This is a genomic window from Photorhabdus hindustanensis, assembly GCF_002968995.1.
Lineage (GTDB): Bacteria > Pseudomonadota > Gammaproteobacteria > Enterobacterales > Enterobacteriaceae > Photorhabdus > Photorhabdus akhurstii.
Map to the genome: position 1 here is coordinate 1 of NZ_PUWT01000070.1, position 43,738 is coordinate 43,738.

Sequence of the window (43,738 nt, forward strand, 5' to 3'; positions counted from 1 at the left end):
GTTACAAAATGCTGGAAATGCCGCTGCGTAAGCGGCTCTGGCAATGCCCTTTCTGTCGAGTCGAACATGACCGCGATATCAATGCGGCGCTCAACATCGAGCGCAAGGGCATAACAGAATTACAGGCGGCGGGACTCGTCGTCTCTGCCCACGGAGGCCAGCGTAAATCCGTCATAAAGACGGTGGCGGCCTGAGAAGTGGGAAGCCTCGCCGTTTTTACGGCGGGGAGCAGTCACTTAGCGCTTCTTCCGCGCGTTCCAAAGTGTATTTTCCCGAATATATCAACGTGCCGTGATAAAGTATGCGAAAAGCTTCTTTGAAGGCGATTGGCATGACGGGAGCGTCTTCCCAGTCAGCTTCGGCAATATGAATATAGGCTACCCCGATATTATTCAGCACACTCGCGGCAGCCAGATAAGTTGCTTCGGGCGTGTCATCTTTTGAACCCATCAGGGTTGTGAGTGGCGCCAGGCGAACACCTAGCTTATCTTTCCCTATTGCGGTAGCCACTGATGTAGCGACTTCTCTCAAGAAACGTAAACGATTTTGTAAAGTTCCACCGTATTCGTCATCTCGTAGGTTGGTCTGAGAATCAATAAACTGATTAATAAGATAACCATTCGCCGCATGAAGCTCTACGCCATCAAAACCGGCGGCAATAGCATTATTTGCCGCTTGAACATAATCATTTACGATATCTGGAATTTCATCAAGTGTCAGTGCTCGTGGCTGCGAGTGTTGTACCATTTCACCGATACCATGTTTAGGTCCACGGCCTTCCACATCCAGAAAAACTTTTACACCTTTTGCTTGGAGGGCAGAGGGAGAAACAGGCGCAGAATTATCAGGTTGTAGAATCGTGTGTGAAACTCGTCCCACATGCCATAATTGAGCAAAAATTTTGCCTCCTGCCATATGTACCGCATCTGTTACTTTTTTCCATCCTATCACCTGCTCAGACTTATAAATACCTGGCGTCCATGCATATCCTTGTCCCTGTTGGCTGATTTGTGTACCTTCGCTGATAATTAGTCCCGCACTGGCACGTTGTGCATAATATTCAGCCATCAAATCAGTCGCTATACCGTCTGTTCCGGCCCGTGAACGTGTCATTGGCGGCATAACAATGCGATTAGATAACGACAAACCATTCAGAGAATAGCGTTCAAACAGCATAATATTCCTCACTCTTCATTAATCATTGATTTTAATTTGTGTATATGGAGATATTATGCTTCGCGAATTCTTTCTAAAAAGGCTTATTAGTACAAAAGACTTTTGCTGTAAATGTAAAAATGTTCGAGTTTTTTTATATCTAAGTAAATATGTAAACAGCTCCCGAAGGAGCTGAAATAAACAAATATTCTCCTGCAACGCTAAGAGATTATCGAGTTTATTAATAAGCAGGATTAATTAATTATCTCATTGAGGGGCAAGCCCTTCTGGACTAACCAGGCGTTCGTTACGGTCAAGTGTGGCGATAGCCGTCATATCGTTTGCATCAAGTCTAAGCATGGAAGCCCTCAGATTACTTTGTAAATTTTCGCGTTTAGTTGAAGAAGGGATCACGCTATAACCTAATGTCATCGCCCAAGACAAAATCACCTACGCAGGAGTGGCCTGATGTTTTGTGGCTATGCGTCCGATAACCTCATCTTGAAGAGCTTTACTATAAGCAAGGGTCATATAGGAAGTGATATGAATTCCATGATCTTTCGCCCAAGCTGTCACATGACAGTTTTGTAGATAGGGAGAAAGTTCAATCTGGTTCGTGGCGATGTGTTCAACACCTACTGCATCGATAGCCTGTTGCATTAGATCAATGGTAAAGTTTGAAACGCCGATTTCTCGTGTCAATCCCATATTTTTGGCGGCCAGTAACGCATTCATTGTTTCATCAACACTGACAACGTTATTTGGGGATGGCCAATGAATTAACGTCAAGTCAACATAATCAGTGCGCAGCTTAGCTATACTCTCTTTAAGACTCGGTATCAATTTTTCCTTGCCCAAATTTTCTGTCCAGATTTTTGTCGTGATATAGATATCTTCACGGGCTACACCGCTTTCTTCTATGGCTTGTCCTACCGCTGCTTCATTCTCATAAATCTGTGCTGTATCAATTGCACGATATCCCAATTCAAGAGCATTTTTTACTGATGTAATCACAACATCATCTTTCAAACGAAAAGTACCTAATCCAAATGCAGGAACAGACATAATAAGCCTCATTTAATATTTAATTAAGAAAGGTTTTATTATCATGAGATAAATTGCAATAAAAAAGAGCAATAAACGCAGAAGTCTTTTGCTGATATGACAAAGATATAACTTAAATTAATTTAAATAAATTATTTACAGGAACTTCATTTAACAAGAGGCATAGTTAGTTTTTTGATATTTTTCTCAAGCTTAATTTAGCTCTATATATTGTTTTTTATATTCTTGCGCTTTTTGTCAGCAATCTGAGCCATTCCTCCATGCGCCTCTACTACGTGGCGCAATGCTATTAGAAACGTTTCCTGCCCGCCTTCTTCATCCATATCAACAAAAGCCTGATGCAGATAGTACTGCGCAAATTCAGGGTCTTCGCGGAGAAGCTGCGCCATCGCATCATCATGTAAACGTGCTTTGGTCATAATCACCTCTTTAAGTAATCTTTCAGGCATGCAATAGCCAGGTCTATATGAAGCTCCCAGACACCTTCTCTGCATGGTTTATGATCACCAAAATTTCCTGTGACCATCCGGTTAACCCGCGACGAAATTTTTGATTTCGCTATCGGGTCACGAATCTCTTTCAGGAACTCTATATGTAAATCCCGTTCATCGGAAATGGGGTAATGTTTAATCGTATTCATGTGGCATGTTGTAGCTTTAAAGCTACAATTTTGTCAATATAGCTTAGGCTTTATTATTCGTCTTTACCCGCATTTTTGAATACTATATCACCTATAAATGATATAGATGGAAATCAAGTATTAATACATATTAACGATAAAACTGGATATAACATAGGTGTAAAAAGAGATGTTGGCATTGAAATTGAATAAATTTATAAAAAAAATATTTATTATATTTATTTGTTTGGGGGTGGTTTTAATTACCCCTGTTTTATTTGTAAATATTAATTTGTCATATACGAAAAATGACTTTATTAAATATAATATGTTCACTTTTGATGAAATTAAAGGAATGCCATTTATTTCAAGTGACTATATTATTTATTACGATTCACCTGATGGGACAAAACCAATGATTAACGAGGTTGTATTTTCAAATGTTAATCAGAATCGTAAAATAGAGTTAATAAACTATATTGAAAATATAGGATTTATGAAAAATGGCGGTGAGTATTGGAGTAAAGGTAATATTTTTATAAAGATAAAACAAGGTGATACAGATCGCACGGTTTTGTTCTCCGTTGAGAAAAATTAAAAGATATTAGATTGTTTTAACGATAGTTATAAGCATAGACATAAAGAAAGGGGGGCTGTTAGTTAGCTTCGCTCACAGCTTAACAAGGTTGCCCTTGAGCAGCCTTCTCCCCCCCTTTTTTTTATCGGCTAATCCGGTAAATAAAATCGATAGAAAAGGCGATTTATCCTACTTTTTTCAGGAAACAGGTTTTCAATACTAACCCTCTGATTTTATCTGCGTTACATTCGATTTCATCGTCACGATGAGTTAAACGGATATTTTTAATTAAAGTGCCGCGTTTTAGCGTTGCTGATGTGCCCTTTACTTTTAGATCCTTAATGATCTGTACAGAATCACCATCATTAAGCAGGGTGCCATTACTGTCTTTTACTTCGTTATCCATTTTATTATTTCCTCAAGTTATTTCTGAAAATAAGTGTGGATTATAGACAATTTGTGCTGATTTTTAAAGAATATGGCGAAATTTATCCGTATGGAGGGCATTTTATGATGTTTTGCTGTGTCGGAGTCTTGGGTAATGAAAGGTTAATGTAAACAGGTCCCCGTTGTTAACAGGGACCTGTAAGTCTCAGAGCTCTTAATATGACGGCTCTTTATATTTTATTGCTCAACGCTTGCTTCAATAAACCATAAGAATTTGTCGAGATCACGGGAGGCGGCGGTTAACATATCCGCGGTGTTTTCATCCTCAACTTCATCCATCGCTTTGCGGATATCATTAGCGACAACAGCATAACGGTCGGCTAATGCTTTTAGATGGTCTTGCACGTCATGGATATTTGTTGGGTAACTTTTCAGTATCGTGTGTCTACTAATTTCTTGTACGGTGCCAAGAGCTGTTCCACCTAGTTGTACGACTCTTTCTGCAAAAATATCCGTATGTTCAGTAATCGTGGCACGAAAGGTATCCAGCATTTCATGGATGGAAATGAAATTTCTGCCACGCATGTTCCAATGTGCTTGTTTGGTAAGCAGGGAAAGATCAATAAATTGGATAACCGTGTGGTTCAGAATTTCAATGGTTTCCTGTTTAATATCATCATCGATATCATTGCGAGTATAAAGTAGTGTGGATATCCCTGTTTTGATTAATCTTGCAGTATCCATAATAGTTTTCCCTTGGTATTAATAATGAGTTTTTTATTGACTGAGACGAATGTAACTCAATATTAGTCTTAAATCATATAGCTTGTTCCTATTAAATCAATAGTTAATTTTTATAGGAAAATATTTACCATGGAATTCTTATGATAATATTGAAAAATATAATAATTTATAAGATGAATTTGTGTGAATAATTTAATCATGAATGAGTTCATTTATAAAAAAACCGGAGAATAACGTTATGACTCCGGCTTCCATTTTATCTCGATTAAAGAAAATAATTAATCGACTTCGGTGATTTTAGGTTTTCCTTTTATTGTTGACGTAGAACCGATGGAGGCAAAAATAATACAGAATAGTGCCAGCCATTGCGTTATAGTCAAATGTTCGTTCAAAAATACAATACCAGATAGCGCACCCAGTGCGGGTTCAAGGCTCATCAGAGTACCAAATGTCTGTGCGGGTAAACGGGTCAGAGCGATCATTTCCAGTGTATATGGGAATGCAGTAGACAGAATCGCAATTGCCAGCGCCAAGGGGAGAATGGACATGTCAAATAATAGTTCTGGCCCTGTTTGTATCAAACCGACAGGGAAAAATATCATAGCAGCGATAAATGAACCAACAGACACTGTTGCTGCTCCATGACCTGCACCGGCGCGTTGGCCGAAAATAATATATAGCGCCCAGCAAACACCCGCGCTGAGTGCATAAATGATCCCTGTAGGATCTAAGTTATCAATATTATTATTGCCAATGGGGAGTAGGAAAGCTAAACCGGTGATAACCAATGCCACCCAGAGAAAATCTATTGGTCGGCGTGATGAGAACATGGCTACAGCCAGCGGGCCGGTAAACTCAAGGGCCACGGCAATACCTAAAGGAATAGTTGTCAGCGCCATATAGAATGTATAATTCATCGCGCCAAGAGCAATACCATAGGTAAGCAGTGGCATAATGGATTTTCGGCTAAAACGCAGACGCCAGGGTTTAAAAATAATAAACAGAATGATAGTTCCAAGACCTAGGCGCAGTGCGGTAACACCCGGTGCGCCGATGACCGGAAACAGCGTTTTGGCAAGAGAAGCACCGCTCTGAATTGATGTCATGGCAAGCAGTAACAGTATTACAGGTATTAATGGAAAGGCACTCTTTTGGAGCTTGGAAGAAGACATCCGGGCAAAACCTCAATTAAAATCAAATGATCTGACCGATAATCTTGGCAGTGAAACGTAGATAACTCAATAGGTTTAGAGAATATAATTTTAACGAAATATTTTTCATTTATTAGACCATATTATATGGTTATAGTGAAATTAAATTTTATTATTGAAATATAATCCTGATATAAATCTATATTTTATTTTGATGTGTTGATAATTGAGGGATTACAAGTGATGAAGGTATTTATTACAATCTGATTGATGTTTGATTTCATATCATAATAATTAAGCATAAGTTATGATTAATGCTAATATATTGAATATGAAAAAGCCATTCTTATTTTGTTTTGCTTGATATCAGTTTTATAAGTGAGTTGTATGATTGTGATATTAACGTATAATCCTGATTTTCATGTGGAGATAAAGCAACAGGAGCTGAGATAATGAAAAGTATTGCTGTTTATTGTGGTTCAAGTCTGGGTGTATCTGAAATCTATAAAGAAAATGTCATTATCTTCGCAAAGGAATTGGTTAAACGTAATCTTACGCTTATTTATGGTGGCGCCAGTGTAGGTATTATGGGAACTGTTGCTAATACGGTTTTGGCAGAGGGCGGGAAAGTGATTGGTGTTATTCCAACATTATTGGAAGCTCGGGAAATATCACATAAAAATCTGACTGAATTATACGTTGTTGAAACTATGCATCAGCGTAAAAACAAAATGATTGAATTAGCTGATGGTTTTGTTGCTTTGCCTGGTGGCTTTGGTACGTTAGAAGAGTTTAGCGAGGTATTTACTTGGAGTCAGATTGGGTTACATACGAAACCTTGCGGTATTCTTAATATTAATAACTTTTATGATCCGCTCATTGCCATGATTAATAAAATGGCGGATGAGCAATTTTTGCATGAAAAATATCGTCATATGGCAATAATTGAACAAGATCCTGCTATCTTACTCGATCGTTTTGATACTTATCGGGCGCCATCGATAAAAACCTATTAAAATCAATTTTATAATGAAAAATCGATATTATTGTAATACTGTCAATAAGGAACCAGAAAATAAAACTTGAACTGATAAGGGAATTAAAAATATGGGGATACGATCCACTTTAATGAAAGAGAGTATGATACAGAAATGAGAGAAATAATCAGCATTCACCTTTGATTAAGGTAGATAAGATATTAATTCTCGAAATAAATAAACCATTCCTGTTGCATAAATATTTATTTAAATATTTTACCACAGGAATGGTTGTTAATATTAATGGTTAAATATTAGCTTACAATCATATATTCTACTATTGGATTGTTACCGCCATCCGCTGTATAGGATAAGTGTAAATCATCACCTAAATAATCGGTTGAGATTGAGTAGCTGCTGCTGCCAATCAAAGGATTGCTCCATGTAATATAGATGCTATAGATTTCGCCTTTGCTATCTACAAATACATAGGTACAACGCCCTGCAACACCACCTAACAGGCTGTTTGAATCACTTCTCCAAATCGCTTTTCCAGGAGTGTTGTCATTGCTTCTATTAATTACTTGAGGAGGAAGAGTGGTCCACTCACCTTGATCAAGACGGATAGAATCCTGAATAAGTTTAAGTTTATATGGTGATTTGTTAGTTACTTTTACAATAACGCTGATTGGTGCTTTTAAGGAAATTGCTTCGATCTCTGACATAGTATCACCTCTTGTGATTGATTTTAAAAGTATAATTAATAAATTCCAAGATTTTAATTCAACCTGTTATGGTTATATAAAATAACTTGGGGTGGAACCTTCTTAGCTATATTTGATAGCTTATTTTTACTTCTTATTAGAATTCCATTTCCTCATATTTCCTGAATTTCAATCTTTTTATATTTTGGTGTTTTTATTTATCGTTACCACCATTTTATTATCGCTTTTAATAATTTTTATCCTTTTAAAAGATTAAAATCAAAAAAAACTATCTATTAAATGGTGTAGATAAAAGGCTTTATTTTGCCTCGATGTTTTTTAAGATACCGTTTCTCTCAGATAAAAGTCAATTTTTTTTGCTCTTTGTGTTTTATTATAAAATAACAACCGGTTAATTATATTTTTGTACTTAAAAACGTAGATATAAATGATAAAATATGTCTATGTTTTTAATAGATAATATATAAAACAACTATAATGGAAAATAAAAATAGTCCGCTAAATCTATGGCGAGTTAATAATGATTTTATTATTTTTGAACATTAATTCATCATTATATTGATGAAATGTTAATGTGTTGTAATATCGAATGAGTATAACTTAGTCACAGATTGTATTTATTTTGAGTAGCAATAAATGCACTAATTTGATAAGTCTTTATTATTGCTAATAAGTTTTCTGATTCATTGACTTATTGATTAACAGATATTTGGATAATGAGCTAATATTATATTCACGACAGGGATTATTACATCCTTGATTAAAATAGCATAAAAAAATGAAATTGTTATAAATATAATGTCATTGAACCTTAATATGTTTATTTTCAGTGTGGCATTATTGGTTATTTTTATTTCTTCTTTGTGTCTGATTTAAAAACACATTCAGCATAAAACTAAATCGTATCACGATATCGTTTTGTCATTCAGAGTACCAATTGGAAGCTTCTTGCTATCTTATTAAAAGTAAAAAATCAAAACAGTCTATTTTTAATGATGGATTATTCTATTGATAAGTTGCCGGTGTAACATGCGCTTTAGAGTGACGCTATAAATCAGTAAGAAACGGGTAGCAAGTGGTGTTAGCAGAGAATTTCCTAATTTTTTTGCCCACTGAAAATTTTTGTTTTAAATTGTAGACGACTGGTCTAATTCGGTATAAGTTGTATCTATGCAAACGAATAGAAACCCCCAAGATATCCGTCAGCACATCCTAGACATTGCTCAACAAGTTATTGGATGTAAAGGCTTTTCAGCCGTCGGACTTAATGAAATTTTAAAGGCGGCAGAAGTGCCGAAAGGCTCGTTTTACCATTATTTCGCGTCGAAAGAGGTATTTGGCGCCGCTATGCTTGAAGATTACTTTACGCACCATCTCGAAAGGATGGATAACATCATGGCGCGTAAGGAGTGGACAGCGAAAGAGAACTTAATGCAGTACTGGCAAGGTTGGTTGGAGCCGTTGGAAGACGGTACTGTTTGTGGGCAAAAGTGTTTGGCGGTTAAGCTCGGAGCTGAGGTGAGTGATCTATCTGTAGCGATGCGTCTGGTGTTGGAGAATGGGACAAAGAGTATTGTTATGCGCCTTGCCTCTGTCGTGGAAAGCATTGTTCATGAGGGTGGATTGAATTGTTCTGTTGAGGAAGCTTTTCCGCTGGCTGAGGCGCTATATCAGACTTGGTTAGGGGCTAGCCTGATGGCGAAGATCACCCAGAGTAACGCGCCGCTGCAAAGTGCTATGGCTAGCACGAAACGATTATTGAATGCATAGCGAATAAAAACACTGTTGGAAGTCACTATTCATCAGTGTTTTTTTATACCTAATGATTAGACGACTGGTCTACTTTTTTGGTATCTCAATGATACTGACTTTTAATGTTGAAGGAGAAGATGAATGTTTCAAACACAACAAATAAATCGCCGTATCGTCTTGGCTTCACGTCCGAATGGTTCCCCGACACTGACTGATTTTCGTCTGGAACAGCAACCTATTCCTGAGATAAAGGAGAAAGAAATACTGTTACGCAGCGTTTTTCTTTCGCTAGATCCTTATATGCGTGGGCGAATGAGTGATGAACCATCCTATGTGCCACCGGTGGAGCTTGATAGCGTTATGGTTGGTGCAACAGTGAGTCGGGTAGTGTCTTCAAATCATCGGAGATATCAGGTGGGTGATTGGGTACTGGCATATAGCGGTTGGCAGGATTATGCCGTTTCCGATGGTAGCGGCCTTCTCAACTTAGGCCAATCGCCTGTTCACCCATCCTATCAATTAGGAGTGTTCGGTATGCCAGGCTTGACTGCTTATACCGGGCTGTTGGATATCGGTCAACCCAAGGCTGGTGAAACATTGGTTGTTGCTGCGGCAACGGGTCCGGTTGGTGCAACGGTTGGTCAGATCGGTAAGCTTAAAGGCTGTTATGTCGTTGGCGTAGCGGGTGGTGCGGAAAAGTGTCGCCATGCTGTTGATATATTGGGATTTGATGTTTGCCTTGACCACCATGCTCCAGACTTTGAAGAACAGTTGTGCAAGGCTTGTTCGAAGGGAATTGATATTTATTTTGAAAATGTGGGCGGCAAGGTATTTGACGCTGTTTTGCCGTTACTGAATGACTTTGCTCGCGTTCCGGTTTGCGGAATGGTTTCTCGTTATAACTCCACTAACCTTCCAGAAGGGCCAGATCGCTTGTTTTTGTTGATGAATAAACTGTTGAGGAAGCGAATTCGGATGGAGGGATTCATTGTGACTGATAATTATACTCGGCGTTTTGATGAATTTTCACGTGATATATCCGCATGGTTTGATGATGGCAGGATAAAATATCGTGAAGAGGTGGTGTCAGGTTTGGAAAATGCTCCACAGGCGTTTATTGGCTTGTTGCAAGGCCATAATTTCGGCAAGTTAGTCGTCCGTGTCGGTCCTGATAATTAAATGCTACTAGACATAATTCGACCTATACAGTGAGGTAGTTGTGCGAAATTTTAGGTATTACAACCCAACTAAAATCGTTTTTGGTAAAGAAACTATTAGCCGTCTTGATAGCTTGGTACCACGGGATGCGCGGGTACTGATTCTCTACGGCGGCAACAGTGCTGAAAAAACCGGAACGTTGGATGAAGTCAGAAGTGCGTTGGTTAATAGAACTGTCCAGGAGTTTGGTGGTATTGAAGCTAATCCGACTTACGAAACGTTGATGAAAGCGGTTGAATTGATACGCAATAGTGAAGTGGATTTCTTGCTCGCTGTCGGCGGTGGTTCTGTGATTGATGGCACTAAATTTGTGGCGGCGGCTGTGAATTTTGCAGGAGAGCCTTGGCGTATTTTGGAAGAGGGGGGATCGCTTGTTCAGAGTGCTCTCCCGTTTGGTACCGTTTTGACGCTACCCGCGACAGGTTCAGAGATGAACAATAGTTCGGTGATTACCAATAAAGCGAAACAAGTTAAGCTGGATTTTATGAGTTCGCTTGTTTTTCCTCAATTCTCCATTATGGACCCAACGAAAACCTATACTCTTCCGTTACATCAGGTGGCTAATGGGGTGGCTGATGCTTTCACACACGTGATGGAACAGTATTTGACTTATCCTGCTAATGGCATGGTGCAAGATAGGTTGGCTGAGGGGCTATTGCAGATATTGATTGAAATAGGCCCCCAGGCTATGAACACCTCGGATAATTACGAGATCCGCTCCAATCTAATGTGGGTCGCGACTTTGGCTCTCAATGGTTTGATTGGTGCTGGTGTGCCGCAGGATTGGTCCACACATTACATCGGTCATGAATTAACTGCGCTTTACGGTATTGATCATGCTCGAACATTGGCGATTCTCCTGCCTGCTACTCTGAAAATCTGCCGGGAAAGCAAGCGTATCAAATTGTTGCAGTACGGTGAGCGTGTTTGGGGTATTACCAGTGGAGATGAAGAACAACGAATTGATCAAGCTATTGCATATACTCGCGGTTTCTTCGAGGATTTAGGAATTCAGACCCATTTGTCAGATTACAACCTTGGTGTTGATGACATTGATCGGGTGGTGAAACGATTGGAAGCTCACGGTCTGACTCAATTGGGTGAAAACAGAGACATTACGTTAGATATTAGTCGCCAAATCTTGCAAGCAAGCCTTTAAGTTGGAGGAGCGCCCTGGGGAAAATTCCAGGGCTTCTCTCTGGAGTCTATTTTAGGGAACGAATTTGCAGTACGATGTAAGTTAAATAGGAAAAAAATGTTTGAGTCAAAAATGGATAATAAACATCAGCAATCGTCGCATATTCAGTTGGAAAATAATCTCTATCGAATTGTAGTGAGTAACAGCCATAATTTTAATGAATGGTTGTATTTGCGGAATAGATTATGGCCTACGGCATCAGAAGAAAGTCACCGTGAAGAAATGAACTCGATTTTGAATTCTGATAACCAGATTGCTTTTATGATCCAATCGGATTTAGGTGATTTTTGCGGTTTTGCAGAGGCTTCACTGAGATTTGAATATGTCAATGGATGCAATTCCTCTCCAGTAGCTTACCTTGAAGGGATCTATATTTCCCCGGAATTAAGAAGAAAGGGTTTAGCGACTCGTCTTATCACTCATATTAAAAATTGGGCTAAGGATCGTGGATGTACTGAAATGGCATCAGACGCTGAAATAAATAATGAAGAATCACTGGCTCTTCATTTGTCTCTTGGGTTTATAGAAACAGAACGGGTAGTTTTTTTCAGGAAGTTAATCAAATAGGGATCAATTGGATGGCGAAATGGGACTTGGATTATTTCTATCATCATTCATCTCTTATAACTGAATGCTGATGCGAATTACATTGTGCTACATATATTATGTCTCTCTGACATGATAACTTAACCTCATGTATGCATCTTTAATTAGCTCGAATAACGCACAAAACTTCCCGCGATCTCTTAACCTTGTTGTGGCATAATGCGCCGCTATTGATTTTTCCGATTTCCCTTTTGTTTCTAAATGTAAGAGCGAATGCAGTGTTAAGTACAAACAACATCACCATGCAATTTGGCAGTAAGCCCCTGTTTGAAAACATTTCTGTCAAGTTTGGCAACGGTAACCGTTATGGTCTGATTGGCGCGAATGGTTCCGGTAAATCCACTTTTATGAAAATCCTGGGTGGTGATCTGACACCCACTGCCGGTAATGTCAGCACTGATCCCAATGAGCGTATTGGTAAACTGCGTCAGGATCAGTTTGCTTTTGAAGAGTACACGGTGTTGGATACCGTGATTATGGGGCACACGGAACTGTGGCAGGTAAAGCAGGAGCGTGACCGCATCTATGCGATGGCGGAAATGAGTGAAGAGGATGGCTATCGCGTTGCGGATCTGGAAGTCGCTTATGGCGAGATGGATGGTTATAGTGCCGAAGCACGTGCCGGAGAGTTGTTGCTAGGTGTTGGTATTCCAGTAGAACAGCATTACGGTTTGATGAGCGAAGTGGCGCCAGGCTGGAAATTGCGTGTATTGCTGGCTCAGGCACTGTTTTCTAATCCTGATGTTCTGTTATTGGATGAACCAACGAACAACTTGGATATCGATACGATTCGTTGGTTAGAGCAAATACTGAATGAACGAAATAGCACCATGATCATTATTTCCCATGATCGTCATTTCCTGAATACAGTTTGTACTCATATGGCCGACCTTGATTACGGTGCATTACGTCTGTTCCCCGGTAATTATGATGAATATATGGTTGCCGCCACTCAAGCCCGTGAGCGTCTGCTAGCTGATAATGCGAAGAAGAAAGCGCAGATTGCGGAGTTACAGTCTTTTGTCAGCCGTTTTAGCGCTAATGCGTCTAAATCAAAACAGGCGACTTCCCGTGCTCGTCAGATTGATAAAATCCAGTTGGAAGAAGTTAAAGCATCCAGTCGTCAGAATCCCTATATTCGTTTTGAGCAGGATAAAAAGTTGTTCCGTAATGCTCTGGAATTGGAAGGTTTGACTAAAGGTTATGACAATGGTCCTCTGTTTAAAAATCTCAATCTTTTGCTGGAGGTTGGCGAGAAAATAGCTGTTATCGGTGCTAACGGTATCGGTAAAACGACCTTTCTGAAAACATTAGTTGGTGAGACAGAGCCAAATAGCGGCACAGTTAAATGGTCTGAAAATAGTAGCATTGGTTACTACGCTCAGGATCATGCCAGTGATTTTGACTGCGATCTGACGGTTTTTGACTGGATGAGCCAATGGAAGAGAGAAGGGGACGATGAACAAGCTGTTCGTAGCGTATTAGGACGTTTGTTGTTCAGCCAGGATGACATTAAGAAAAAAGTCAAAGTGTTATCGGGTGGTGAAAAAGGACGGATGCTATTTGGTAAATTGATGATGCAACAACCAAATATTCTGATAATGGATGAACCAACAAACCACTTGGATATGGAATCCATTGAATCCTTGAACCTTGCGCTTGAATTGTATAAAGGTACTTTGATATTTGTTTCTCATGATCGGGAATTTGTTAGCTCATTGGCAAGCCGAGTTATGGAAATTAAATCTGATAAGGTCATTGATTTCAAAGGTACTTATGATGAGTATCTGAGAAGTCAGGGAATTGTTGAGTAATCATCTTATGAGATAAATCGCCCTGGTTGAGATAACCGGGGCGTGTTATTTCGAGACTGTTATTTCTATCGGTGGATAGATTAACTGTTGCACACTTCGCAATTGGGATCTTTGGATAATTTAATATCATGAAATTGCATCGTCATTGCATCAAACAATAAAACTTTTCCGCTACTGACTTTGCCGTATCCAGTAAGGAGTTTGATGGTTTCCATTGCTTGCAATGTACCGATGGTACCGACTAATGGCGCCATCACTCCCGTTTCTACACATGTTAAATTGTTTTCGCCAAACAGTCTGCTCAGGCAACGGTAGCAGGGGGCATTTGGCTGATAAGTAAATGTAGTTAGTTGCCCTTCCATGCGAATAGCCGCGCCAGAAACCAGAGGTGTTTTCCTTGCCAGGCACAACCGGTTCAGTTGTTCGCGGATTGCCACATTATCAGTACAATCCAAGACAACATTGTTCTGGCTGATAAGCTCATCTAGCGCTTTATCTTCCAGTAATCCATTAACGGTTTTAATCGTGACATGTGGGTTTATTGCCCGGAGCGTCAATTGGGCTGAATGCACCTTAGCCATGCCGATACGTTCATCCCGATGCAGTATCTGCCGTTGCAGGTTCGAGAGAGAAACGGTATCAAAATCCAGTAATGTTATTGTTCCGACACCTGCTGCGGTCAGGTACTGAGATGCCGCGCAACCTAAACCACCCGCACCGACTATCAGGATCGTCGAAGATTTCAATTTTTCCTGACCGTCAAAATCAAACCCACGTAGAACAATTTGACGGTTATAACGTAGGATTTCTGTGTCTGTGAGTTCAATGGTCATTATTCATTTTTCAGTAAGTGATTGAACAATTCGATTTCAACATTTTCACCAACTTCTACCCGCCCACGCTCACGTTCCAGAACAATGAAGCAGTTCCCTTGATTGAATGAACTAAATATATGAGAGCCTTGATGCCCTGTCGTACGAACTTCTAGTTCACCTTGTTCATTCACTGAAGCAATACCCCGTTGAAAATCCATTCTTCCCGGTGTCTTTTTCAATGGCGTAGTGACCTTGGCGCGCAGACGCATAGGGGGTTGCCATGCCGTAAAACCGGACAGACGCGCGATTAAAGGTTGAACTAATTGATAGAAAGTGAGAACGGCTGAAACTGGATTACCGGGCAGACCACAGAACCAAGTATTTTTTAGTTTGCCAAAAGCGAAAGGTTTACCCGGTTTAATTGCCAGTTTCCAGAAACTGATCTCGCCTAATTCGTCCAATATCTGCTTGGTGTAGTCTGCTTCACCCACAGAAACGCCGCCACTGCTGATGACTAAATCAGCTTTTTGATCTGCTTCCTCAAAAACATGCCGTAAAGCTTGGGGATTGTCTGCAATAACCCCGAAATCAATAATGTCGCAATCCAGCTTCTCCAGCATCAGGCGAATGGCAAAACGGTTGGTATCATAAATTTGCCCTTCTTTAAGCGGTTGACCGATAGCTTGTAGTTCATCACCCGTCGAGAAAATCGCGACTTTCAATTTGCGAACCACTTCAACGTCGGTGACGCCTAAAGATGCAATCAAGGGTAACTGAGCGGTGGATAATTTGTTGCCTGCGGGTAGTACCACTGCACCTTTAGTTATATCTTCGCCGGCCAGACGGATATTTTGACCTTGTTTAGCTGGCTGAGTGAAAACGATGCCATCGTCAGTAATTTCTGTGTGTTCCTGCATAATAACCGTATCAGCGCCAGTGGGGATCGGTGCGCCAGTCATAATGCGGATACAAGTTGCAACCGGCCATTCTCCTTGAAAGGGGGAGCCTGCCAGCGCTTTTCCTGCCAGAGGCAGTGGTTTGGTGCCATTTAAATCTGCATGGCGTACGGCATAACCATCCATTGCTGAGTTAGCAAAAGGGGGCACATTGATAGGAGAAATAATATTTGTTGCAGTGATGCGTCCTGATGTTTGCGGGAGGCTGACGGTTTCTGTGTCAGTCAGTGGTGTAACTTGCGTCAGAAGTTTTTCCAACGCCTGCTGCAAAGAGATCAATCCAGAGGTATGACAGTGATCCATAAGTGATGCTCCCAGATAACGTTTTTTATTAATGGCATTATGGCAGAGATCATCATAGGTGTGAGTGATATTTGATTTTGATCGTATGTTCCATAAACGCGGCGATATTGGTGTTGGTTATCCAAAATGCCGCGACATGTGATAAGTACGTAGAACATGACGATTAACCTGGCATCAGGGGATATGTTATTGTCATAGCCAGGTTAGAAAGCGGGCAAGAGATTATAAGGTTTGACCACTGTCAACTGTTATGATTTGTCCTGTCATCGATTCTGCTTTTAACAACATTAAGGTTATTTCTGCAACATCTTCTGGCGTTGAAATTCTTTCTAAGGGCAAATAAGTGCAAAGCGTATGCATTTTCTCTTCTCTCCCTTTCCACCATCTTGTTTCAACGGCGCCTGGCGCTACGCAGTTAACCCTGACCGATGGAGCTAGTGCCCGAGCTAAGGATTTTGTCAGTCCGTGAACCGCTGATTTGGAAGCGGCATAGGGGATACAAGAACCTAAGCCCGTTTCGCCGGCGATACTACCGACATTCACGATAGCACTCCCCGTTCTTGCTTTAAGATAAGGTGCCGCATACCGGCAACAATAAAATGTGCCTTTCACATTAACATCAATAATGGTATCCCAAATATCGCCAGATATGGCATCGAGATCTTCAAATTGAAGTTGTCTGGTTGTCGCCGCGTTATTCACCAGATAGTCGATCCCGCTAAATTTTTCCACGACGGTGTTTATCATTGCCTGCACAGCCGATTCGTCGGCAACATTCGCTTTTATCGCGATAGCTTGCCCCCCATCCTTGATAATGGTTTCTGTTGTTTCCAGCGCTTCAAGTTCGCTTTGCGAATAGATCACTGCGACAGCAGCGCCTTGTTCTGCCAGCATAATGCTGATAGCCCGTCCTATACCGGTTCCACCACCGGTTACAATGGCTGTCTTACCTTGAAATGCTTTATACATAAAAATGCTCCTTATTAATATTTGGACATAACATGATAAATCATATCTCTTATAGACAGGTTTGTTAGTACCATTTTGGCATTATTGTGTGGACAATATTGTGTGGAAGCCTGACTAATTCAGCTAATGTTGTGTTGTAAGACTCGATTTAATCTTAATAGAGGTAATTTATTAGAGGTAAAGTAAATAAGTGGAGTAGAGTACGAAAATTTATATACGCTGACGTTCCAGATACTGTAATTAATTTCTTACTGATTTTTTATTTATGGGCAGAAATAATTTACGTTTTTCTGGGAACTTTGTTAATTAAAAATGTATGTTGTATTTGATTTCTGTTACGGCTTATGAAAAATGAACTAAAAAAATAATATTTTATGGCTATGAACAATTCAATTTCTCCTCAACAAAGTCACTGCTACCTCGCTTTTCATATCGCAATGAGTGGATTTTTGGCGCTGGTCGTCGCTATGGGAATTGGGCGTACTGCCTTTACTCCTCAAGTGCCTTTAATGATCTCGGAATTCCAGTTTAGTTTGACTGGGGCTGGTATCGTTGCGGCTTTTAACTATCTGGGATATCTGGCCGGCTCCTATGATGCGATGCGGGCGCGCCGTTTGATTGAATATCGGCTTTGGGCCGGATTATGGGGGGCGGTGATTATCACACTGCTCTCTGCACTACTGTATGGGGCGATATTGCACAGTATCGCCCGTTTTTTTATTGGTTGGGCGAGCGGCTGGACATTGGTGTTGGTGACATCATGGGCCAATGAACAGTTGACTAAATTGAATCGTCCTGCGTTGAGTGCTGCCATATTTGCGGGACCGGGAGTCGGGATATTCGTTACTGGTATCCTTGCTATCGGTATTCAAGCATGGCAAATGAGCGCTTCCGAAGCGTGGTTGTTATATGGCATTTTGGCGCTGATTTGTAGTATCTATATTAGTCGGCATTTGCCCCGTCGTGGTGAGCTATACCGTTCACAAGTCGAGGTGAAAAAACTGACTTTGACTCCTGCAATTAAGCGGCTGGTATGGAGTTACAGCTTGGCGGGGTTTGGTTATATTTTACCTGCGACTTTTCTTTCGCAAATGGCAAGTGATCGTTTCCCCGGCAGCTTATTTGCACAGTTTGTCTGGCCAATATTTGGCGCCGCCGCAGTTATCGGCATCGGTTTCGCTATTTTGACCCGTCATATGCTGACAACGCAAATCCGGCTTGCGATCACTTTATGGATTCAAGCTGTGGGCATTCTCATCGCTGAGAGCATTCCGGGAATAGGTGGTCTGGCATTAAGCTCTTTGTTGGTTGGTGGTGGTTTTATGTGTGTGGTGCAAATGGCGTTTCAGTATGGGCGTGAATTAGCACCAGAACATAGCCGTTATATGGCCGGGTTATTAACCACCGGATATGCGGTCGGGCAGCTTATTGGGCCGATGCTGTCAGCGGTTTCTACCGCAATAACCGGGAGATTGGAGCCTGCGTTATATGTTGCGTTGATTACTTTGGTCATTGCCGGGTTATTGGTTTGTAACAGGAATAAGCCGACCAGTGAAGGGCGTGTGTAAAAAATTCATATAATTATGAAAAGCAATCACTGGATAATCACCACGTGCTCATTTACAGTGTGTGCAATAGTTACCTGTTAGTAGTGAATTGTTTCAGTTATGGTCTTCATGACTCGAATATCCATTTTACTACCCGCCAGATGATGAAAAGTAATGTCTTTGGAGAAAATAATGTCATCCTTAAGTAAAGAAGCTGAACTTGTGCATTCGGCGCTGGAAGCTCGTGGTCTTGAAACGCCTTTGCGTGGTCAGGCGTTGGTGCCGGAAGTGCGTAAAGCGCGTATTGAGGAGCATATGACGGAAATTATGAAACTGTTGAATCTCGATTTGCGTGATGACAGTTTGGCAGAAACCCCCGGTCGTATTGCGAAAATGTACGTCGATGAGATTTTTTCCGGGTTGGACTACAGTAATTTCCCGAAAATCACATTGATAGAAAATAAGATGAAAGTGGATGAAATGGTGACAGTGCGTGATATCACGCTAACCAGCACCTGTGAACACCATTTTGTAACCATTGATGGCAAGGCGACGGTTGCCTATATCCCAAAAGATAAAGTTATTGGGCTGTCTAAGATTAACCGTATTGTGCAATTTTTTTCACAACGTCCGCAGGTACAGGAACGTCTGACCCAACAGATCCTGATTGCATTACAGACACTGCTTGGTACTAATAATGTTGCTGTATCGATTGATGCGGTTCATTACTGCGTGAAAGCGCGGGGTATCCGTGATGCAACCAGTACCACGACAACAACTTCCTTGGGTGGATTGTTTAAATCTAGTCAAAATACCCGTCAAGAGTTTTTACGCACGACTCGCCATGTGTAATTTTTACATCGGGATATAAGAATGGCCTGCCAGAGAATTGACTCGCTGGATAGTATTCGTGGTCTGGCAATACTGGGGATATTGCTACTCAATATCTCCGGTTTTGCTTTGCCATCCGCCGCTTATTTGAATCCGGCATATAATGGTTCTGCTTCTTTAACTGATTTGATTATCTGGTCTGTACTTAGCGTTTTTGTTCAGGGAAAGTTCCTGTGTATTTTGGCTTTTTTATTTGGTGCAACCTTGGAGCTACTATTACCAAGGGGAACAATCTGGAATTATCCACGATTAACCATACTGGCCCTAATTGGAGTGGGACATGGCATTCTATTTTGGGATGGTGATATTTTACTCTCTTATAGTTTGGCCGGTTTTTTTAGCTTTCAATTGATTAGCCAAAATAGCGCCAGCAGCAGGTTATTTATGAAAGGCGCTATTTTTTATCTGATCGGATTAGCGCTATTGTTTATTCTTGGTTTTCTGTCCCGTGGCGAATCTAATGATATTTCTTGGCAGCCGCCGGAATTCCATATGTTATACGAAACATATTGGAAAACGTCTGGTGGATGGTTGGCAGTAAAAGAGCGTTTCAATCAGGTCATGTTGATGATGGTTATGCTGTTTGTTCAGTATGGCTGGCAGCTTATCGGCATGATGTTATGTGGTGCGGGATTAGTGCGTAATGGTTGGTTAAAAGGTGAATTTTCAGTAAGCCATTATCGAAATATGGCGCTATTGCTGATACCACTCAGCGTTGCTGTTCAGATATTCTCTGTCGTGTTCCAATATATCCATAATTGGGATTACTTTTGGTCAGGTATTGTCGGTTATATCCTTGCTGAGTTGGTAACGCCATTTCAGGCACTGGGTTATATGGCTTTGATATATGGTTTCTGGCCGGTTATTTCATGCTGGCGAATTAATTACTGGCTCAGTCAGGTTGGACGAATGGCGATGAGTAATTACTTGCTACAAACCTTAATTTGCACTCTGTTGTTTTATAATCTTGGGTTTTTTGGTCAATTTAGCCGTTTGGAATTACTTGCATTTATTCTTCCTATTTGGACGGTGAATATTCTGTTTTCATGCTGGTGGTTACGCCGTTACCCGCAAGGGCCGGTAGAACGGCGGTGGCGTGAGATGACGGCGGTGTTGGCCCGGTCTGCTTAAGTTGGGTTTTGTCCGTTGCCCGTAATTCTTCTGGGGTTACGGCGGGGTAATCAGTCATGCCTTTTGGTACCTTATGCGGAGCTGGAATGGGGATCAGAGGGCCGAGGAAACGAGGTTCACGTTTCAGAATATAAAGATCAGTCAGGGCGCCAAGGCGGGCAATAATTTCACGTAACCGAATAGTAACCATATTTTTAGGTGTAGAAACTGCATAACATTGGGCGGTAATTCCCATATGCATAGCGATAAACAGTGCTCGTTCGCAATGAAATCGTTGAGTGATAATCGTAAAATCATTAGTGTTAAAAACCTTTCGGGTTCTGACTATCGAATCAAGGGTTCTGAAACCCGCAAAATCCAAGACGATATTTGCAGCAGGAATGCCCGCTTTTACCAAATCTCTGCGCATGGTGACTGGTTCGTTGTAGCTCTGTTGAGCGTTATCGCCACTAAGTAATAAGTATTTAATTTTGTCGCTGTTATAGGCGTTAACAGCTCCTTGGATACGGTACATATAGTACTGATTTGGGGCGCCGGAAAGGTAATATTTAGACGTACCAAGCACTATACCCACTTCGCGTTCAGAAAGTCGTTTAAGATCATCAAAGATATAGGGGGCTGTTTTCCAGCTAATCCAGCGGTCAAGTGCAATAGCTGTCAGTATCAGCATCCCTGTGATGAATAACAGACCAGTTATCAGGCGCTTCCACATGCTTTTGCCTTTTTATACACATTAATGACTGAATTTGTTAAAGGCTACTTTACCTGAAATTTCTAAGCAAGTTTTCTCTTTAGGAAAAAAGCCTGTTAATTTACTTTTACTAACAGGCTTTTTGCATATTTTTAGCGATAAGAATCAGAATGAAGTACGTTTGTACACGCGATATTCAGGTTTCCAGAAGTTGCGCTCAATTGCTTCATCCAGTGCGCCATCTGAGGTAACAGTGGCAACGCCCTGTATTTGTGCTTCTTTGGCGACTTGTTTAGCAATTTTGCGTGATACTTCCTGAATATCATCAATAAGTGGCAGTAACGGGCCTTGACCTTGTTGGGCTAGAGGTGAACAATCCGCCAGCGTCCGGCTTGCTGCCATCAACATACCGTCAGTAACCAGTTTGGCCCCTGACGCAATAACACCCAGACCAATTCCAGGGAAGATATAGGCGTTGTTACATTGGGCGATTGGATACTCCTGGTCTTTATATTTTACCGGATTAAATGGGCTACCTGTCGCAACCAGAGCCGAGCCATCCGTCCAGTTGATGATATCTTCAGGACGGGCTTCAACGCGGGAAGTTGGGTTCGATAATGGCATGACGATTGGACGTTCACAGTGTTTATGCATTTCACGGATGATCTCTTCTGTAAACAAACCTGACTGACCTGAAACACCAATCAATACCGTCGGTTTAGCATTACGGACAACATCGAGCAGAGAGATGGCATCGCTGTTTACATCCCATTGAGTCAATGAGTCGCTTTTCTGTACCAGCTTATTCTGGAAATCCAATAGATTTGGCAGTTTGTCTGTCAATAAACCGAAGCGGTCAACCATGAAAATACGGGCACGAGCTTGTTCTTCGCTTAACCCTTCTGATTTCATCTGGGCGACGATCTGTTCTGCAATGCCGCAACCGGCGGAACCCGCTCCGAGGAAGGTGACTGTTTGATCTTTCAATTGACGGCCCGCCGCGCGACTGGCTGCAATTAAGCTACCTAACGTAACGGCGGCAGTTCCCTGAATATCATCATTAAAGCAACAAATCTCGTGGCGATAACGATTAAGAAGAGGCATGGCATTTTTTTGTGCGAAATCTTCAAATTGCAGCAGCACGTTTGGCCAGCGGCGTTTAACAGCCTGAATAAATTCGTCTACAAATTCATCATACTCTTCACCGGTGATGCGCGGATGACGCCAGCCCATGTATAACGGGTCATTCAGGCGTTGTGGGTTGTTGGTGCCGACATCCAGCACGACGGGCAGTGTATAAGCCGGGCTGATACCACCGCAGGCGGTATACAAGGAGAGCTTGCCGATAGGAATACCCATGCCGCCAATGCCTTGGTCGCCCAAACCAAGGATACGTTCACCATCGGTAACAACGATGACTTTTACATTTTGTTTGGTCGCATTTTGCAGCATGTCATCAATATGTGCTTTGTTTGGATATGAGATGAACAGACCACGGGCACGGCGGTAAATATCAGAAAAATGCTCACAAGCTTCGCCAACGGTTGGCGTGTAGATGATTGGCATCATTTCGTTCAAATGTGCATCCAGCAGGCGGTAGAACAGGGTTTCGTTAGTGTCTTGAATATTTCGCAGATAAATGTGCTTATCTGCATCATTTTTGAAATCAAGATACTGTCGATAAGCACGTTCAGCTTGTTCTTCGATGGTTTCGACCGCTTCCGGTAATAAACCGTAAAGATTAAAGTTGCTGCGTTCTTCTTTAGTAAAAGCGCTGCCTTTATTCAGCAGGGGAAATTCCAACAGAATTGGGCCAGAATAGGGAATATATAGTGGACGTTTACTTTCGTGTTCCAGTTCCATGAATCTTACTCTTTGAACTAAATGGATAACAAGGTTAGCTACAGATCCTAAGAGATAGGAAAAATATGTACAGTAAATGTTACTTAATTATAGGTATTATGAGTGAAAATGAGAGATAACATCCAGATTTGGCTAATAAAATGTTACGGTAATTGTTTTTTATAGCGGAAAACCCTCTATCTGCATAGAGGGAAAAATGAATTTTCCACTGAATTCAGAAAGTGTAGTAATCAAATTTGCTGCAACCGAGCGTAGCAAGTATGGACTGAGTTGTACTTCGTTGGGATAAATCACAGCTTTTTCCCTCAACCAACACTGCTCTTTCGATAGCCAGGCAATCACCACCAGAAATGTTCATCAGAATTAGCGCTGCTTGTAATGGGGGTAAGCTTGGGTTAAATGCGGCATTTTCTGCATAACGTCCAGGATAAATTTTTCCATCTTTTCCTAAAAGCGCAGCACCACTGTAGGAATTACTGTATGGGGCATAGCTCTGGTTTGCCGCGTCTAATGCAGTCAGGACTAATGTATCCGTGGTTTCTAATTTATAACCATGATTAACCGGGTCCATCAACAACGTCTCGATGCCCAGATCGTTTGGGCCAAAAGAATCTGGCAGATAATGACCTAATGTTGAAGGTACCTGCTTTGGCAAGTGAATCTCCAATTGTGTGCCACTATTAAGTTCATTCATAAATTGACGGCAATGGCCGCACGGAGAGTAATTCACAGTAACAGATGCCAGTTTTTTCTCACCCAATAACCAAGCGTGGGTAATCGCACATTGCTCAGCATGAATCGTTTGTTGTAGTGGCATACCAGCAAATTCCATATTCGCGCCAAAATAGAGATTTCCGCTTTTACCGCGGGCAATGGCGCCAACATTAAAATGTGATATTGGTGTCAGGGAACATGCCGCTGCGAGTGGCAACAGGGCGACAGCTAAGGTGTTATCGTCAAAACCGCAGGCTTTCTTAATGGATTTTGCTTGTTTAGCAGTGAGCATGGCCGGAAAGTCATTGTTTCCTGCGTAAGGCAAAAGAGCATCCTGTAGTTTAGGGGGTATCTGTACCCAAATGGGGTGAAAACGAGCTTGCATAGTGTGATCTCCGAATTAACTTAAGATCATTCTAAGTTGTCTGATTAGATTTGTAATGTGATTAATGCCATATAGATGGATGAGACCTATGTAATTGAAGTTGGTAATCAAGCGATTATCATCAAATTTCCTAAAAATAAACTAGCCAAATAGGTATAGCAGCACCGGAAATACAAAAGGGGCTGTTAGTGAAGTAATGATACCGCAAGTCATCAATGCTAATGAGCTGTATGCGCCTTCAACGAAATTGACTTCTGCACAGCGAGCGGTACCCAAAGCATGTGATGCTGTTCCCATTGCCAAGCCACGGGACGCTTTGGTTTTTACCTGTAACAGATCGAACAGGTTATGACCAAATATTGCACCGAAAACGCCGACGAAAATAACACAAGCAGCGCTGATTGCCGGAATACCGCCAATGGCATCAGCTACTGCCATTGCTATTGGTGTTGTGACGGATTTAGGTAATATCGAAGCGGCCATTTCAGGTGTTGCGCCCATCCACAAGGCAATAGCAGTGCCTGTCACCATAGCGACAATAGTGCCGATAAAACAGATGCTGATAATGGATTTCCATTGGGCACGGATCTGGTGTAGTTGCTCATATAAAGGAAATGCCAGCGCAACCACGGCGGGCTGGAGTAGATCATTTAGAATTCGGCTGCCGGCAAAATAGTGTTCATAGGGAGTGTGGGTTATTAGCAATATTGGAATAATGATGGCGATAGAAACCAATAAGGGGTTCAGAATAGGAATTTTGAATCGTAGCGACAGTTTTCTTGCGGTGTAGAATACAACTAATGTTAATGGCAGCGACCACCAAATGTGACTTAACATTTTTATTTCTCTTGTCTTTGTTGTTCACTCTTAACTTCTGATGCGGAACCCATAATCGGGCGTTCACGATGAACATAATGGGAACTGTAAGCCACGATAATCATAACGATTACGGTACTGATCAGACATGAAAAAACAATCGGAACTATCTGTTGGCTGAGTTGATCGTAATAATTCATCACGCCGACGCCGATAGGCAGAAACAACAAAGTCATATTTTTTAGTAACAGACTACAGCCTGGTTTTGCCCAATGAGCAGGAATTAGTTGAAAAGCTAATAAAACGAACAATATCAACATGCCGATAATACTGCCGGGAATAATGATGGGTAATAGGGAAGAAATGGCATTACCTGTCAGCAAACACAAATAAATCAGAACAAATGCTCGCAGGTACTGCCAACCAATAATCAGTACTTCACGAAACGACATAACAAAATTCCTAATTCTGGTGAGGTATTCATCATACAATTAACCTTGAGAATGTGCCATAGATCACACCAAAAAAACGGGGACCATTGCTGATCCCCGTGGGTAAAAATATTAATGAAATAAATTGACTATTATTTCACTTGCATACCGGGTTGGGCGCCACTGTCAGGGCTGAGTAAGAAGATATCTTTTCCACCAGGTCCAGCCGCCATAACCATCCCTTCCGAAATACCAAAGCGCATTTTGCGTGGCGCCAGATTGGCTACCATAATGGTTAAACGGCCTTCCAGCGCTTTTGGATCAGGATAACTGGAGCGGATACCAGAGAATACCTGGCGGGTTTCGCCACCCAGATCCAGCATCAGTTTCAACAACTTATCCGAGCCTTCGACAAAATCAGCCTGTTTAATAAGGGCGACGCGCATATCAACTTTGGCAAAATCATCGAAGGTGATCGTGTCTTGAATTGGATCTTCCGCCAGTGGACCGCTGACTTTTTGTGGTGTGTTGATGCTCTCTTTAGATGCTACAACCATAGCGTTCACTTTATCCATATCAATACGATTGAACAGCGCCTTAAAGGCAGAAACTTGATGATCCAGCAACGGTTGTTCAATATCATGCCAGGTGAGTTCTGTATTTAAGAAAGCCTCTGCGCGTTCTGCCAGATTTGGCAAAACGGGTTTCAGGAAAGTCATCAAAACACGGAACAGGTTGATGCCCATTGAACAGATAGCTTGAAGATCGGCATCACGGCCTTCTTCTTTTGCCACCACCCACGGCGCTTGCTCATCCACATAACGGTTTGCCAAATCAGCCAGAGCCATGATTTCGCGGATTGCTTTGCTGAATTCGCGGTTATTAAACTCTTCTGCAATCACCTTTGCTCCATCAATAAACTGTTGGTAAAGCGCCGGATCAGCCAGTTTATCCGCCAGCTTGCCGTTAAAGCGTTTATTAATGAAGCCTGCATTACGGGAGGCCAGGTTAACAACTTTATTAACGATATCGCTGTTAACACGTTGAACAAAATCTTCCAGATTCAGATCGATATCATCAATGCGAGCAGAGAGTTTGGCTGCATAGTAATAACGCAAACAGTCTGCATCCAGATGATCCAAGTAAGTGCTGGCTTTAATAAAAGTACCACGGGATTTGGACATCTTCGCACCGTTGACGGTGACATAGCCGTGAACGAACACGTTGGTTGGCTTACGGTAACCGCTGCCTTCCAACATGGCCGGCCAGAACAGGCTATGGAAATAAACAATGTCTTTACCGATAAAGTGATACAGATCGGCGGTGGAATCTTTTGCCCAGAACTCATCGAAGCTTAGATTGCCGCGTTTGTCACACAGGTTTTGGAAAGAACCCATATACCCAATAGGGGCATCCAGCCAAACATAGAAATATTTGCCCGGCGCATCAGGAATTTCAAAACCGAAATAGGGGGCGTCGCGGGTGATATCCCACTGTTGTAAACCGGATTCAAACCATTCCTGCATTTTGTTGGCAACTTGTTCCTGTAATGCGCCGGAACGGGTCCAGGCTTGCAGCATGTCACTGAATGCGGGCAGATCGAAGAAGAAGTGTTCTGTTTCACGCATTTCTGGCGTCGCACCGGAGACGGCAGAACGGGGGCTGATTAGTTCAGTCGGACTGTAAGTCGAACCGCAAACTTCACAGTTATCACCATACTGATCTTCTGCCTTACATTTCGGGCAGCTTCCTTTGACAAAGCGATCCGGCAGAAACATATTCTTCTCAGGATCGTATAACTGAGAAATAGTACGATTCTTAATATGGCCGTTTTTTTTCAGTTCGAGATAGATTTTCGTTGAGAACGCTTGGTTCTCTTCACTATGCGTAGAGTGATAGTTATCGTAGCTCACCGAAAAGCCAGTAAAATCCTGATGATGCTCTTGGTTCACCGTGGCGATCATCTCTTCAGGAGCAAGACCCATTTGCTGAGCTTTCAGCATGATTGGCGTTCCATGAGCGTCATCGGCACAGATAAAGTGAACCTCTTTGCCGCGCATTCGCTGAAAACGGACCCAAATATCTGCTTGGATATGTTCCAGCATGTGACCGAGATGGATTGGACCGTTAGCATATGGCAACGCGCACGTCACCAATAATTTTTTTGCGACTTGAGACATAGTAAGGATCTGACTTCCAATAAGTGAAAAAGGAAGTTTGATGTTAACCGATTAAAAAAATTGTCGCTAGGGTAAGGCTCAATCTTAGTGAGTTTTGTTGGATAAAAATTGGATCAGTGAACGGGAAGCGGGTTTTTGTCGCCAATCTTATCTGAACGCATTGGGTTCTGTTATGATGGAGGGATAGTTTTTAGCTAATGATAATCATTAAAGGAGCCGGGATGAACTCACAATCCCCCGAGCAGACCAATCCTGACCTGCTGAAATCTCAGGTAACAAAAATACTTGCTACTTTTACACACCTGACACTAGAACGCGATTTGATAACACTAAAAGCTTTACATCACTGTACGATGCTTGATGGTGTTTTGCACATTGAATTACTGATGCCGTTTGTCTGGCAACGCGGCTTTAAAGCGTTAAAAACGGCGACAACGGAAAAATTACAGGCGGTAACCGGCGCAAAATCGGTGGCGTGGAAATTGATCCATGATATCAGCACATTACGTCGTGCTAATGATCTGCCGGGAATTAATGGCGTTCGTAATATTTTGGCTGTCAGCTCAGGTAAAGGCGGGGTGGGTAAATCCAGCACCGCCGTAAACCTAGCGCTGGCATTGGCTCAGGAGGGGGCAAAAGTCGGTATTCTGGATGCGGATATCTACGGCCCTTCTGTTCCGAGTATGTTGGGAACCTCCAAAGAGCGCCCAACTTCTCCAGACGGGCAGCATATGGCGCCGATCATGACGCATGGCCTTGCCACTAACTCTATTGGTTATTTAGTAACAGATGATAATGCAATGGTATGGCGTGGCCCAATGGCGAGTAAAGCATTGATGCAGATGTTACAGGATACATTATGGCCGGATCTTGATTATCTGGTTATCGATATGCCGCCAGGAACCGGTGATATTCAACTCACTTTGTCACAAAACATCCCGGTAACGGGGGCGCTGGTGGTAACAACGCCTCAGGATATTGCTTTAATTGACGCCATGAAAGGTATCGTCATGTTCCAGAAAGTGAAGGTGCCTGTATTGGGGATTGTCGAAAACATGAGTGTGCACATTTGCAGCAACTGTGGTCATTCGGAACCTATCTTTGGTACGGGTGGGGCAGAAAAATTGGCGGCTAAATATCACTGTAAATTATTGGGACAAATCCCTCTGCATATTTCACTGCGTGAAGATCTGGATCGTGGTCAGCCAACGGTTATCAGTGATCCTGATAGTGAATTTACAGATATTTATCGCGAAATTGCCGCGAATATTTCAGCGCAGATGTATTGGCAAGGTGAGAAGATACCAACAGAAATCTCATTCCGTGCCGTTTAATGCGGGTATTTGATTGATGATAGCGGGCGATAGATGTTTTCATTGCCCGCTTTTTACATGGGGAGATTTTGTATGGGGATAAGTATGCTTGTCTGATTTCCCTCGTTACGATTTACCTCGTTTCATGGTTTTTATGCGAAACGCTTCGAAAAAAATGAGACTTATCTTGTTTACACTGGAACAGATACCATTAACTCCCTATAATCTCGCCAAACTTAGCACTCATAAGTGCTTTGTTCCCATTTTTTTCTAGAATCAGGTTATCTCTATTATGGCTGACGAAGCATATCAGTGCACAATTGTAGGAATTTCTGGTGCATCTGCCTCAGGTAAAAGTCTCATTGCTAATACACTTTATCGTGAATTACGCGCTCAGGTTGGTGATCACAATATCGGTATTATACCAGAGGATTGCTATTATAAAGATCAGAGCAATCTATCAATGGAAGAGCGTTATAAGACTAATTATGACCATCCAAGCTCAATGGATCACAATCTGCTCTTTTCTCACCTGCAAGCGCTGAAAATGGGTGAATCAATTGAATTACCACAATACGATTATGTTGCCCATACTCGTAAATCAGAAGCGATTCATTTTGCGCCGAAAAGGGTTATTATCCTAGAGGGTATTCTGTTATTGACTGATAAACGCTTGCGTCAGGAGATGGACTTCTCTATTTTTGTTGATACGCCACTGGATATTTGCCTTATGCGTCGTATTAAACGGGATGTGCATGAACGGGGACGTTCTCTGGATTCGGTGATTGAGCAATATCATAAAACTGTGCGTCCAATGTTCTTGCAATTTATTGAACCATCAAAGCAATATGCAGATATTATTGTGCCGCGCGGGGGTAAAAACCGGGTCGCGATTGATATATTGAAAGCCAAAATTGGTCAGTTCTGCGAATAATAAAACTTTGCTTGTCAGGCATTGAATTGATAAGCATCATCGTATTTGAGAGGAAATAATGCGACTCTGTGACCGCGACATAATTAAATGGCTTGATGAAGGTAAATTGGTCATTGCTCCACGTCCGCCGATTGAACGTATTAACGGGGCAACTGCTGATGTGCGCCTTGGGAATCAGTTTCGTGTTTTCTGTGGTCATACTGCGGCATATATTGATTTGAGTGGTCCGAAAGATGAGGTCAGCGCTGCGCTTGATCGCGTGATGAGTGATGAAATTATCCTGTCTGACGATGAGGTTTTTTTCCTCCACCCTGGAGAGTTGGCGCTAGCTGTTACGCTGGAATCCGTCACATTGCCGGACGATTTGGTGGGCTGGCTTGATGGCCGTTCTTCTCTTGCTCGTCTTGGGTTGATGGTGCACGTGACGGCACATCGGATTGATCCGGGTTGGCATGGTCAGATTGTTCTCGAATTCTATAACTCCGGTAAATTGCCTCTGGCGTTACGTCCGGGCATGGTCATCGGTGCTTTGAGTTTTGAACCATTGTCTGGTTCCGCAGACCGTCCGTATAACCGTCGTCAAGATGCGAAGTATAAAAACCAACAGGGTGCGGTGGGTAGCCGTATTGATGAAGATTAATATTTTTATCGGCTATTGAGTTGCATTGACTGTTTTGACAAAAAAGCGGAGGAAGTCATGAAGAGATTACTGACGACACTGATTATTTTGCTGGTCGTGATTATTACCGGTCTGGCAGCATTAGTCATGTTGGTGAACCCGAATGACTTTCGTGCTTATATGGTCAAACAGGTGCAAAAGAAGAGTGGCTACCAACTCGTCCTGCAAGATGGTATGCGCTGGCATGTCTGGCCAAAACTGAGCATTATTACCGGGCGCATGTCATTAACGGCCCCTGGAGCGGCGCAGCCAACAGTGACGGCAGAAAATATGCGTCTTGATGTGGAGTTGTGGCCGCTTCTTTCTCATCAACTTGCTGTGAAAGAGGTGATGCTGAAAGGGGCGATATTGAGAGTAACACCGGAGAGTCAATCTCAGAAAAAAGAGAATATCCCTATTGCACCAAAAGGGAGTGCGGCCAATTCTGTTGCGAAGGGGGAGGGTTGGAAGCTTGATATTGCCAGAATTAAAGTCGTGGATAGTTTGCTTATTTGGCAGCGTGATGAGCATGAGCAGTTAAATGTCCGCGATATTAATCTGCTGATGGCGCGGGATAACCAAAACCATATCAGCGTGGAGTTAAGTAGCAAAGTTAGTAAGAATCAGCAAGAACTGGCTTTTAATCTTAATGCTGATGTTGATATTACTGATTATCCATATCGTGTTGCTGGTAATATTAACTCTTTTGATTATCAATTCCAGGGCGCGGGTATACCTACGGGGGGAATTAGTGGTTCAGGAAAAGTACATGCTGTTTATCAAAAAGAGACGGCAGATGAACCGCAAATCGTTTCTTTACAGATGTTGAGTTTCACCGCTAATGAGAGTGAACTGCATGGCAGTATAAAAGCCATGTTGGGGGCTCACGCGGATTATCAGATAGACTTATCTTCCCAAAAACTGAATCTAGATAATCTGATGGGATGGGACTTGTTTCCTAAAGAAGGCTCAGAAGTTAAACGTTATTACCGGGTAGAGAATAGTTCGGCTAAACCGGTGATCGCTGTTTCAAGCTCTGTCCAGACTGATTATAGCGCCACGTTTCTAAATGATTTTAATGCTAATGTGATTATTAATGCGGATAAATTTGTTTATCGAGGAATGGAGATCGATAACCTGATATTGAAAGCGACAAGTAATAGTGGTGTCGCTGAAATTTCTACTCTGAATGGCAAATTATTTGGTGGTAATTTCTCTATTCCGGTTTTTTTAGATGCAACGGGTAATCAACTTAAGTTACACGCAAAACCTTTACTGCGGAATATAGAACTGGAACCGGTACTCAAAGCATTTTCTTTACCACAGGCATTTAGTGGTAAATTCAATCTGAATGGCGATCTTTCTGGTAAAGGATATGATGGTTATGCGATTTCGCATATTTGGCAGGGTGATCTTAATTTCAGTTTAGTTAATGCCAAAATGTATGGATTAAATATCCCACAATTAGTCCAGCAATCTGTTGCTCGTGCAACGGATAAAGTGAATATTACTGATAATATGGATAACTTTACCCGTGCCAAGAAGCTTGATGTTAAAGCAGTACTGAATCGAGGTGATATAAAAATCAGTCGACTTCATGCGGTATCTGATCTGCTAAATATTGATGGACAGGGTAAGGCTAATCTACTTAAACAAAATGTTGATGTCGCTTTAAAAGTACAGGTAACACAAGGATGGGGCAAAGATAATGAATTGGTTAGTCGTCTGCGAAAAATGAAAGTACCACTGCGAGTTTATGGTCATTGGGATAATCTGCAATACAATTTGGATATTGAACAACTGCTACGTAATGAGTTGGAGGACAAGGTAAAACAGGCTATTAACGATTGGGTTGAACGTAGCAGTCATTAGCTGTATTAGCTCATGCCTGATTTGACCGTTTAATTCTGGTTAATTGACTATTATGCTTAACCAGATACTTAAATAAATTCTTATCGTTGCCTGAGCGGTCAATTTCGGTACAAAAGTGAATTTCTACTTGTGAGTTAAATTTTAATAATTGCTAACATCTCTTCATTTTTTTCATCCATGCCGACTTCAACAAAGCCAAAACTGGCGTAAAAGTTTCTTGCTACAGTGTTGCTTGGCTTATAACAGATTTCTATTTCTTTTAATCCATTTGTTTGCCTAATTTCATTAAGGGCTAGCAGCATTGCCTGGCGTCCAATGCCTTTGTTTTGATGTTGTTGATCCACCATAAATCGCCAAATTGATGTCTTTTGATCTGTTTCAGGCACCCACATAAAAAATCCGACAGGTTTATAGTCTAAGCAAATTGCACGTGTTTGGTATGAAGGATTGAATTTTGACTCAACCAGTGACCACACGTTATCTGCGACGTATTCACATTGGTCATCGGTTACTGTTAGATCACAGACATCTTCATAATTGTCTTTATCAACATCAGCGAGGGTTATATTCATGTAATATCCTTTTAAATTGATGAATAATATTATTGATTGGCAAGTGTATATGAAGTTTATTGAATTGAGAAGCTATGGCTTTTTTTTCTAAATACAAAGTTATTTAATTTAGTTAGATAAATCATTAACAGTATTCGTATATAGTTCCGCATATGATATTGATAGATAGCAAAGGCTAAAAAAATCCCGGTACAGTTTAAACTGACCGGGTTTTATTTTGTTTCCGAGGAAAAACTCAGTGATGGCAAATATGATTAGTGATCAATAACACTGAGTTATTCTTTATTTTCTTCCTCTGACGCCAGAGGGGTGATTTTTACCTTATTAATTCGGTGACTGGTCACTTCCAACGGTTCAAACAGATAATTATCAATCTGTAATTGCTCGCCTTGTTGTGGAATATGTTGTGAATGTTCCATCAATAAACCTGCCAAGGTTTGATATTCACGTTTTTCATCCAGTTGCAAAGGAACATAAAGGATCAAATCATCCAGCGGCATATAACCATTGGCGATCCAACCACCATTTTCAGTCGCCTGAATATCATGGCGGGCATCAGTTTCTTCGCCATCTACCGGCAAATTACCCGCGATAGTTTCCATTACGTCGGTCAAAGTCACCACTCCTTCCACAGAACCAAATTCGTCGACAACAAACGCGAAGTGAGTTTGTGCCTGGCGGAACTGCTCCAATGCTTGGAGTAGTGAAAGCTGTTCAGGGAAAATCAGCGGTTGTTTTATCAGCGAGTGTAAATCGAAAGGCTGTTGGTTAAGCTGTTGATTCAATAAATCAATAACATGGACAACACCTAATGGTTCGTCACTGATATTTTCATCTGTTACCACAATGCGTGTGTGAGGATTTTTACTCAGTATTTGCGTCAGATTTTCAGTTGGTGCATGAATATCAAGATACTCCACGTCGTGACGGGAAGTCATGATACTGTTGACGTTACGCTGCGCCATACCCAGAACTCTGGCAATCATTTGACGTTCTTGTGGATCAAACACTTCCTGATTATCAGAAATTAGATTAGATGTATGATTGTCCAATTCTGCGTTTTCATGCTTACCACTCAGGATACGTAAAACAGCTTCCGCTGTTCTTTCACGTAGCGAACGGGAAGCAGTGAGAAACCTGCGGCGGTTAAACTGGGCAAATTGGTTTAAGGATTCAATCATAATGGAGAAGCCGATAGCGGCGTACAAGTAGCCTTTTGGTATGTGATAACCAAAACCTTCGGCTACCAGACTGAAACCGATCATCAATAAGAAGCTCAGACAGAGAATAACGATAGTCGGGTGAGCATTGACGAAAGTGGTCAGCGGCTTACTTGCCAGTATCATCAGGAACATCGCAATGGTGACTGCCGCGATCATGATACCGATGTTGTCTACCATACCAACAGCAGTAACCACTGAATCCAGTGAAAATACAGCATCAAGGACAATTATCTGCACGACAACCGTCCAAAATTTAGATGTTTTGCGTTGTTGTCCTGAGTGGGCATCTTTACCTTCCAGCCGTTCATTGAGCTCCATCGTCGCTTTGAACAGTAAGAAAAGACCGCCTATCAGCATAATCAGGTCGCGGGCGCTAAATGGATGTTCCCAAAGCGTAATTAATGGATGAGTTAGCGTTATCAGCCAGGAAAGACTAAAAAGCAGTACGACACGCATCAGTAATGCGCAACTCAGACCTGTAATTCTTGCTTTGTCTCTTAGTTTTTCAGGAAGTTTATCTGCCAGAATGGCAATAAAGACCAAGTTGTCGATTCCAAGGACAATTTCTAGAACGATAAGAGTAACCAGTCCAGCCCATATCGTCGGATCAGCGATCCATTCCATACAGTTTGTTTTACCTTCTAATTATGACGGCTTATGCCGAATAATGAATAATGGGCATTGCCTCATCAAATTTCAATAGTTGATTTTTCATCTTGGGAAGTTTTTTCCAAAAAATGAGGTGTAGCGGCATCGGTGGCACCAATAACTATCCATTAGGACGCATCCTGAGTTAACATGTGATCACATTAACAAATTGCACACTAATTATTATTGGTGAGCCGAATTATCATCAGACAGGAGTTATTCATGTCCAAGCAGCAGATTGGTGTTGTCGGTATGGCGGTGATGGGGCGTAACCTGGCACTCAATATTGAGAGCCGTGGTTATTCCGTATCTATATTTAACCGTTCAAGTGATAAAACTGACGAAGTGATCGCCGAAAATCCGGGGAAGAAATTAGTTCCAAGTTACACTATCGAAGAATTTGTCGATTCACTGGAAAAACCGCGTCGTATTCTGCTCATGGTTAAGGCTGGTGAAGCAACCGATAAAACTATTGCTTCATTGACTCCACATCTGGATAAAGGTGATATTTTGATTGATGGGGGTAATACCTATTTTCAGGATACTATCCGTCGTAATCGAGAGCTTTCTGCTCAGGGTTTTAATTTTATCGGTACCGGGGTTTCCGGTGGTGAAGAAGGGGCATTGAAAGGGCCATCTATCATGCCTGGCGGCCAAAAAGAGGCGTATGAATTGGTGGCGCCAATTCTGCAAGAGATCGCGGCTAAAGCGGAAGGTGAACCTTGTGTGGCCTATATTGGCCCGGATGGCGCCGGCCATTATGTGAAAATGGTTCACAATGGCATTGAATACGGTGATATGCAGCTCATTGCTGAAGCCTATTCTTTATTGAAGAATGCCCTAAATCTGAGTAATGAAGAACTGTCTGAGATTTTCACTGACTGGAATAACGGCGAATTGAGTAGCTATTTGATTGAGATAACTGCTGATATTTTCCGTAAGAAAGATGAAGCAGGCCAATATTTGGTTGATGTGATTTTGGATGAAGCAGCAAATAAAGGCACGGGTAAGTGGACCAGCCAAAGCTCTTTGGATTTAGGTATTCCAGTGACGTTGATCACAGAATCAGTATTTGCACGTTATATCTCTTCTCTAAAAGATCAGCGAGTGGCCGCAGCTAAAGTTTTGAGCGGGCCGGAAGCACAACCCTTTAAAGGCGAGAAGGCCGAATTTATTGAGAAAGTTCGTCGTGCGCTTTATTTGGGTAAAATTGTCTCTTATGCTCAGGGTTTTCAGCAATTGAAAGCGGCATCTGATGAGTACCAGTGGAATCTCAATTACGGTGAAATTGCCGGGATTTTCCGGGCGGGTTGTATTATTCGCGCTCAATTCCTGCAAAAAATTACTGACGCATATAACGAAAATGCGGATATTGCTAATTTGTTGCTAGCGCCTTACTTTAAGAAAATTGCTGATGAATATCAGCAAGCGCTGCGTGATGTCGTCTCGTATGGGGTGCAGAATGGCATCCCAACCCCGACTTTCTCTGCCGCGATTTCTTACTACGATAGTTATCGTTCAGCAGTCCTGCCTGCTAATTTAATTCAGGCTCAACGTGACTATTTCGGTGCTCATACTTATAAGCGTACTGATAAAGAGGGTGTTTTCCATACTGAATGGATGGAGTAAGCCCGATTATTATCGATTGATCAGGAACGTGGAGAGCCTGCATCAGATATGATGCGGTTTTAATTTCCGCGATTATCTGGAACCCGCCGTTGCGGTTTTTTAACAAAGGTACCGCAACGGCGTAGCCTGAATTTCAGAATATGACTTATCTGAGTGTGATGATTGTCACATTAATCCCGGATTAAACAATAGGATCAATACTGATAATGTGAAAATCAAAACGATTATTCCCTACATGAACCAGCTTCAAGTTTTTAGGGAAATTGAGGCCCTCATCGACAGTTGCAATACCGACAGCATCATAAGAAAAATAGAATGACCCGTTACTAATATATTCTCCGGTGTTGACATTTCTTACATAAATTGAAGTGACTATCTCTTTCTGTACCAATAGTTCGTTAACGACAGTATAATTATCATCTGTTATTGCGTTAACGTCGATTGTTTCTTGTTCTTCTCCATTAAATATCTTGACAATCATAGAGAATTTTATATCTGAATGAGTATCATCGATGATTCTTAGTGCAACCAGTTTCGTATCTTTCTGCATAATTCTGAATTTAGATAATCCTCTGATTTCTCTATCGATATCTGGATTATCGACTACCCACTCATAATATTTACTCTCTGGATCGTTATAATGGCGCCATGCATGGACTTTTGATAACTTGCCAATTTTTACTGAACGGAACTTATCGTTAAGATTGGAAGGGAGCGATATAATTTTATCTAGCTCTGGGTAATCATGTGACTTACCCTGATAGTTTTTCTCTTCGAAAAATGTGACGCCGGTAATTAATTCTTTTGTCATTCTTTTACTCCTTAAAGTTAATGTAAGTAATATATAGGTTACTAAGAAAAAAATGTTCCCATTAATAAACTCCTATATAATTTTTTTCTGGAAGTATACCCAATTGTATTAATGCGAAGTATATAGTATTTGCTCATTTCTACTATTTGTACAAATTGGCTTTTTCTATGTGATATTTGTTACTAATAATTCATTAGTTCCTCATCTTTAGATGTGATATATCCAGTCAAGAAAGGAATAATATTCGATAGATTAATATTAAAATTAGCATAAAAATTCATAAAGTAAAGCTGTTTAAAAAATGCCGAATAATATCTTGATAATAATATTAATATAGTCAAACTGACTGTTTGAAATATGAAGATTTGATACTTATAGTGAGTCTTGTATCTTAAGCTTGGTATTCAATTTAATTGTGAATATTTTTCATGTTTGGTGTTTTGAGTAGATGTTATAAGATTGTTTTTTATTAATAATATTATGAAAATACCTAGAATTAAATATGCAATAATGTAATGGTTGGATGTTTCTATAATTTTTAGAATTAATCGTTAGGGAACTATTTATCTCAAAGGAAATAGATTATGATCATTGTTCCTGGGGATGTTGATTTAATGTTTTTTTAGGTTAAATTATTATTTAACTTTTTAGTTATAAATTTTTATGAAAAAAGACAAATAACAGTGAATGGCTAACTGATTGTTAAAAATTTATTTTATTGGCAAAAATGAATACACCGTTGCGGTTTTTGATGATATTCCGCAACGGTGTTGCTTAAATTTTCAGAACGTAGCCTGTCTGAAAACAATGGTTAATTATTGTTACATTATGACCGGATTAGTTAGAAAAATCGGTACTGATAATATGAATATCGAAACGATTACCACCTACATTAACTATTCTGAGATTTTTAGGGAAATTAGCTTTCTCATCAATAGTAACAACACCATTTGCATCACGATAGAAATAGAATGATCCGTTATTAATATATACTCCAGTACTGGTATTTCTTATTGCAATGGCAGTGACTAACTCGGTCTCAAATGGCAGTATACCAACCAGTGCATAATCATCATCAGTTGTTGTTTCAACTGGACCCACACAATGTGTATTCGTGAACATTGAGAATTTAATACCTGAACAAGTATCATCAATAAGTCTTAATGCAACCAGACAGGTATCTTTTGGTGCTACTTTGAACTTAGATAATCCTCTAATTTCTCTATCGATATCTGGATGATCGTATTCCCATTCACGATAGCGTTGACCTGGTTCACAATCGCTCTGATGACGCCATGCATAAACTTTTGATAATGTTCCAACTCTTACTGAGCGGAATCTGTCGTTGAGATCATAAGGCAGTGGAATAATAACATCATTTTCTGGATAATGGTGCGCTTCACCCAGAAAGTATTTTCTATCGAAAAAAGTTGCACCTGTAACTAACTTATTAGTCATATTTTTCTATTCCTTAAACTTTATTTTGAAAAAACGTCATCTTTCTTTTTGAAAGCGATATGAGAATACAGTGAGTGTGGGTTCTTGTATTTAATAAAATATAATGAATAGGCATATTAAATTGTTGCCAATATAACACCAATATAATTGACATATCATTTTTTGCTGATAATTGAAATAAAGATTCTGAAATTAAAAATAATTGAAGATTCCTATCAAAAGACACCTTCATTGGGGTAGGGAATTATCCCCTAATGTAATTGATAATTTTTTGTATATGGCTCAGTAGTGAATAATTAGATATTCATGGTATTTGATAATTATACCTCTCTGTTTAATGTTTATATAATGTGGCAATAATAATGACTTTATCTCGTGATATAAATTTATGGGGGCAGGATAGTCACCACTTTAAATGAATATATTTAGAATATTATCTTAAATAGCCTAATTTCTATAGGCTATTTGACAAATATCATTTTTCACAGTGGTATTTATTCTATCCGGTGAAAACTCACTAATTCAGGTTGTGCAATTCGGTGATAATCTTGAGTGTTAAGAATTACTGAGCGTTCAAGGCTACCGGCATTAAAAGCCAGTTCATCGAAACGTTCAAACAATAAAGGATCTGCGACCAGTTTCAGATCTGGATGGAAACTAAAAGGCGGAATAGCGCCAAACACACATTGAGTCAGTTCAAAAACTTCTTTAGGGCTTGCCAGTGAGGCGCGGTTGCCACCGATCTGTTTTGCCAGTGAAGAGAGGTCTGCTTGTTGATCCGCAGGTAGTACAGCGAGTACGTATTGACGGAACCCTTCCCCTTTAACATGGCAAACTAACCCTTTTGCCCCTTGTCCAAGTTGCGTACCACGGATTTTTGCAACTTCTTCGGAACGTCCGGCGGTTGGATGTTCCATCACCCGATAGCTGGCATGATGATTATCGAGTAATGCAGTCAGGCGGTTAAATATTTCGTTAGAGGGCAAAATAAACTCCTAAGTAATAATCTTGTGAATTGATATATTAATCTTATCGATTATTGTATTTATTATATTGCTAATTACATATATTACCAAGAGGGAAAATTATCAAATACTATTTTGATAAACATCATCTAACTCTACCGATGTATATGTTTATATTTTTTGAATTATATGGTTTAAATAGAACTATTATTTATGTTTGTTGCAAGAGCAATGATCTGTAATTCCATTAGGTGATTTTTAAATTTTAATTTTTATATATTTTCATTCTAAAACTATTTTAATATTAAGGAATTATCAATGATGACTACGACTTTTTTTATGGCCTCAGTAAATATGTTTGGTGCGGGTTGTTTGGTTAAAGCGATAAATACGATGAAAGGTGATGGTTACAAACGAGCATTGATTGTGACTGATCGTGTTTTAAGTAAAATTGGAGTGGCAGCAAAAGTTCAAGCTCTATTATCTGATGTTGATATTGAGAGTGAAATCTATGATGGAACCCATCCGAATCCGACGACAGTTAACGTTGAGGAAGGTTTGGATATTCTGCGTCAGCATAATAGTGATTGCGTTATTTCCTTAGGTGGTGGTTCGCCACATGATTGTGCAAAAGCTATTGTGTTGGTTGCTGCCAATGGGGGAGATATCCGGGATTATGCCGGTATTGATCGTTCATCTAAACCACATTTGCCATTAATCTCTATCAATACGACTGCGGGTACTGCGTCAGAAATGTCACGTTTCTGTGTCATTACCGATACTGAGCGCCATATTAAAATGGCCATTGCTGATAAGAAAATAACACCTGTTTTGTCTGTGAACGATCCAGAATTGATGGTGGGAATGCCGAAAGGGTTAACCGCCGCAACCGGAATGGACGCAATGACTCATGCGGTTGAAGCCTATGTTTCTACTGCGGCTAATCCAATAACGGATGCTTGTGCACTGAAAGCAATCTCGATGATTAGTTACTCTTTACGCCAGGCAGTTGCAGATGGGAGCAATATAGAAGCACGTGAAAACATGGCCTATGCACAATTCTTGGCGGGCATGGCGTTTAATAGTGCATTACTGGGGTATGTTCACGCCATGTCTCACCAATTGGGTGGCACTTATGATTTACCACATGGTATATGTAATGCTGTTTTGTTGCCGCATGTTCAAGAGTTCAACGCTAAAGCAGTTGCGGGGCGTTTGAAAGATATCGCCGCCGCAATGGGGGTAGATGTAAGCGCTATGAATGATCAGCAAGGGGCTGCGGCATGTATTGCTGAAATTCGTAAGTTATTAAAAGATATTGGCATTCCCGCTGGTTTGGCTGAATTGAATGTCAAACTAGAAGATTTACCAGAGTTAGCAACTAATGCCTTGAAAGATATATGTTGTTTGACTAATCCGGTTCAGGCTACCCACGAGGAAATTGTTGCAATCTTTAAAGCTGCTATGTGATTTTGGCATCCTTTTTCAGATAGGGGAGCAGTGCCTAAAAGGCGACGTGGACGTATGCGTCGCCTGATAGTCGTTTTTCGTGTGACTGTTTTTGCCCTTTTCATCTACCGGAAAAGGGCTGTAGATTGTGGTTACAGAGGGAAGCGATATATAGAATTGTATGTATTTGCTGTACCTATTTCGCAGGGCATGATTAATAAAATAACCTAACAAAATAGGCTGTTAATTATTCTTCGCTCACATTAACGATACGATCTTGTTTAGGATAAGTAATAGGAGATTTTTCAGCGAAATATTTTATTACAGCGTCAACATCCGGCACATTATATATAGGATCGATACCCTCGTTAAATACAGAGAAATTACTTCCCCCTGTTGCCAGAAATTCGTTAGCAACTACACGGTATTTTCCATTTAATTCAATGGGTTTACCATTGATTTTTATTGAGCTGGTAATAACACGATTGCCTACTGGTTTGGCGCTATTCCACTGATATTCAAAGCCATTAGAAATCGCTAAAATTTGTGGGCGTGAGTGCTCCCATTGTTGTTCCAGCAGACGTTTAATTTGTTCTCCGGTTAATGTCTTAATTAATAATATATTGGAGAATGGCTGAACAGCGTAGATAGCATTGTAAGTTACCTCACCGCTAGTCATGTCAGCACGAATACCGCCGCTGTTCATAAATGCAATTTGGGCGCCGCCACTCTCTTTAGATGCAGCAGTATACAAATGTGCATCTGCAATCACTTTACCCAGTGAAGATTCACCAGCACGATTAGTTTGCCTATTCAGGTCGCTATCCAACTTACCAATGACCCGGTTTGCCAATGGAGCGGCTATTTTTTCATATGCATCCAATATTTTAGTTACTTCTGGATCTTTTTCATATTTACGGCTATCAACCCAAATATTTTTTGCTTTAAAATCCACAATATCCTTAGTGTATTTGTCTAGTTTTAGATCCAAATTGGTTATTAACGCGCCGTTAGCTTGTGCGGAAGTGACTGGCTTACCATTAACCACACAGTTGTATGCTTGATGCGTGTGACCAGTAATGACGAAATCAATTTCTTTATCCAGTTGGTTAACAATGTCTAGAACCTTACCGGTTAGATCATTACAGGTATTCACATTAATACGCCTTCCATCACGTTTCTGTTCAGCGCCTTCATGAATCAGAACGCCTATTGCTTTAACACCTTGTTTCTGTAGTTCAGGCACTAAAGCATTAATGGTTTTAACTTCGTTAGCAAAGCTCAAACCTTCGGTTCCGCTTGGTGTCACGATTTCTGGAGTTCCTTCCAGAGTCAGACCAATGAAAGCCATCGGAATGCCTTCAAATTTTTTAATGATATATGCAGGAAATAGGGTTTTACCCGTTTGATTGACGGTGACATTTGCTGCCAGATACTGAAATTTCGCCCCGGTAAATGGTTCTAGCCCCTGACAGCCAGTCATAGGATGACAGCCGCCATTCTGTTTACGCAGTAGTTCATCCTTACCTTTATCAAACTCATGATTACCAACGGCAGTTGCTTCCAAACCTACTTTGGATAGCGTTTCAATCGTTGGTTCGTCATGGAACATTGAAGAGAGTAATGGGCTTGCACCGATCATATCACCAGCACCAACGACAATATTGTTAGGGTTCTCTTTCTTTAGTTCCTTGATTAGCGTGGATATATGTTCAATGCCACCTGATTTGTTGGGATCTGATGCTTTCAGGGCGCCATGAAAGTCATTCATAGCCAGGACACGAACATCAATAATATCTGTTTTATCGTGACCGGGTTTAATGACACATCCGGTCAATAGGGCACTGCCAATCGCCAAAAAAATTAATTTATACTTATTATTCATCTTATTATCTCTTGGTATTGAGTTCACGTTTTGGACAGTCAATCACTTTTAAGTCTTTGCTGTAATAAATGTAAAACTCATCACGATTGATCTGAATGGTTTTATCTTTAATATGGTACTTCGACGAACAAAAGCAGATTATTGTACTTGGAAATTGCAAAATATTTATTTAAATCAATAGTGTAGGTTTGTTTTTTATAATTAAAGGTATTTGTATTTACATCATGCAGGTAGTAACCCGCAGATAGATTACTTTCGATGCGATTCCAGTGCTATTTCACATCAATACCATACAAATCCATTTTCTAAATAAGATCGGTTCTTGTGGGGGAAGATTTTGATCTTAAAATAGGCAATTAGTTCAATCTCTTATCCAGAATTCAGGTTAGTAATTCAAATCCTATTTGAATGGGGTCCAGTGGAAGAACCCCCGAAAATGACGAGTACGGGATCACTTATCTGTTATCGTGCCAGAAATGTTGTTTCACGTGTGCCTCCAGCATCAACGATATGGCGTCAACATCAAGTTCCCCGTTACTTTTCCTGAAGTTGTAGCGACCAGTAAGCAGCATGTGGCTCCAGGCTATTGGTGATATTCGGGTAAACTCATTAATAATCTCCTGAGATACACCACTGGCTAC

39 protein-coding genes and 2 pseudogenes are annotated in these 43,738 nt (G+C 41.0%); 17 read left to right on the top strand and 24 right to left on the bottom strand.

What is annotated here, in order from left to right:
- On the top strand, positions 1–194 hold a 194-nt coding region (locus tag C6H66_RS21160; RefSeq protein WP_146111089.1), incomplete at its 5' end, for a zinc ribbon domain-containing protein.
- A 22-nt stretch (positions 195–216) separates the two neighbouring features.
- On the opposite strand, the gene C6H66_RS21165 is transcribed toward C6H66_RS21160, so the two are convergent.
- From C6H66_RS21165 to C6H66_RS27765, 4 genes and pseudogenes are all read right to left on the bottom strand, one after another.
- The gene (locus C6H66_RS21165; RefSeq protein WP_248000770.1) at positions 217–1,176 is read right to left on the bottom strand and encodes an alkene reductase; all 960 of its coding nucleotides are present in this window, start codon (positions 1,174–1,176) and stop codon (positions 217–219) included.
- A gap of 246 nt (positions 1,177–1,422) precedes the next feature.
- Positions 1,423–2,220: pseudogene (gene dkgB, locus C6H66_RS21170) on the bottom strand (2,5-didehydrogluconate reductase DkgB).
- Positions 2,221–2,453: 233 nt separating this feature from the next.
- A pseudogene (locus C6H66_RS21175) lies at positions 2,454–2,639 on the bottom strand (helix-turn-helix domain-containing transcriptional regulator); the annotation flags it as partial.
- A gap of 2 nt (positions 2,640–2,641) precedes the next feature.
- The gene (locus tag C6H66_RS27765; protein ID WP_072165121.1) at positions 2,642–2,860 is read right to left on the bottom strand and encodes a type II toxin-antitoxin system RelE/ParE family toxin; all 219 of its coding nucleotides are present in this window, start codon (positions 2,858–2,860) and stop codon (positions 2,642–2,644) included.
- A 169-nt stretch (positions 2,861–3,029) separates the two neighbouring features.
- Between C6H66_RS27765 and C6H66_RS21185 the strand changes: the two genes are divergently transcribed.
- The gene (locus tag C6H66_RS21185) at positions 3,030–3,437 is read left to right on the top strand and encodes a hypothetical protein (RefSeq protein ID WP_181150256.1); all 408 of its coding nucleotides are present in this window, start codon (positions 3,030–3,032) and stop codon (positions 3,435–3,437) included.
- 163 nt (positions 3,438–3,600) lie between these two features.
- On the opposite strand, the gene C6H66_RS21190 is transcribed toward C6H66_RS21185, so the two are convergent.
- The 3 genes from C6H66_RS21190 to rhtA all read right to left on the bottom strand — a co-directional run bounded on the left by C6H66_RS21190 (position 3,601) and on the right by rhtA (position 5,719).
- Positions 3,601–3,822: an alkylphosphonate utilization protein gene (locus C6H66_RS21190; RefSeq protein ID WP_036777898.1), complete on the bottom strand. Its 222-nt coding sequence runs from the start codon at positions 3,820–3,822 to the stop codon at positions 3,601–3,603.
- Between the two features lie 218 nt (positions 3,823–4,040).
- Positions 4,041–4,547 carry a DNA starvation/stationary phase protection protein Dps gene (gene dps / locus C6H66_RS21195; protein ID WP_105396643.1) on the bottom strand — a complete coding sequence of 169 codons (507 nt, stop codon included), beginning with the start codon at positions 4,545–4,547 and terminating at the stop codon, positions 4,041–4,043.
- A gap of 278 nt (positions 4,548–4,825) precedes the next feature.
- Positions 4,826–5,719, bottom strand: coding sequence for a threonine/homoserine exporter RhtA (rhtA, locus tag C6H66_RS21200; protein ID WP_105396644.1), 894 nt, complete (start codon positions 5,717–5,719; stop codon positions 4,826–4,828).
- Positions 5,720–6,150: 431 nt separating this feature from the next.
- On the opposite strand from rhtA, the gene C6H66_RS21205 reads away from it, so the two are divergent.
- Positions 6,151–6,714 (top strand): LOG family protein, encoded by a 564-nt coding sequence (locus C6H66_RS21205; RefSeq protein ID WP_036814606.1) that lies wholly within the window; start codon positions 6,151–6,153, stop codon positions 6,712–6,714.
- Between the two features lie 275 nt (positions 6,715–6,989).
- Here C6H66_RS21205 and C6H66_RS21210 read toward each other — a convergent pair whose 3' ends face one another.
- Positions 6,990–7,400: a toxin gene (locus C6H66_RS21210; RefSeq protein WP_065391331.1), complete on the bottom strand. Its 411-nt coding sequence runs from the start codon at positions 7,398–7,400 to the stop codon at positions 6,990–6,992.
- 1,170 nt (positions 7,401–8,570) lie between these two features.
- On the opposite strand from C6H66_RS21210, the gene C6H66_RS21215 reads away from it, so the two are divergent.
- The 5 genes from C6H66_RS21215 (at position 8,571) to C6H66_RS21235 (ending at position 13,988) form a co-directional block, all read left to right on the top strand.
- Positions 8,571–9,170 carry a TetR/AcrR family transcriptional regulator gene (locus C6H66_RS21215; protein WP_105396645.1) on the top strand — a complete coding sequence of 200 codons (600 nt, stop codon included), beginning with the start codon at positions 8,571–8,573 and terminating at the stop codon, positions 9,168–9,170.
- A 123-nt stretch (positions 9,171–9,293) separates the two neighbouring features.
- Positions 9,294–10,331 carry an NADP-dependent oxidoreductase gene (locus tag C6H66_RS21220; RefSeq protein ID WP_105396646.1) on the top strand — a complete coding sequence of 346 codons (1,038 nt, stop codon included), beginning with the start codon at positions 9,294–9,296 and terminating at the stop codon, positions 10,329–10,331.
- Positions 10,332–10,371: 40 nt separating this feature from the next.
- Positions 10,372–11,529: an iron-containing alcohol dehydrogenase gene (locus C6H66_RS21225; protein WP_105396647.1), complete on the top strand. Its 1,158-nt coding sequence runs from the start codon at positions 10,372–10,374 to the stop codon at positions 11,527–11,529.
- A gap of 111 nt (positions 11,530–11,640) precedes the next feature.
- Positions 11,641–12,135, top strand: a complete 495-nt coding sequence (aac(6'), locus tag C6H66_RS21230) for an aminoglycoside 6'-N-acetyltransferase (protein ID WP_082300795.1) — start codon at positions 11,641–11,643, stop codon at positions 12,133–12,135.
- 257 nt (positions 12,136–12,392) lie between these two features.
- Complete coding sequence (locus tag C6H66_RS21235) at positions 12,393–13,988, top strand: ABC-F family ATPase (protein WP_046394734.1); 1,596 nt, start codon at positions 12,393–12,395, stop codon at positions 13,986–13,988.
- 80 nt (positions 13,989–14,068) lie between these two features.
- On the opposite strand, the gene moeB is transcribed toward C6H66_RS21235, so the two are convergent.
- The 3 genes from moeB to C6H66_RS21250 all read right to left on the bottom strand — a co-directional run bounded on the left by moeB (position 14,069) and on the right by C6H66_RS21250 (position 17,031).
- Entirely contained in the window at positions 14,069–14,821 is a 753-nt protein-coding gene (gene moeB / locus C6H66_RS21240; RefSeq protein WP_105396648.1) for a molybdopterin-synthase adenylyltransferase MoeB, read from the bottom strand.
- The gene (moeA, locus tag C6H66_RS21245; RefSeq protein ID WP_105396649.1) at positions 14,821–16,062 is read right to left on the bottom strand and encodes a molybdopterin molybdotransferase MoeA; all 1,242 of its coding nucleotides are present in this window, start codon (positions 16,060–16,062) and stop codon (positions 14,821–14,823) included. Before moeA ends, moeB begins: the two co-directional genes overlap by 1 nt.
- 222 nt (positions 16,063–16,284) lie before the next feature.
- Positions 16,285–17,031 (bottom strand): SDR family NAD(P)-dependent oxidoreductase, encoded by a 747-nt coding sequence (locus C6H66_RS21250; RefSeq protein WP_105396650.1) that lies wholly within the window; start codon positions 17,029–17,031, stop codon positions 16,285–16,287.
- Between the two features lie 380 nt (positions 17,032–17,411).
- Between C6H66_RS21250 and C6H66_RS21255 the strand changes: the two genes are divergently transcribed.
- The 3 genes from C6H66_RS21255 to yeiB all read left to right on the top strand — a co-directional run bounded on the left by C6H66_RS21255 (position 17,412) and on the right by yeiB (position 20,600).
- Positions 17,412–18,599 (top strand): YbfB/YjiJ family MFS transporter, encoded by a 1,188-nt coding sequence (locus C6H66_RS21255; RefSeq protein WP_105396665.1) that lies wholly within the window; start codon positions 17,412–17,414, stop codon positions 18,597–18,599.
- Positions 18,600–18,770: 171 nt separating this feature from the next.
- On the top strand, positions 18,771–19,430 hold the full coding sequence (gene folE / locus C6H66_RS21260) for a GTP cyclohydrolase I FolE (RefSeq protein WP_036777911.1): 660 nt from the start codon (positions 18,771–18,773) through the stop codon (positions 19,428–19,430).
- Between the two features lie 21 nt (positions 19,431–19,451).
- On the top strand, positions 19,452–20,600 hold the full coding sequence (gene yeiB / locus C6H66_RS21265) for a DUF418 domain-containing protein YeiB (RefSeq protein WP_105396651.1): 1,149 nt from the start codon (positions 19,452–19,454) through the stop codon (positions 20,598–20,600).
- On the opposite strand, the gene sanA is transcribed toward yeiB, so the two are convergent.
- The 6 genes from sanA to metG form a co-directional block, all read right to left on the bottom strand.
- A complete protein-coding gene (sanA, locus tag C6H66_RS21270) occupies positions 20,488–21,312 on the bottom strand; it encodes an outer membrane permeability protein SanA (RefSeq protein ID WP_248000771.1) in 825 nt (274 codons plus the stop codon). The two genes, yeiB and sanA, sit on opposite strands and share 113 nt — an antisense overlap.
- Before the next feature lie 144 nt (positions 21,313–21,456).
- Positions 21,457–23,154 carry an NAD-dependent malic enzyme gene (locus C6H66_RS21275; protein ID WP_105396652.1) on the bottom strand — a complete coding sequence of 566 codons (1,698 nt, stop codon included), beginning with the start codon at positions 23,152–23,154 and terminating at the stop codon, positions 21,457–21,459.
- A gap of 214 nt (positions 23,155–23,368) precedes the next feature.
- The gene (gene cdd / locus C6H66_RS21280; protein WP_105396653.1) at positions 23,369–24,253 is read right to left on the bottom strand and encodes a cytidine deaminase; all 885 of its coding nucleotides are present in this window, start codon (positions 24,251–24,253) and stop codon (positions 23,369–23,371) included.
- A gap of 141 nt (positions 24,254–24,394) precedes the next feature.
- Positions 24,395–25,090, bottom strand: a complete 696-nt coding sequence (locus C6H66_RS21285) for a CidB/LrgB family autolysis modulator (RefSeq protein ID WP_105396654.1) — start codon at positions 25,088–25,090, stop codon at positions 24,395–24,397.
- Positions 25,091–25,092: 2 nt separating this feature from the next.
- Positions 25,093–25,521, bottom strand: a complete 429-nt coding sequence (locus tag C6H66_RS21290) for a CidA/LrgA family protein (protein WP_036814619.1) — start codon at positions 25,519–25,521, stop codon at positions 25,093–25,095.
- 131 nt (positions 25,522–25,652) lie between these two features.
- Entirely contained in the window at positions 25,653–27,680 is a 2,028-nt protein-coding gene (gene metG, locus C6H66_RS21295; protein WP_105396655.1) for a methionine--tRNA ligase, read from the bottom strand.
- A gap of 221 nt (positions 27,681–27,901) precedes the next feature.
- On the opposite strand from metG, the gene apbC reads away from it, so the two are divergent.
- The 4 genes from apbC to asmA all read left to right on the top strand — a co-directional run bounded on the left by apbC (position 27,902) and on the right by asmA (position 32,457).
- Positions 27,902–29,014 (top strand): iron-sulfur cluster carrier protein ApbC, encoded by a 1,113-nt coding sequence (apbC, locus tag C6H66_RS21300; RefSeq protein WP_065391319.1) that lies wholly within the window; start codon positions 27,902–27,904, stop codon positions 29,012–29,014.
- 271 nt (positions 29,015–29,285) lie between these two features.
- On the top strand, positions 29,286–29,927 hold the full coding sequence (udk, locus tag C6H66_RS21305) for a uridine kinase (RefSeq protein WP_065391318.1): 642 nt from the start codon (positions 29,286–29,288) through the stop codon (positions 29,925–29,927).
- 58 nt (positions 29,928–29,985) lie between these two features.
- Positions 29,986–30,567: a dCTP deaminase gene (gene dcd / locus C6H66_RS21310; RefSeq protein ID WP_036777925.1), complete on the top strand. Its 582-nt coding sequence runs from the start codon at positions 29,986–29,988 to the stop codon at positions 30,565–30,567.
- Positions 30,568–30,624: 57 nt separating this feature from the next.
- Complete coding sequence (asmA, locus tag C6H66_RS21315; RefSeq protein ID WP_105396656.1) at positions 30,625–32,457, top strand: outer membrane assembly protein AsmA; 1,833 nt, start codon at positions 30,625–30,627, stop codon at positions 32,455–32,457.
- A gap of 134 nt (positions 32,458–32,591) precedes the next feature.
- Here the strand turns inward: asmA and C6H66_RS21320 are convergent, their stop codons facing one another.
- A complete protein-coding gene (locus C6H66_RS21320; protein ID WP_105396657.1) occupies positions 32,592–33,029 on the bottom strand; it encodes a GNAT family N-acetyltransferase in 438 nt (145 codons plus the stop codon).
- 275 nt (positions 33,030–33,304) lie between these two features.
- Positions 33,305–34,876, bottom strand: coding sequence for a TerC family protein (locus C6H66_RS21325; RefSeq protein ID WP_105396658.1), 1,572 nt, complete (start codon positions 34,874–34,876; stop codon positions 33,305–33,307).
- A 246-nt stretch (positions 34,877–35,122) separates the two neighbouring features.
- Between C6H66_RS21325 and gndA the strand changes: the two genes are divergently transcribed.
- On the top strand, positions 35,123–36,529 hold the full coding sequence (gene gndA, locus C6H66_RS21330; RefSeq protein WP_105396659.1) for an NADP-dependent phosphogluconate dehydrogenase: 1,407 nt from the start codon (positions 35,123–35,125) through the stop codon (positions 36,527–36,529).
- A 181-nt stretch (positions 36,530–36,710) separates the two neighbouring features.
- Here gndA and C6H66_RS21335 read toward each other — a convergent pair whose 3' ends face one another.
- The 3 genes from C6H66_RS21335 to C6H66_RS21345 all read right to left on the bottom strand — a co-directional run bounded on the left by C6H66_RS21335 (position 36,711) and on the right by C6H66_RS21345 (position 39,784).
- Positions 36,711–37,340, bottom strand: a complete 630-nt coding sequence (locus tag C6H66_RS21335; protein WP_105396660.1) for a beta/gamma crystallin domain-containing protein — start codon at positions 37,338–37,340, stop codon at positions 36,711–36,713.
- Positions 37,341–38,177: 837 nt separating this feature from the next.
- Positions 38,178–38,798 (bottom strand): beta/gamma crystallin domain-containing protein, encoded by a 621-nt coding sequence (locus tag C6H66_RS21340; RefSeq protein ID WP_046397733.1) that lies wholly within the window; start codon positions 38,796–38,798, stop codon positions 38,178–38,180.
- A gap of 494 nt (positions 38,799–39,292) precedes the next feature.
- Positions 39,293–39,784, bottom strand: coding sequence for a YbaK/prolyl-tRNA synthetase associated domain-containing protein (locus C6H66_RS21345; RefSeq protein ID WP_105396661.1), 492 nt, complete (start codon positions 39,782–39,784; stop codon positions 39,293–39,295).
- A gap of 297 nt (positions 39,785–40,081) precedes the next feature.
- Here C6H66_RS21345 and yiaY point away from each other — a divergent pair, with 297 nt between their 5' ends.
- On the top strand, positions 40,082–41,233 hold the full coding sequence (gene yiaY / locus C6H66_RS21350; protein WP_105396662.1) for an L-threonine dehydrogenase: 1,152 nt from the start codon (positions 40,082–40,084) through the stop codon (positions 41,231–41,233).
- 226 nt (positions 41,234–41,459) lie between these two features.
- Here yiaY and C6H66_RS21355 read toward each other — a convergent pair whose 3' ends face one another.
- Positions 41,460–43,097: a bifunctional metallophosphatase/5'-nucleotidase gene (locus tag C6H66_RS21355; RefSeq protein WP_105396663.1), complete on the bottom strand. Its 1,638-nt coding sequence runs from the start codon at positions 43,095–43,097 to the stop codon at positions 41,460–41,462.
- A gap of 455 nt (positions 43,098–43,552) precedes the next feature.
- Positions 43,553–43,738, bottom strand: a 186-nt coding sequence (locus C6H66_RS26415) for a hypothetical protein (RefSeq protein WP_219847632.1), incomplete at its 5' end; no start/stop codon positions are given.

Bases quoted from the DNA above. Each gene is read 5' to 3' on its own strand.
- C6H66_RS21165 (WP_248000770.1), bottom strand. From the start codon at position 1,176: ATGCTGTTTGAACGCTATTCTCTGAATGGTTTGTCGTTATCTAATCGC.
- C6H66_RS27765 (WP_072165121.1), bottom strand. From the start codon at position 2,860: ATGAATACGATTAAACATTACCCCATTTCCGATGAACGGGATTTACAT.
- C6H66_RS21185 (WP_181150256.1), top strand. From the start codon at position 3,030: ATGTTGGCATTGAAATTGAATAAATTTATAAAAAAAATATTTATTATA.
- C6H66_RS21190 (WP_036777898.1), bottom strand. From the start codon at position 3,822: ATGGATAACGAAGTAAAAGACAGTAATGGCACCCTGCTTAATGATGGT.
- dps (WP_105396643.1), bottom strand. From the start codon at position 4,547: ATGGATACTGCAAGATTAATCAAAACAGGGATATCCACACTACTTTAT.
- rhtA (WP_105396644.1), bottom strand. From the start codon at position 5,719: ATGTCTTCTTCCAAGCTCCAAAAGAGTGCCTTTCCATTAATACCTGTA.
- C6H66_RS21205 (WP_036814606.1), top strand. From the start codon at position 6,151: ATGAAAAGTATTGCTGTTTATTGTGGTTCAAGTCTGGGTGTATCTGAA.
- C6H66_RS21210 (WP_065391331.1), bottom strand. From the start codon at position 7,400: ATGTCAGAGATCGAAGCAATTTCCTTAAAAGCACCAATCAGCGTTATT.
- C6H66_RS21215 (WP_105396645.1), top strand. From the start codon at position 8,571: ATGCAAACGAATAGAAACCCCCAAGATATCCGTCAGCACATCCTAGAC.
- C6H66_RS21220 (WP_105396646.1), top strand. From the start codon at position 9,294: ATGTTTCAAACACAACAAATAAATCGCCGTATCGTCTTGGCTTCACGT.
- moeB (WP_105396648.1), bottom strand. From the start codon at position 14,821: ATGACCATTGAACTCACAGACACAGAAATCCTACGTTATAACCGTCAA.
- moeA (WP_105396649.1), bottom strand. From the start codon at position 16,062: ATGGATCACTGTCATACCTCTGGATTGATCTCTTTGCAGCAGGCGTTG.
- C6H66_RS21250 (WP_105396650.1), bottom strand. From the start codon at position 17,031: ATGTATAAAGCATTTCAAGGTAAGACAGCCATTGTAACCGGTGGTGGA.
- C6H66_RS21255 (WP_105396665.1), top strand. From the start codon at position 17,412: ATGAACAATTCAATTTCTCCTCAACAAAGTCACTGCTACCTCGCTTTT.
- folE (WP_036777911.1), top strand. From the start codon at position 18,771: ATGTCATCCTTAAGTAAAGAAGCTGAACTTGTGCATTCGGCGCTGGAA.
- yeiB (WP_105396651.1), top strand. From the start codon at position 19,452: ATGGCCTGCCAGAGAATTGACTCGCTGGATAGTATTCGTGGTCTGGCA.
- sanA (WP_248000771.1), bottom strand. From the start codon at position 21,312: ATGTGGAAGCGCCTGATAACTGGTCTGTTATTCATCACAGGGATGCTG.
- C6H66_RS21275 (WP_105396652.1), bottom strand. From the start codon at position 23,154: ATGGAACTGGAACACGAAAGTAAACGTCCACTATATATTCCCTATTCT.
- cdd (WP_105396653.1), bottom strand. From the start codon at position 24,253: ATGCAAGCTCGTTTTCACCCCATTTGGGTACAGATACCCCCTAAACTA.
- C6H66_RS21285 (WP_105396654.1), bottom strand. From the start codon at position 25,090: ATGTTAAGTCACATTTGGTGGTCGCTGCCATTAACATTAGTTGTATTC.
- C6H66_RS21290 (WP_036814619.1), bottom strand. From the start codon at position 25,521: ATGTCGTTTCGTGAAGTACTGATTATTGGTTGGCAGTACCTGCGAGCA.
- metG (WP_105396655.1), bottom strand. From the start codon at position 27,680: ATGTCTCAAGTCGCAAAAAAATTATTGGTGACGTGCGCGTTGCCATAT.
- apbC (WP_065391319.1), top strand. From the start codon at position 27,902: ATGAACTCACAATCCCCCGAGCAGACCAATCCTGACCTGCTGAAATCT.
- udk (WP_065391318.1), top strand. From the start codon at position 29,286: ATGGCTGACGAAGCATATCAGTGCACAATTGTAGGAATTTCTGGTGCA.
- dcd (WP_036777925.1), top strand. From the start codon at position 29,986: ATGCGACTCTGTGACCGCGACATAATTAAATGGCTTGATGAAGGTAAA.
- asmA (WP_105396656.1), top strand. From the start codon at position 30,625: ATGAAGAGATTACTGACGACACTGATTATTTTGCTGGTCGTGATTATT.
- C6H66_RS21320 (WP_105396657.1), bottom strand. From the start codon at position 33,029: ATGAATATAACCCTCGCTGATGTTGATAAAGACAATTATGAAGATGTC.
- C6H66_RS21325 (WP_105396658.1), bottom strand. From the start codon at position 34,876: ATGGAATGGATCGCTGATCCGACGATATGGGCTGGACTGGTTACTCTT.
- gndA (WP_105396659.1), top strand. From the start codon at position 35,123: ATGTCCAAGCAGCAGATTGGTGTTGTCGGTATGGCGGTGATGGGGCGT.
- C6H66_RS21335 (WP_105396660.1), bottom strand. From the start codon at position 37,340: ATGACAAAAGAATTAATTACCGGCGTCACATTTTTCGAAGAGAAAAAC.
- C6H66_RS21340 (WP_046397733.1), bottom strand. From the start codon at position 38,798: ATGACTAATAAGTTAGTTACAGGTGCAACTTTTTTCGATAGAAAATAC.
- yiaY (WP_105396662.1), top strand. From the start codon at position 40,082: ATGATGACTACGACTTTTTTTATGGCCTCAGTAAATATGTTTGGTGCG.
- C6H66_RS21355 (WP_105396663.1), bottom strand. From the start codon at position 43,097: ATGAATAATAAGTATAAATTAATTTTTTTGGCGATTGGCAGTGCCCTA.